51 protein-coding genes and 1 riboswitch (1 of these 52 running past the window's edge) are annotated in these 57,671 nt (G+C 34.9%); of the genes, 48 read left to right on the top strand and 3 right to left on the bottom strand.

The genetic code is table 11. The annotated features are described in order from the left end of the window. The 12 genes from NEH74_RS11335 to murD all read left to right on the top strand — a co-directional run. Window positions 1-955, top strand: partial view of a hypothetical protein gene (locus NEH74_RS11335; protein WP_055304637.1) — the 3' portion only. It extends 17 nt beyond the left edge of the window; 955 of the gene's 972 nt are visible here — the last part of the coding sequence; its start codon lies beyond the left edge, outside the window; it ends in the stop codon at window positions 953-955. A gap of 81 nt (window positions 956-1,036) precedes the next feature. Continuing rightward, the gene (tig, locus tag NEH74_RS11330) at window positions 1,037-2,320 is read left to right on the top strand and encodes a trigger factor (protein WP_055243200.1); all 1,284 of its coding nucleotides are present in this window, start codon (window positions 1,037-1,039) and stop codon (window positions 2,318-2,320) included. Window positions 2,321-2,499: 179 nt separating this feature from the next. Next, the gene (gene clpX / locus NEH74_RS11325; RefSeq protein ID WP_055304639.1) at window positions 2,500-3,726 is read left to right on the top strand and encodes an ATP-dependent Clp protease ATP-binding subunit ClpX; all 1,227 of its coding nucleotides are present in this window, start codon (window positions 2,500-2,502) and stop codon (window positions 3,724-3,726) included. A gap of 217 nt (window positions 3,727-3,943) precedes the next feature. After that, entirely contained in the window at window positions 3,944-6,268 is a 2,325-nt protein-coding gene (lon, locus tag NEH74_RS11320) for an endopeptidase La (RefSeq protein WP_055304641.1), read from the top strand. 12 nt (window positions 6,269-6,280) lie between these two features. Continuing rightward, window positions 6,281-6,907 carry a ribosome biogenesis GTP-binding protein YihA/YsxC gene (yihA, locus tag NEH74_RS11315; protein ID WP_055274997.1) on the top strand — a complete coding sequence of 209 codons (627 nt, stop codon included), beginning with the start codon at window positions 6,281-6,283 and terminating at the stop codon, window positions 6,905-6,907. A 352-nt stretch (window positions 6,908-7,259) separates the two neighbouring features. Continuing rightward, window positions 7,260-8,192, top strand: coding sequence for a 16S rRNA (cytosine(1402)-N(4))-methyltransferase RsmH (gene rsmH / locus NEH74_RS11310; protein WP_055304642.1), 933 nt, complete (start codon window positions 7,260-7,262; stop codon window positions 8,190-8,192). A 17-nt stretch (window positions 8,193-8,209) separates the two neighbouring features. Continuing rightward, a complete protein-coding gene (locus NEH74_RS11305; protein ID WP_055243195.1) occupies window positions 8,210-8,563 on the top strand; it encodes a hypothetical protein in 354 nt (117 codons plus the stop codon). A 61-nt stretch (window positions 8,564-8,624) separates the two neighbouring features. Further along, on the top strand, window positions 8,625-10,832 hold the full coding sequence (locus NEH74_RS11300; RefSeq protein ID WP_055304645.1) for a penicillin-binding protein: 2,208 nt from the start codon (window positions 8,625-8,627) through the stop codon (window positions 10,830-10,832). A gap of 256 nt (window positions 10,833-11,088) precedes the next feature. Continuing rightward, window positions 11,089-12,996 (top strand): stage V sporulation protein D, encoded by a 1,908-nt coding sequence (locus NEH74_RS11295; protein ID WP_055275001.1) that lies wholly within the window; start codon window positions 11,089-11,091, stop codon window positions 12,994-12,996. A 21-nt stretch (window positions 12,997-13,017) separates the two neighbouring features. Further along, window positions 13,018-14,469, top strand: a complete 1,452-nt coding sequence (locus tag NEH74_RS11290) for a UDP-N-acetylmuramoyl-L-alanyl-D-glutamate--2,6-diaminopimelate ligase (RefSeq protein ID WP_055243192.1) — start codon at window positions 13,018-13,020, stop codon at window positions 14,467-14,469. Window positions 14,470-14,471: 2 nt separating this feature from the next. After that, the gene (gene mraY / locus NEH74_RS11285; protein WP_055243191.1) at window positions 14,472-15,440 is read left to right on the top strand and encodes a phospho-N-acetylmuramoyl-pentapeptide-transferase; all 969 of its coding nucleotides are present in this window, start codon (window positions 14,472-14,474) and stop codon (window positions 15,438-15,440) included. A 37-nt stretch (window positions 15,441-15,477) separates the two neighbouring features. After that, window positions 15,478-16,833, top strand: coding sequence for a UDP-N-acetylmuramoyl-L-alanine--D-glutamate ligase (gene murD, locus NEH74_RS11280; RefSeq protein WP_055243190.1), 1,356 nt, complete (start codon window positions 15,478-15,480; stop codon window positions 16,831-16,833). Between the two features lie 517 nt (window positions 16,834-17,350). Here murD and spoVE read toward each other — a convergent pair. Next, the gene (spoVE, locus tag NEH74_RS11275) at window positions 17,351-18,448 is read right to left on the bottom strand and encodes a stage V sporulation protein E (RefSeq protein WP_055243189.1); all 1,098 of its coding nucleotides are present in this window, start codon (window positions 18,446-18,448) and stop codon (window positions 17,351-17,353) included. A gap of 257 nt (window positions 18,449-18,705) precedes the next feature. Between spoVE and murG the strand changes: the two genes are divergently transcribed. The 21 genes from murG (at window position 18,706) to NEH74_RS11170 (ending at window position 38,758) form a co-directional block, all read left to right on the top strand. After that, the gene (murG, locus tag NEH74_RS11270; protein WP_055243188.1) at window positions 18,706-19,800 is read left to right on the top strand and encodes an undecaprenyldiphospho-muramoylpentapeptide beta-N-acetylglucosaminyltransferase; all 1,095 of its coding nucleotides are present in this window, start codon (window positions 18,706-18,708) and stop codon (window positions 19,798-19,800) included. Window positions 19,801-19,809: 9 nt separating this feature from the next. After that, window positions 19,810-20,718, top strand: a complete 909-nt coding sequence (murB, locus tag NEH74_RS11265; RefSeq protein ID WP_055243187.1) for a UDP-N-acetylmuramate dehydrogenase — start codon at window positions 19,810-19,812, stop codon at window positions 20,716-20,718. 11 nt (window positions 20,719-20,729) lie between these two features. Further along, window positions 20,730-21,557 carry a cell division protein FtsQ/DivIB gene (locus NEH74_RS11260; protein WP_055304647.1) on the top strand — a complete coding sequence of 276 codons (828 nt, stop codon included), beginning with the start codon at window positions 20,730-20,732 and terminating at the stop codon, window positions 21,555-21,557. A gap of 138 nt (window positions 21,558-21,695) precedes the next feature. Continuing rightward, window positions 21,696-23,018 (top strand): cell division protein FtsA, encoded by a 1,323-nt coding sequence (locus NEH74_RS11255; RefSeq protein WP_238581157.1) that lies wholly within the window; start codon window positions 21,696-21,698, stop codon window positions 23,016-23,018. Window positions 23,019-23,045: 27 nt separating this feature from the next. Next, window positions 23,046-24,194, top strand: coding sequence for a cell division protein FtsZ (gene ftsZ, locus NEH74_RS11250; protein ID WP_055275014.1), 1,149 nt, complete (start codon window positions 23,046-23,048; stop codon window positions 24,192-24,194). Between the two features lie 292 nt (window positions 24,195-24,486). Further along, window positions 24,487-25,260: a sigma-E processing peptidase SpoIIGA gene (locus NEH74_RS11245; RefSeq protein ID WP_055275015.1), complete on the top strand. Its 774-nt coding sequence runs from the start codon at window positions 24,487-24,489 to the stop codon at window positions 25,258-25,260. A gap of 28 nt (window positions 25,261-25,288) precedes the next feature. Continuing rightward, a complete protein-coding gene (gene sigE / locus NEH74_RS11240) occupies window positions 25,289-25,999 on the top strand; it encodes an RNA polymerase sporulation sigma factor SigE (RefSeq protein ID WP_055243182.1) in 711 nt (236 codons plus the stop codon). Between the two features lie 106 nt (window positions 26,000-26,105). After that, entirely contained in the window at window positions 26,106-26,885 is a 780-nt protein-coding gene (sigG, locus tag NEH74_RS11235; RefSeq protein ID WP_055304650.1) for an RNA polymerase sporulation sigma factor SigG, read from the top strand. 129 nt (window positions 26,886-27,014) lie between these two features. Beyond that, on the top strand, window positions 27,015-27,281 hold the full coding sequence (locus NEH74_RS11230; protein ID WP_055304652.1) for a YlmC/YmxH family sporulation protein: 267 nt from the start codon (window positions 27,015-27,017) through the stop codon (window positions 27,279-27,281). A 107-nt stretch (window positions 27,282-27,388) separates the two neighbouring features. Continuing rightward, window positions 27,389-28,048, top strand: a complete 660-nt coding sequence (locus NEH74_RS11225) for a YggS family pyridoxal phosphate-dependent enzyme (RefSeq protein ID WP_055243179.1) — start codon at window positions 27,389-27,391, stop codon at window positions 28,046-28,048. 44 nt (window positions 28,049-28,092) lie between these two features. Continuing rightward, window positions 28,093-28,593, top strand: coding sequence for a cell division protein SepF (locus NEH74_RS11220; protein WP_055243178.1), 501 nt, complete (start codon window positions 28,093-28,095; stop codon window positions 28,591-28,593). A 5-nt stretch (window positions 28,594-28,598) separates the two neighbouring features. Further along, complete coding sequence (locus NEH74_RS11215; RefSeq protein WP_055243177.1) at window positions 28,599-28,853, top strand: YggT family protein; 255 nt, start codon at window positions 28,599-28,601, stop codon at window positions 28,851-28,853. After that, window positions 28,850-29,620, top strand: a complete 771-nt coding sequence (locus tag NEH74_RS11210; protein ID WP_055304654.1) for an RNA-binding protein — start codon at window positions 28,850-28,852, stop codon at window positions 29,618-29,620. The genes NEH74_RS11215 and NEH74_RS11210 overlap by 4 nt, the downstream gene beginning before the upstream one ends. A 14-nt stretch (window positions 29,621-29,634) precedes the next feature. Continuing rightward, entirely contained in the window at window positions 29,635-30,051 is a 417-nt protein-coding gene (locus NEH74_RS11205) for a DivIVA domain-containing protein (RefSeq protein ID WP_055243175.1), read from the top strand. Window positions 30,052-30,384: 333 nt separating this feature from the next. Continuing rightward, window positions 30,385-33,120 carry an isoleucine--tRNA ligase gene (ileS, locus tag NEH74_RS11200; protein WP_055243174.1) on the top strand — a complete coding sequence of 912 codons (2,736 nt, stop codon included), beginning with the start codon at window positions 30,385-30,387 and terminating at the stop codon, window positions 33,118-33,120. Between the two features lie 248 nt (window positions 33,121-33,368). Then, window positions 33,369-33,518 (top strand): hypothetical protein, encoded by a 150-nt coding sequence (locus tag NEH74_RS11195; RefSeq protein ID WP_156344103.1) that lies wholly within the window; start codon window positions 33,369-33,371, stop codon window positions 33,516-33,518. 300 nt (window positions 33,519-33,818) lie between these two features. After that, window positions 33,819-34,778 (top strand): DUF4097 family beta strand repeat-containing protein, encoded by a 960-nt coding sequence (locus NEH74_RS11190; RefSeq protein WP_055243173.1) that lies wholly within the window; start codon window positions 33,819-33,821, stop codon window positions 34,776-34,778. Window positions 34,779-34,814: 36 nt separating this feature from the next. Next, window positions 34,815-35,291 carry a deoxycytidylate deaminase gene (locus NEH74_RS11185; protein ID WP_055243172.1) on the top strand — a complete coding sequence of 159 codons (477 nt, stop codon included), beginning with the start codon at window positions 34,815-34,817 and terminating at the stop codon, window positions 35,289-35,291. A 671-nt stretch (window positions 35,292-35,962) separates the two neighbouring features. Then, the gene (lspA, locus tag NEH74_RS11180) at window positions 35,963-36,430 is read left to right on the top strand and encodes a signal peptidase II (RefSeq protein WP_055243171.1); all 468 of its coding nucleotides are present in this window, start codon (window positions 35,963-35,965) and stop codon (window positions 36,428-36,430) included. Window positions 36,431-36,545: 115 nt separating this feature from the next. Continuing rightward, a complete protein-coding gene (locus NEH74_RS11175) occupies window positions 36,546-37,460 on the top strand; it encodes an RluA family pseudouridine synthase (RefSeq protein ID WP_055243170.1) in 915 nt (304 codons plus the stop codon). A gap of 17 nt (window positions 37,461-37,477) precedes the next feature. Beyond that, the gene (locus NEH74_RS11170) at window positions 37,478-38,758 is read left to right on the top strand and encodes a rhomboid family intramembrane serine protease (RefSeq protein ID WP_055275026.1); all 1,281 of its coding nucleotides are present in this window, start codon (window positions 37,478-37,480) and stop codon (window positions 38,756-38,758) included. 268 nt (window positions 38,759-39,026) lie between these two features. On the opposite strand, the gene rnhC is transcribed toward NEH74_RS11170, so the two are convergent. Further along, entirely contained in the window at window positions 39,027-39,944 is a 918-nt protein-coding gene (gene rnhC, locus NEH74_RS11165; protein ID WP_055304657.1) for a ribonuclease HIII, read from the bottom strand. Window positions 39,945-40,260: 316 nt separating this feature from the next. On the opposite strand from rnhC, the gene NEH74_RS11160 reads away from it, so the two are divergent. The 13 genes from NEH74_RS11160 to NEH74_RS11100 all read left to right on the top strand — a co-directional run bounded on the left by NEH74_RS11160 (window position 40,261) and on the right by NEH74_RS11100 (window position 55,447). Further along, window positions 40,261-42,606 (top strand): endonuclease MutS2, encoded by a 2,346-nt coding sequence (locus NEH74_RS11160; protein WP_055277451.1) that lies wholly within the window; start codon window positions 40,261-40,263, stop codon window positions 42,604-42,606. 133 nt (window positions 42,607-42,739) lie between these two features. Next, window positions 42,740-42,906, top strand: a riboswitch (Lysine riboswitch). Window positions 42,907-42,984: 78 nt separating this feature from the next. Then, a complete protein-coding gene (locus NEH74_RS11155) occupies window positions 42,985-43,794 on the top strand; it encodes a transporter substrate-binding domain-containing protein (RefSeq protein ID WP_055304675.1) in 810 nt (269 codons plus the stop codon). A 13-nt stretch (window positions 43,795-43,807) separates the two neighbouring features. Then, window positions 43,808-44,557, top strand: a complete 750-nt coding sequence (locus tag NEH74_RS11150) for an amino acid ABC transporter permease (protein WP_055277456.1) — start codon at window positions 43,808-43,810, stop codon at window positions 44,555-44,557. Window positions 44,558-44,568: 11 nt separating this feature from the next. Beyond that, entirely contained in the window at window positions 44,569-45,318 is a 750-nt protein-coding gene (locus NEH74_RS11145; protein WP_055304659.1) for an amino acid ABC transporter ATP-binding protein, read from the top strand. Between the two features lie 204 nt (window positions 45,319-45,522). Continuing rightward, window positions 45,523-45,837 (top strand): thioredoxin, encoded by a 315-nt coding sequence (trxA, locus tag NEH74_RS11140; protein ID WP_055244841.1) that lies wholly within the window; start codon window positions 45,523-45,525, stop codon window positions 45,835-45,837. 207 nt (window positions 45,838-46,044) lie between these two features. Continuing rightward, a complete protein-coding gene (gene hrcA, locus NEH74_RS11135) occupies window positions 46,045-47,067 on the top strand; it encodes a heat-inducible transcriptional repressor HrcA (RefSeq protein WP_055244839.1) in 1,023 nt (340 codons plus the stop codon). Between the two features lie 12 nt (window positions 47,068-47,079). Continuing rightward, window positions 47,080-47,637 (top strand): nucleotide exchange factor GrpE, encoded by a 558-nt coding sequence (gene grpE / locus NEH74_RS11130; RefSeq protein ID WP_055244837.1) that lies wholly within the window; start codon window positions 47,080-47,082, stop codon window positions 47,635-47,637. 25 nt (window positions 47,638-47,662) lie between these two features. Next, window positions 47,663-49,471, top strand: coding sequence for a molecular chaperone DnaK (dnaK, locus tag NEH74_RS11125; protein WP_055244835.1), 1,809 nt, complete (start codon window positions 47,663-47,665; stop codon window positions 49,469-49,471). 87 nt (window positions 49,472-49,558) lie between these two features. After that, complete coding sequence (gene dnaJ / locus NEH74_RS11120) at window positions 49,559-50,701, top strand: molecular chaperone DnaJ (RefSeq protein ID WP_055244834.1); 1,143 nt, start codon at window positions 49,559-49,561, stop codon at window positions 50,699-50,701. Window positions 50,702-50,912: 211 nt separating this feature from the next. Next, window positions 50,913-51,857, top strand: coding sequence for a 50S ribosomal protein L11 methyltransferase (gene prmA, locus NEH74_RS11115; protein ID WP_055277445.1), 945 nt, complete (start codon window positions 50,913-50,915; stop codon window positions 51,855-51,857). Between the two features lie 41 nt (window positions 51,858-51,898). Beyond that, window positions 51,899-52,645 carry a 16S rRNA (uracil(1498)-N(3))-methyltransferase gene (locus NEH74_RS11110; RefSeq protein WP_055277443.1) on the top strand — a complete coding sequence of 249 codons (747 nt, stop codon included), beginning with the start codon at window positions 51,899-51,901 and terminating at the stop codon, window positions 52,643-52,645. Window positions 52,646-52,678: 33 nt separating this feature from the next. Beyond that, entirely contained in the window at window positions 52,679-53,983 is a 1,305-nt protein-coding gene (mtaB, locus tag NEH74_RS11105; RefSeq protein ID WP_055244828.1) for a tRNA (N(6)-L-threonylcarbamoyladenosine(37)-C(2))-methylthiotransferase MtaB, read from the top strand. A gap of 21 nt (window positions 53,984-54,004) precedes the next feature. Next, the gene (locus tag NEH74_RS11100) at window positions 54,005-55,447 is read left to right on the top strand and encodes a UDP-N-acetylmuramoyl-L-alanyl-D-glutamate--2,6-diaminopimelate ligase (RefSeq protein WP_055304661.1); all 1,443 of its coding nucleotides are present in this window, start codon (window positions 54,005-54,007) and stop codon (window positions 55,445-55,447) included. A gap of 30 nt (window positions 55,448-55,477) precedes the next feature. Here the strand turns inward: NEH74_RS11100 and NEH74_RS11095 are convergent, their stop codons facing one another. Further along, entirely contained in the window at window positions 55,478-56,791 is a 1,314-nt protein-coding gene (locus NEH74_RS11095) for a lipid II:glycine glycyltransferase FemX (protein WP_055304663.1), read from the bottom strand. Window positions 56,792-56,951: 160 nt separating this feature from the next. Here NEH74_RS11095 and rpsU point away from each other — a divergent pair, with 160 nt between their 5' ends. Both rpsU and NEH74_RS11085 read left to right on the top strand, forming a co-directional pair. Further along, on the top strand, window positions 56,952-57,140 hold the full coding sequence (gene rpsU, locus NEH74_RS11090) for a 30S ribosomal protein S21 (protein ID WP_055244821.1): 189 nt from the start codon (window positions 56,952-56,954) through the stop codon (window positions 57,138-57,140). Window positions 57,141-57,160: 20 nt separating this feature from the next. Then, on the top strand, window positions 57,161-57,613 hold the full coding sequence (locus tag NEH74_RS11085) for a GatB/YqeY domain-containing protein (protein WP_055304665.1): 453 nt from the start codon (window positions 57,161-57,163) through the stop codon (window positions 57,611-57,613). The last annotated feature ends 58 nt before the right edge of the window (window positions 57,614-57,671 follow it).

Genomic DNA, 57,671 nt, shown 5'->3' with positions numbered 1-57,671 from the left:
CTTCCCGACAAATTATGAAGAAAAGATCGATCAAGCAACTAAATTAATGGAAAAGGGTTATATTGACCAAGCAATTTGTTTATTAGAAGATTTTTTAGAAGTTGTTAAAGATCAAAAGATTGAGTTCGAAGTGAAAAAGCAATTGATTACGGCCTATATGTTAAAAGGCGAATTTGAAATGTGTGAGGCACTTATTTTAGAAATAAAAGCGGCAAATTGTTTAGACTTAATTGTAGCGGCCCATGATATATTAGTCACGATGTTTCAACTTCCAGGTGATGTAGTAGATACCAAGCAGTTAGAATATGGTCGAGAGTTAGGGTTAAACGTTTTAACGAATAAGAACCTCATTGAATTGGTTTATCAATTAAAAACATACTATGAAAGTTATTGGTATGAAACGATTGATAAAAAAATTCAAGTGTTAAAAAATGAATCTAGCTTTGAGACCCGATTGATGGTGTTATCTGATTTGCAGGCAATTGACCCGATTCAATTAACGTTATTTCAAGAGGAATTTGAGTTTATTTTAAATAATTGTTCTCAGCCTATTATCAAAACCATGTTATTTGAATTATTAGTACAAAAGGGAATTGAATGTGAAGTGAATTTTGATAGTGAAATGATGAGTAGACAACTTAAAACAACTGCAGATAGTTTAGATGAATTTTATGAGCAACTCAATCAGGCCATTCACCTTCTCTTTGAAATTGAGGTGGATGAGGACACAAGGCAATTACTCAAACAACATCTAATCTTCTTTTACCAGTGTCTCTTTCCGTTTGTAGATGAAGTTAATCCAGGGGAAGTCGTCCAAGAATTAGCTCGTATGCTCTTAGGGATTGAACTGGAGTTAGTTAGGCAGCAAAAGGGGCTTGATGATAAATTAAATACAATGACTGACATCACATACAAAATGAGTCAGTATATCCTAAGTTTATCATCATTAATGTAGAAATTAGGAAAAGCCTATGTTATAATTTAAAAGTTGTTACAAAGATGTAAACGCAACGTTAATAGATGGAGGTTATTAGACATGTCAGTTAAAGTTGAAACAGTAGAAACTAATAAAGTAAAATTAACAATCACTCTTTCAGCAGAATCATTCGATAAAGCATTAGATGCTGCATTTAAAAAAGTATCAAAAAATTTACAAGCACCAGGATTCCGTAAAGGAAAAATGCCTCGTCCAATGTTTGAACAAAAATTTGGTGTTGAAGCATTATACGAAGATGCATTAGATGCATTATTACCAAAAGCATACATGGATGCAGTTGCTGAAACAAACATTGCTCCAGTTGCAGCACCATCTTGGGATATCAAACAAATTGGAAAAGGACAAGAATTAGTTGCTGAAGCAACAGTTGTTGTTAAACCAGAGGTAGAATTAGGACAATATACTGGAATCGAAGTTGAAGAATTATCAACTGAAGTAACAGAAGCAGATGTAGAAGCTGAATTAGAAAAATTATTACAAAACCATGCTGAAATCGTAGTAAAAGAAGGTGCAGTTGAAAATGGTGATACTGCAGTTATCGATTACGAAGGATTTAAAGATGGTGTAGCATTCGAAGGTGGAAAAGGTGAAAACCATCCATTAGTAATCGGATCTAACTCATTCATTCCAGGATTCGAAGAGCAATTAGTAGGAATGAATGCTGGAGAAACTAAAGAAATCACAGTAACTTTCCCAGAACAATATCATTCAGCTGATTTAGCAGGAGCTGAAGCAGTATTCAAAGTAACATTACACGAAGTAAAAACTCGCGAATTACCACAATTAGACGATGAATTTGTTAAAGATTTAGATCGTGAAGGAATCGAAACAGTTGCTGACTTAAAAGCAGATTTAGAAAAATCAATCAAAGCTCAAAAAGAAACTGCTGCTCGTAACCATGTCATCGATACAGTAGTTGAAAAAGCAACTGAAAATGCTAAATTCGAAATCCCAGCTGAAATGATCGAGGGAGAAGTTGCTCAAATGGTTCGTGAAGCTGACCAACGTTTCCAAATGCAAGGATTTAACTTAGATTTATACTTCCAATTCACAGGAATGGATATGGATAAATTCAAAGCTCAATTACGCCCTGAAGCAGAAAAACGTTTAAGCTACAACTTAACATTAGAAGCAATCGTTAAAGCTGAAAACATCGACGTAACTGAAGAAGAAGTGAACGCAAAATTATCTGAAATTGCTCAAGCATACGGACGTGAATTAGAAGAGTTAAAAGCTCAATTACCAAGCTTAGCAATGTTAAAAGAAGACTTAAAAGTTCAAAAAGCTGTTGACTTCATCGTTGAAAAAGCAGTTCGTAAATAATTAATTGATTTATTTGATCATTATTTTTAATGAGGCGCGTAGCATTCGTGCCTCATTTTGTGCAATATAAGAGGTTGCAAAAAATGTCTAAAATGGACATTAATAATTTGGAGGGTAGCTGAATATATTGATAGTAGTTACTCAATAATGAGATTTGTCACTGTATGGAGGTGTAAAGGATGAATAATATTGATATTACCTGCTCATTTTGTGGGAAAAGTCATGATGAAGTCAATAAAATAATTGCTGGACCTGGGGTGTATATTTGTGATGAATGTATCCAAATGTGTTCGGAAATTATTGAAAATGAACAGTCTGATGAGTTAAGTGAAGAATTTAAAACTTTACCAAAACCAAAAGAAATTTATGAACTATTAAATGAGTATGTCATTGGTCAAGAGGATGTTAAAAAAGTATTAGCTGTAGCGGTATATAATCACTATAAGCGCCTAACTTCAAATAATGAAGCTAACGACGATGTTGAAATTTCAAAAAGTAATATCTTATTACTAGGATCAACAGGTAGTGGAAAAACGTTATTAGCACAAACTTTAGCCAAAGTGTTAGATGTCCCATTTGCGATTGCCGATGCAACATCATTAACAGAAGCGGGATATGTTGGAGAAGATGTTGAAAACATTTTACTTCGCTTGTTACAAGCTGCTGATTTTAATGTTGAAAAAGCTCAACGTGGAATTATCTACATTGATGAAATTGATAAGATTGCTCGTCGCTCAGATAATCCGTCAATTACTCGTGATGTTTCGGGTGAAGGGGTTCAACAAGCCTTATTAAAAATTTTAGAGGGTGTTGTTGCCAATGTTCCACCACAAGGTGGACGTAAGCATCCAAATCAAGAGTTCATTCAAATTGATACAACAAACATCTTATTCATGGCTGGTGGAGCTTTTGCTGGAATTGAAGAAGTGGTTAAACGTCGTATCGGTAAGAAAGTCATTGGATTTGGAGCGGATTCAAAAGCTAATAACATGAGTAAAAAAGAAATCTACAGTCATATCCAACCGGATGATCTTTTAAAGTTTGGATTAATTCCAGAGTTTATTGGACGTTTCCCGATTATTGGAGCATTAAACCCATTAGAGGTAGAGGATTTAGTACGTATTTTAACAGAACCAAAAAATGCATTGACGAAACAATATAAAAAAATCTTCCAAATGGATAATGTTGTATTAGAGTTTGATGAAGGAGCGATTTCAGCTATTGCTGAAAAAGCAGTTGAACGTAAAACCGGAGCTCGTGGATTACGTTCTATCATTGAGTCAATCATGACAGATGTTATGTTTGAAATCCCATCAACAGATAATATTGAAAAATGTATTATCACACGTGATGTGATTGTGCATAATGAAAAACCGACATTAGTTTTTAAAAATGATGTAGCATAATTAGTATTTACTAATATTTTTAAAGTTTTTTGTGCTATAATAGAAGATAGAGTAAGGAAGCGAATAGCTTCCTTTTCTATATCATCTGAAGTGTCCGCTTATGATATAACTTGAAGTTGTTGATCGAAAATTAACCGTACAACAGTGAATGTCAACATGAAATTCCTGTTATCGACCAAAATATGTGGTGTTAAAAGTACTAGTGAGGTGAGTGGAAATGAGAATAGATGTAAACAGTGTCGAGATGCATACGTTGCCTGTTTTACCAGTTCGCGGCGTCATCTCATTACCAAATACAGAAGTTCGCTTAGAAATCGGTCGTCCACAATCGATTGAGGCATTAGAAGCATGTGAAGCTAATGGAAATTATGTGGTATTAGTTTCTCAAGTGGATCCAAATGTAGAAACGCCTCAAAGTGATGATTTATTCCAATACGGGACGATTGCTAAAATTACAATGAAAATTAAACTTCCAAATGGGCATTATAAAGTTAAGTTTAATTCGATTGCTCGTATTGAAGTTGAAGAGTATACGCAGCTTGAACCGTACTTTGAAGCAGTGGTTAAAACCATGCCATCCGTTTTAATGGATTCTGATCAAGAAGAGGCGATGCTTCGTTTATTAATGGAGGAAGTATCTGAACATGGAAGTTTATTATTTGCACATCCAGCTGATGTCACAGCGTTAATTGATGGGGCAGAAACAGCAGAAAAGATTTCAGATATTATCGCTTTTTATTTAAGAATTTCTGAAGAAGATAAAATGAAGTATTTACAAATGACTTCAGTTGAGGAACGTTTAACGGCTCTTTTAAAAGAAATTGAAAAAGAAAAGCATATTGCACAATTAGAAATGAAGATTAATCAAGAGGTTAAGCGTTCGCTTGATGAACATCAAAAAGAGTTTTATTTACGTGAAAAAATGAAAGCTATTCAAAAGGAACTAGGTGATGACTATTCGAAAGAATCGGTGAGCCAAGAGTTCCGAGAGAAAGTGCAGTCGTTACAAATGCCGGAAGCAGTGAAACAGAAGGCACTCGAAGAAATTAAGCGTTTTGAGATGTTACCGGCTAATTCAAGTGAGGCAGGGGTTGTACGTACTTATTTAGAATGGTTAGTAGCAATACCATGGAACGTACAAACAGAAGATAATAAAGATATTTTATTTGCTGAACAAACATTAAATGATCAACATTTCGGTTTAGAAAAAGTAAAAGAACGTATTTTAGAGTATTTAGCGGTTAAAACAATGACAGGGAAAAATCCATCAACAATTTTATGTTTAGTTGGTCCTCCAGGTGTAGGAAAGACATCATTAGCGCGTTCAATTGCTGATGCTTTAGGACGTAAGTTTGTGAAAGTTTCCCTAGGTGGTGTCAAAGATGAATCTGAGATTCGAGGCCATCGTCGTACTTATCTAGGCGCATTACCAGGGCGTATGATTCAAGCGATGAAAAAAGCTGGAACAACAAATCCGGTTTTCTTATTAGATGAAATCGATAAAATGGCAAGTGATCATAAAGGCGATCCAGCTTCTGCGATGTTAGAAGTTTTAGACCCTGAACAAAACAGTCATTTCAGTGATCATTACTTAGAAGAAGAGTATGATTTATCACAAGTTTTATTTGTTGCAACAGCTAACTATTTAGAAAATATTCCAGCACCACTTCGCGATCGTATGGATATCATTCATGTAGATAGTTATACAGAGCAAGAGAAAGCTGAAATTGCAACGCGTTATTTAATTCCACGTCAATTAGAGGCACATGGATTAACAACTGAGCAATTAACAGTAGCTGATGGTGTTGTTATGGAAATGATTCAATATTACACACGTGAAGCGGGAGTTCGACAACTTGAACGATTAGTTGGATCAATTTGTCGTAAAGTAGCTAGAAAATTATTGACTGAAAAGTTAGAAACTGTTCATGTCAACTCAGAAGTGCTTGTTTCATTACTTGGTAAACATAAGTTTACTCATGGATTAGTGGAACAAGAAGACCAAATTGGAGTGGTAACTGGATTAGCTTATACACAATTTGGTGGTGATATTTTACCAGTCGAAGTGACGTATTATAAAGGAACTGGGAAAATGGTTTTAACAGGTAAATTGGGAGATGTGATGAAAGAATCTGCACAAACAGCGATTAGTTATGTTCGTGCGAATGCAGAACGTTTCGGAATTGATCCATTAATGTTTAAAGATCATGATATTCATATCCATGTTCCAGAAGGAGCAACTCCAAAAGATGGCCCATCTGCTGGGGTAACGATGACAACAGCTCTTGTCTCAGCATTAGCGAAAAAATCTGTTAAGCGTGAAGTTGGGATGACAGGTGAAGTAACATTACGTGGCCGCGTGTTACCAATTGGTGGATTAAAAGAAAAATCAATTTCGGCTCATCGTGCGGGATTAAAAGTTGTTATTATGCCAAAAGATAACGAAAAAGATCTAGATGATATCCCACAAAGTGTGAAAGAAGATATCACATTTATCCCAGTTTCAACAATTGATGAAGTATTACAGCAGGCATTACGATAAGGTGTTGATTATATGCAAATTAATAAAGCAGAATATGTAAAAAGTTGTGTTCGTGCGGAACACTATCCAACGGACGGATTACCAGAGATGATTTTCGCAGGGCGTTCGAATGTAGGAAAGTCGTCTTTCATTAACTCATTAACAAATCGCAAACAATTAGCGCGTGTATCAAGTCGTCCAGGGAAAACTCAGACATTAAATTTCTATAACATTAATGATATGATGTATTTAGTTGATGTTCCTGGTTATGGATATGCAAAAGTTAATCGTTCATTAAAAGAGTCATTTGGACGTATGATTGAAGAGTATCTAGTCGAACGTGATGAGCTAATCTTAGGTGTTTTGCTAGTAGATTACCGTCATAAACCGACTCAAGAAGATATTGCGATGTATAGTTTATATAAATACTATGAGATTCCAACTTTAGTGATTGGAACAAAAAAAGATAAAGTTAATCGCAGCCAACATAAAAAACAAGAAAAATTAATTAAGGAAACCCTTGATTTTGATGAAAATGATGTGTTTGTTGCTTATTCTTCTGAAACACATGAAGGACGTGAAGAAGTATTAGAGATTTTTGAAGATTTAATCAAACAATATCATGAAGTACTAGCTGAAATGGCGCTTGAAGAGGAATAGAAAAAAGCTTCCCAATTTTTGGGGAGCTTTTTTTAAAGTTAAATGATCATTATATGAAAGAAGATGGAACATTAGAATTTTTTTGTATAAATCATTTCAAATTTATTTCAAATGCAATGGAGATAATGTATAATTAGTGGTGAAAAGTGGATATATAAGCCATCATTTATAGTTTTATTATTAGATTAATAGATATTTGTTGAGGATGCATGATAAACACACTTTTTGCTGATGATACGAAAGAATGTTACCTATTCATCGTAGATAGGTCATTTAGTTATAATCGATAAATTAAAGAAACAGAACTTGATATATCACTGATATAAGAGTTGATTTATAGGAGGTTTCAACCATGTTTAATCACTACTCAGTATTACTTCATGAATCAATTGAAAATTTAAACATCAAAGAAGATGGAATTTACGTTGATTGCACATTAGGTGGAGGAGGCCACAGTAGCGAGATTTTAAAACGACTAACGACTGGGCATTTGTATTCATTTGATCAAGATACATTTGCTATTGAAAATGCAACGAAACGTCTACAAGCGATTGGAAATAATTTCACGATTATTAAAAGTAATTTTGTTCATTTGAAGGACGAGTTAAATGCACGAGGAGTTGAAAAAATTGATGGAATTATTTTTGATTTAGGTGTTTCATCTCCACAATTTGATACACCAGAGCGTGGATTTAGTTATAACCATGATGCAAAATTAGATATGCGTATGGATCAAGAAGCCGAATTATCAGCTTATGAAATTGTTAATGAGTGGGAATATAAAGATTTAGAATTTATTTTCCGTGTTTATAGTGATGAGAAGTTTTCAAAACAGATTGCACGTGCTATTGAGCGCTATCGTGAAAAGCAGCCAATTGAAACGACATTTGAATTGGTTGAAATCATTAAATCGGCGATTCCTGCACCTGCGCGTCGAAAAGGTGGACATCCTGCTAAACGTACCTTCCAAGCATTACGTATTGCAGTCAATGATGAACTAAAAGTATTCGAATATGCTCTAAAGGATGCCATGGATATGCTTGCGATTAATGGGCGTGTTGCGGTTATCACTTTCCATTCATTAGAAGATCGAATTTGTAAACATATGTTCAAAAAGAGAAGTGAAGCGAAAGATATTCCACGTGGATTACCAATTATTCCTGAGGAATTCCAGCCAGAATTTAAGGTCATTACACGTAAGCCGATCGTTGCTGACGAAGGGGAATTAGCAGAGAATAATCGCTCGCATTCTGCTAAATTAAGGGTAGCAATGAAGTTAAAATAGGATAAGGGGGAAAATAGATGAGTCCATTAAAAAGACAGGTTGAACAGCAACAGCCGCTTCAAAGAAGAACGGTTAAACCAACTCAAAAACGAAAAGCGAAGAAAAAAGGATTATACTCACTACAAGGATTAGTAGGGATGACAGTCGTAGGAGTATTTCTTCTTTTGATTGGACAACTGTATTTAGATGCTCAAATTAATGAGCTTCATTATCAGGTAGAGAGAAAGAAACTTGAAATTGACCAACAAGTGGTCGTAAATGAAGAGTTATATTCAAAAATTTCAGAATTATCGACCTATTCACGTGCGATGGAAATTGCGAAAGAAAATGGTCTTTCAACTTATGAGAATACGATTACGATTGGAGAGTAACTTCGGTTACTCTCCGTATTTTTAACATCAAGAAAGAGAATGAGTTGTGAGGTTGATGTAGGTGAAACGAAAGAAACAACAATTAAATAACTTGGGGAGATGGACACTGGTCATAACGACAGCTTTTTTTGGAGTGCTATTTTTATATGTAGCTGGTTGTTTTGTTAAAATTGCGGTAACGGGACAAACAAGAGGGACGGATTTATATGAATTTGCTCTTGAAAAATATTTAGTCGAGGAAGTTGTAACAGGAAGACGTGGCACTTTATATGATCGTGATGGAAATGCTTTAGCAGAACAATTAACTTCATATACCTTATACGCCAATTTATACGAAGAGTATGGTGACGTGGTTGAGGATATTGATGAGACAGCAGAGAAATTAAGTACAGTTATTGATTTGTCAAAAGAAGAAATTGTTGAAATTTTATCGAAAGATGCTTATCAAGTAGAGTTTGGGACAGCAGGGCGACAGTTAACCTATTTAGAAAAAGAAAAAATTGATCAATTAGGATTAAGTGGAATTGGATTCCGACAAAATACTAAGCGATTTTATCCAAATGGTATTTTCGCTTCGCATACGCTAGGTTATACGAAGCTAAATGAAGAAACAAATGTCTTAAAGGGTGAAATGGGATTAGAACTTTATTTAGATGAATATTTAGCTGGAAAAGATGGAGTTATCCAATATATTAAAGATAAAAAAGGTTATTTACAGCCCAATAAAAAAGAATATGTGATTCAACCAGTAAAACATGGTTATGATTTTTATTTGACACTTGATTCAACGATTCAGACTTTTTTAGAGGAAGCGATGAATCAAGTTTGGGAACAAGCTAATCCTGAAAGTTTAGTAGCTGTTGTGGCTAATCCAAAAACGGGTGAAATTTTGGCGATGGGAAGTCGTTCGAGTTTTGATCCTAACATTAGAGATATTGAGAATTATAATAATCCAGTTGTCTCTGAACCATTTGAACCGGGATCGACGATGAAAATTTATACTTATGCAGCAGCGATTAATGAAGGAAAGTATTCAGGGAGTCAGTTTTATGAGTCAGGATCTCGCTTAGTTAATGGATCAACGATTCGAGACTATAATACAACTTGGGGAACAATCACTTATGATGAAGGATTTTATCGTTCCTCAAATACTGCGATTATTGATATGTTAACGAATTGGATTAGTCCGGATAAATATATTGAATATTTAGAAGCGTTTGGATTTGGAAGTCAGGTAGGATTACCACTTCCATCAGAAAGTGCTGGAACATTGCCAACAGATTGGGATTTAACACAAAAAATGACGGCTGGATTTGGACAAGGGATTTTAACGACTCCCATTCAGCATATTCAAGCTATTTCAGCTATTTTAAATGGTGGGCAAATTATTAAACCTCAATTGATTTCACAAGTCTATGATTCAAATACTGAGGAAATGATTTATGAATTTAAAGCAGAACTGGGAGAAACACCAATTACCGCTCAAACGGCTGAACAGGTAAAGCAGTTAATGGTTGGTGTTACTTCAAATAAAACCGGTTCTGGGCGACTTGCGTATAGTTTAAATGGTTTTACAAGTGGTGGGAAGACTGGAACAGCTCAGATTGCAGATGGAGCCAATGGTTACTTAGCCAATGAGTATCTGTATAGTTATATCGGATTTGCTCCAGCTGAAGATCCGGAATTGGTGATGTATGTTGCAATGAAACGACCTGAAACAGGTGGACATGATCAATTAGGACAAATTTATCGCTTTGTTATGCAAAATTCGTTAGTCTATTTAGGAGCTGAAAAAACACCAGTCGTGGATATTGCTGATGTTTATCAAAATACAGAAGTTCCACAGATTATTAATGAATCAATCGAGGAAGCCGTTCTAAAAATTGAAGAGGCAGGATTAACACCAATTATTATTGGGGATGGAACGCAAATATTTGCTCAATCTCCAAAAGCAATGTCTTCTGTTAGTGTTGGAAGCAAGGTGTTTATTCAAACCTCAAAAACATATGCCTTACCTAATTTTACTGGGTGGACGAAAGATGAAGTGGTTCAGTTTGCGATGTTAACAGGATTACAGGTCGAGTACATGGGAGAAGGATATGTGTTGGAACAATCTATTCAACAAGGACAGTTGTTGACAAATCCAATTGGAATAACGCTGACGTTAACGAAAGATTTAACTCAAATTAATGAAAAACTTAACTTGCAAGAAGTTCAGATACAACCTGAAGATTTAACAACTGAATCCAAAGATGAAGGTTCTCAATAAATAAAAAAAGACCTAATTGCTATATCGGAGCAATTAGGTCTTTTTTTTGTTTACATAGAGAGCAGTAGATGAGTCTAGATTCATCACATGAAGTAAAAATAGTTTTCATAAAGAGTAAATAAGTGTAATAAATTTGAATAAAAGGGATTTGAAGTGAAGGATTATGTATTTACTCAAGCGTGCACTCATATATTTACTATGGATGTAGAAGAGGTAATAAACGAATCTTAATTCAATTCAATAAGGGGGATAAGAGATGAAACAGTCAGGAGTTATACAACGACGATTAGTCGTATTGCTCTCAATCATTTTAATTTATTTTATAGCACTGTTTATTCGACTTGCGTATTTGCAAATTTTTAATTCAGGGACATTGGTTGACCGAGCCGAATCGTTATGGTCACGAAATTTACCGATTGAAGGACAACGTGGTATTATTTATGATCGAAATCATGATGCAATTGTTGAAAATGAGGTGGCACCATCTGTGATTGTCATCCCAAAGCAAGTCACAGATGTTGATAGAACGTCTGAAGTCTTAGCTGAAGTGTTAGAAGTAAGCGTAGAAGAAGCGAAAAGGCATGTCACACATGGTGTTTCCATTGAAAGAATACAGCCTGAAGGACGTAAACTTTCACTTGAGCAAGTTCAAGCTATTCAAGAGGCTAATTTGGATGGGGTATATCTGGTGAATGATGTGAAACGAAGCTATCCATATGGAAATTTATTAGCTCAAACAATTGGATTTACAGGAATCGATAACCAAGGAATTACTGGTCTTGAGTATGTGTATAATGATTACTTAATGGGAGAAAACGGGGTATGGAAATATTTTTCTGATGCCAAGGGGAACTCTTTACCACAATTTTCAGATGATTATGCTCCCGCTTCGCGAGGATTGGATATTGAGCTGACGATTGACTTACATTTACAAGAAATCTTGGAGCGAGAGTTTGATAATGCAGTTGCTAAATATGATCCTGATCAAATGATAGGTATAATTATGGACCCAAATACAGGTGAAATTTTAGCAATGGCCTCGCGGCCAACCTATGACCCTGAAAACTATCAAGATTATGATCAAGAAATTTTTAACCGAAATTTACCAATTTGGTCAACGTATGAGCCAGGTTCAACCTTCAAAATTGTAACTTTTTCTGCTGCGTTAGAAGAAGGAGTCATGAAGCTTGAAGATCGCTTTTTCGATCCTGGTTATGCCATTGTTGATGGAGTACGTATTCGTGACTGGAAAGCTGGTGGACACGGTGATCAATCGATGTTAGAAGTCATTATGAACTCATGTAACCCGGGATTTATTGAACTTGGGCAACGTTTAGGGAAAGAGAAATTATTTGAGTACATTCGAGCTTATGGATTTAATGAAAAAACGGGTGTCGATATGTTAGGAGAATCTCAAGGAATTATCTTTAATCCAGACAACATTGGAAATGTTGAGCTAGCGACTTCATCATTCGGACAAGGAAACTCAGTTACACCGATTCAATTAGTAACAGCAGTGAGTGCCGCTGTAAATGGTGGAAATTTAATGCAACCTTATATTGTGAAGCGAATGTTGCATCCCTATACGAATGAAGTATTATACGAACGCGAGCCAAGCATCAAACGTCGTGTCATCTCTGAGGAAACATCGGAAACGATGCGTTATGCCTTAGAAATGGTTGGTGCACAAGGAAGTGGGAAGGGTGCGTATATTGATGGGTACCGTGTAGGAGGTAAAACAGGGACAGCCCAAAAAGCAAAAGATGGAGCATATATTAGCGGAGAGTATATTCTTTCGTTCGTTGGAATTGCACCCATGGATGATCCTCAGTTAGTTGTTTATGTAGCAATTGATAACCCGAAAAACACGGTTCAGTATGGTGGAGTTGTTGCCGCCCCAATTGCCCGTTCAATCTTAGCAGAGGCACTACCGTATATCGGAGTTGAACCTCGTGAAGAACAAATTGAGAAAAAATATCTATGGACAGATACAAAATATGTAACGGTTCCAGATTTTGTTGGGAAGGAGCCGAAAGAGATTGAATCTTCTTATCTGTATAATATTGAATATCACGGTGAAGGGACAAAAGTTATTTCTCAACAGCCAGCAGCCTTTTCACGTACCATTGAAGGTGGAACAGTTAGATTATATTTAGGCAATTAATATAAAGATTGGAGAGATAGTATGAATTTAGTAGAAATGAGTGATTTGTTAGGAATTAGATTTATAGGGGAAAACCAAGTTATTTCTAACTTAGCTTACGATTCTCGTGAAATCGAACCTGGGGGCGTCTTTTTTGCGATTAAAGGTCAGGATCAAGATGGACATGAATATATTGAAAAAGCTATTCAAAACGGCGCAATTGCCATTGTTGGAGAAGAAGATTTAACATTTGATATTCCCTACTTTCAAGTGTTCAATACTAAAAAAGCTTTGGCTGTCGTATCAAATGAGTATTATCAAACCCCATCAAAAGATATTAATTTAGTTGGTGTGATTGGAACGAACGGAAAGACGACAATTACCTACCTGATTCAACATGTGTTTGAATGTTTAGGGGTGGATAGTGGTTTAATTGGAACGAATGGTTCTTGGGTTGGACAAAAGAAAAAAGCGACACATACGACACCGATGAGTTTAGATTTGAATGATTTATTAAAAGAAGGGGTGAAACATAATTTACCCTATCTTGTTATGGAAGTTTCATCCCATGGGATTAAAGAAAATAGAGTGGATCAAATTCAATTCGATCGTTTAATTTTCACAAATATCACCCCAGAGCATTTAGATTATCATAAGACATTTGAAGATTATCTTTTTACCAAAATGAGACCATTTATTCAATTGAGTGATTATCAAGAAGATAAAGTAGCCATTATAAACTGTGATGATGAACATGCCGATTATTTTATTGGGGCAACAAATGGACGTATTCTAACCTATGGCTGCAAGCCTCACGCAGATTTGTTTGCCAAAGATATTGTTTATACGTTAGAGCGTACCGAGTTTTCGCTTTATGTGAAAGGGGAATTTGTGAAGCGAATGTCTATTCCTTTATTCGGTAAATATAATGTTTACAATGCTTTATCCGTGCTTGCCTATTTTTATTCTTTAGGATATGATCCATTAAAAATCGTTTCATTTATTGAAAATGTCTCTTCAATAGAAGGACGATTTGAATATTTAAAAACCCAAGATGGCGTGACAGTCGTAATTGATTATGCACATAATCCGGATGCTATTTTCCAAGTTTTGACCTGCTTAAATGTTATTGCGACAGGACAGATTATTACGGTTTTAGGGGCAGGTGGGAATCGTGATAAAGCGAAACGAAAGATTATGGGAAAACATGCAACACGTTTATCTGATCATGTGTTCTTTACGAGTGATAATCCACGAAATGAAGATCCACTGAGTATTATTTATGACTTATTATCTGGAACAAGTAGTGTCAATTATACAGTGATTGTGGATCGAGCAAAGGCTATTGAAGCTGCGATAAAAAAAGCAAAGCCGAATGATTTAGTTGTTGTTTTAGGGAAGGGACATGAAAAAACCCAAAATATTAATGGTAAAATTGTTCCTTTTAATGATAAAATAGTCGTTGAAGAAGTGATTAGAAAAAGGGGTATATAAAAATGTTAAAATCAACTTTATTTGTATTAATTTTCTCATTTTTTATCGCAACGATTATCGGACCATTCTTCATACCTTTTTTACATCGTTTAAAATTTGGTCAAGCGATTCGTGAAGAAGGTCCGCAATCTCATCGAAAAAAATCGGGAACACCAACTATGGGAGGTATTATTTTCATCACCTCGATTGTTGTTATTTTATTAGTAACAGTTTTCTTTACGAAGTATGCGACAATGAGTAATGAGTTAATGATGCTACTTTTAACTCTTGTCGGATTTGGTGCGATTGGTTTTGTTGATGATTTTATTATCGTTGTTCGAAAAAATAACGAAGGACTTAAACCAAAGCAAAAATTATTAGCTCAACTTGTATTAGCAGCAGTCTTTTTCTATCTATTTTTAAAGAGCGGTTATTCAACAGAGTTATCTTTCTTTAATTTATTTAATATTAATTTATATTGGGTTTATGGATTATTCATTTTATTTTGGATGGTTGGATTCTCAAATGCAGTTAATTTAACAGATGGATTAGATGGATTATGTGGTGGAGTGAGTGTCATTACTTTTGGTACATTTGGAATGATTGCCATCGCTCAACAACAAGTTGGAATTGCTTTATTCTGTTTTGCAGTTGTAGGCGCATTATTTGGATTCTTAGTTTTCAACTTAAATCCTGCTAAGGTATTTATGGGTGATACGGGATCACTTGCGTTAGGGGCAGCCATTGCAGCTGTTTCAATTCTCTTAAAACAAGAGTTACTATTAGTCATCGTTGGATTAGTTTACGTGATTGAAACTTTATCTGTCATCATCCAAGTTGCTTATTATAAACGTACACAAAAACGTATTTTTAAAATGGCCCCAATCCATCACCACTTTGAATTATGTGGATGGAGTGAGTGGAAAGTCGTGACCTTCTTATGGGCTATCGCATTAATTTGTGGAGTAATTGGCTTACTCATTGCCATTTAAGAAGATAGAATAAACTTTTATTAAAGGGAAGATTCTTATGAAAAAGACGATTAAATACGAAAATAAAAAAGTATTAGTCATTGGATTGGCTAAGAGTGGAAAAGCAGCTGCGCGACTTTTACGTGAATTAAAAGCGAATGTAGTAATTAATGATCGTAATTCATTAGAAGACAATCCAGATGCGGTTGAAATGATGGCAGAAGGATTCGAAGTCGTGACAGGCGGGCATCCATTAGAACTGTTAGATCAAGGATTTGATTTAATTGTGAAAAATCCAGGAATTCCATATCGTAAAGTTCCGTTATTAATGGAAGCCATCAAGCGTAAGATTCCAATTTTAACTGAAGTGCAGTTGGCTTATGATGTTAGTGAGGCACCATTTATCGGAATTACAGCGACAAATGGGAAGACAACGACAACGACGTTAATTTATGAAATGTTAGAAGAAGATCAATTAAAACCATTAATTGCTGGTAATATCGGAGAAGTAGCGTCTTTAGTTGCACAGCAAGCGTCTAAAGAACAAGTATTAGTAACTGAATTATCATCTTTTCAATTAATGGGGATTGATTCATTTACGCCGCAAATTTCACTGCTATTGAATATTACAGAAGCGCATTTAGATTATCATACAGATATTGATGAGTATCGCCAAGCAAAGTTGAATTTAATTGCAAATCAAACGGCTGATCAGTTTTGTGTTTATAATGCAGAAGATGAGGTTATTGTCAATGGATTATCACGTACAAAAGCCACTTGTGTTCCATTTTCTTTAACAAGTGTGGTCGATGGTGCTTATTTATCTGAAGGAGATGTCTACTTTAAGGATGAAAAGATTATTGATATTGAATCTATTTTGTTAAAAGGTGACCATAATCTTCAAGATGTCTTAGGTGCTGTTGCTGTCAGTAAATTATATGGTTGTGACACAGAAGCCATTAAGCGTGTGTTAAAGCGATTCGTAGGAGTGAAACATCGACTTCAATATGTTGATGAAGTGAATGGTGTTAAATACTATAATAACTCTAAAGCAACCAATGTAATCGCAACTCAAACAGCGTTGAAGGCGTTTGAAGATTCTATCATTCTATTAGCGGGTGGATTAGATCGTCAGCATGACTTAAGTGGATTGCTCCCTTATTTCTCTAAGATCAAAGCTATTGTGACATTTGGAGAGACGAAACATCGATTCAAAGCATTAGCTGATGAGCACCAGATGCCATGTATCGTAGTAGAGACATTAGACGAAGCAGTAAAGGAATCAGCTAAACTTGCCACGGCAGGTGATCATGTTTTACTTTCACCCGCTTGTGCAAGTTGGGATCAATATCCTAATTTTGAAACACGTGGGGATCACTTTATTGAGTTAGTTGAACAATTAAAGAATAAATAAAGTGTCTGGCTAAAAAAGAAGAGCTTAAACTAAGCTCTTCTTTTTTATGATTATGTTTATTAAAATGTATACTAATGAGGATTTAAAATGTTGATTTATATCTATAGCGAAATATCATTTGTAGTTTTTACTCATGCGATCTGTAACAAAAAAATGCGCATAACTTATATCAAAATGGTCTCTATGTTAAAATTCATGTTCAAATTAGGCTAAAATCTTGTCGCCTTATATATAACCCTAGATAAGTTTTTTGATATCCTAAAAACCTGTATTTGGACAATAGGATGTTTTGAATGGTAGAAATATTAACTATTTAGATTGCTAGAGTAAATGTAGAAAATATTTCTGTATATAGGGAGGGATTGGACGTTATTTGATAATAAAATTAAACTCCTATCAATTGGGATTGATAGGAGTTTTTTAGAAAGCTTTTTACTAAGTAAGGACATTTTACAGAGTGTTGAATACACTATTAGTGGCTAGAACTATACGTATTTAAAGGAGTAGAGCCAATGAATTACTTCATGTAGCGACTAATATTCAAGATGATTCCAATTGATAATAAAGTAATTGTTAGAGATGAACCTCCATAACTCATTAGCGGTAACGTGATTCCGGTAACAGGAAGAAGTCCAATGACAACTCCAATATTTATCATGACTTGAATCATTAGCATGGACATAATTCCAACGACGATATATTTTGCAAAAAGGTCATCTGTTTTAAGGATAATATAGGCACATCTTGCAAAAAATAAAATAAATAGAATAAGAATACCAACTGACCCTATAAATCCTAATTCTTCTGAAACAACTGCAAAGATGAAATCGGTTTGTGGTTCAGGTAAAAAGAAGTGTTTTTGAACACTATTTCCAAGTCCTATTCCGAATAGTCCCCCTGGAGCGATAGCATAAAGTGATTGAATAATTTGAAATCCTGATCCTCTTGGATCACTCCATGGATCAAGATAAGCTGTAATTCGTTCAAGACGATAAGGTGCAGAGATAATAAGAGCGACAATTCCAGCAACACCAGTTAAAATAAAATACATGAAGTAACGGATTGGCACACCACAGATAAATAGCATAACAAATCCTGTAGCAACAATGACCATCCCACTTCCAAAATCGGGTTGTAACATAATAATTCCAAACACAAGTAGAATAAAGAAAAGAAGCGGGACAACGCCTTTTTTAAATGTCTTTGCTTCTTCAACATAGTTACTCATATATTTTGCTAAGAAGATAATTAATCCAAGTTTCATGAACTCTGATGGTTGTAAAGAAAAGGCTCCAATTCCAATCCAACTTCGTGCACCTCCACGGACAAGTCCTATTCCTGGAACGAGAACAAGTATTAATAGAACTAAACTAGTAAAGAAAAAGGGTGTGGCATACTTTTTGTAAATTTGATAATCAATTCGTGAAATGGCAATCATACCTACAACTCCAATGGCGGCAAATAATAATTGCCGTTTGAAAAAGTAGAAGGCATCGTCAAATTTATACTCTGCCCAAATATATGAAGAGGAGAGAACAAAAATTAAACCGATGGTACTAATACTTAAAGCGAGTAGTAGGGTTAGTAAATCAATTGAAGGTAATTTATTTTTCATTGGAATTCCCCTTTGGTTTAAAATATATAGTAATGTATATGATAGAAGATGGATTGATTTGAAATAAAATCAAAAAAACATAAAAATAAATGTATCTATTTCCATAAATAACAATATATTGTATAAAAAAATAAGAAAAAAATATAAAATCAGACATTATTTAGATGAATTTTAAATTAAGCTAACGGATTTTGTTTAAAGTGTGTTAAAATATAAAATGATAAAAAAGACGATTCAGTCTAATAAGGAGTGAGAATATGCGCGTCCTTGTCACTGGTGGTGGGACAGGTGGTCATATTTACCCAGCACTTGCAGTCGTTCGAACATTGCAACAAGTAGATGACCAGTTAGAAGTTTTATACATAGGAACTGAAAAAGGATTAGAAAATGAAATTGTAACTCATGAAGGGTTACCATTTAAACATATTGAAATAGCAGGATTTAAACGCTCATTATCATTAGAGAATTTTAAGACGATTATGAAGTTTTTTAAATCAGTTTCGGTTTCAAAAAAATATATTAAAGAGTTTAAACCAGATGTTGTCGTCGGTACCGGTGGCTATGTCTGTGGGCCTGTTGTGTACAGTGCCGCTAAATTAAAAATTCCAACGATTATTCATGAACAAAATAGTTTGCCTGGTGTGACGAATAAATTCTTAGCACGCTATGTTGATAAGGTAGCCATTTGTTTTGAGGAAGCACGTTCGTATTTCCCTCAGAATAAAGTCGTTTTAACAGGAAATCCAAGAGCTACTGAAGTTGTATCGACATTAAAGGTTGGCAAAAGTGCTTTAGGATTAAATCCTCATAAAAAGACAGTCATGATTAGTGGGGGTAGTCGTGGTGCAGAGCCAATTAACGATGCTTTTATTTCAATGATTAAAGAGTATGAAAAAGCAGATTATGAAGTTGTTTTTGTAACGGGGAACAAACATTATGAAGCCATTAAAAATCGTATTGAGAATGTAGAAGAATTACAAAATGTACATATTTTACCATTCATTAATAACATGCCTCAATACTTAGTTAATATGGATTTATTTGTCGGACGTTCAGGTGCAACTTTCTTAGCGGAAGTCACAGCTTTAGGCGTTCCATGTATTTTAATTCCATCTCCATATGTTACTGCGAATCATCAAGAGTATAATGCACGAAGCTTAACAGATCATGGTGGAGGCGTCTTGTTACTTGAGAAAGAGTTAACCGGGGATCGCTTATATAACGAAATAGATAGGATTATGAGAGACGATCAATTACGTCTAAATATGCAAAACACCTCAAAGCAACTTGGAATTCCAGATGCAGCACAACGTCTGATAACATTGATGAATGAAATTATTGAGAAAAAGTAGGTGTTTTTAATGTTTAAAAGTTTTATAGAAGAGTATACAAAAAACAATTTAGGACTTTTATTAGAAAATGAGCCACTTGCAAAGCATACGACGTTTCGTGTGGGAGGGCCTGCTCGTATTTTTGTAACGCCAAATTCAAAAGAATCTCTTGTTCAAACATTAACATTAATTCGTGAACTCGATCTAAAATATAAAGTAATTGGAAGAGGTTCGAATTTACTTCCATCGGATCAGTTATTCGAAGGAATCATTGTGAAGTGTGATAAAGGATTAGATCACATTGAAATCAATGAGAATACAGTGACTGTTGGAGCAGGTGTATCAACCATCTTACTTGCTAATCGTGTAGCAAAAAATAATTTATCAGGATTAGAATTTATTTCAGGTGTTCCGGGTTCAGTGGGTGGCGCTATTTACATGAATGCAGGTGCTTATAATAAAGAGATTAAAGATATTTTAATAAAAGCGCTAGTAATTGATGGAGAAGGACAGTTAATTTGGTTATCTAATGAAGAATTAGAATTTGCTTATCGTACCTCTATTCTCCAAGATAAAAAGAATTGGACAGTTGTTGAGGCTGTGTTAGAACTTGAACCGGGAAATTATGAAGAGATTGCTGAGTTAATGAAAGTTCGAAAAGTTCGTCGTATTGAATCGCAACCTACGAATATGCCTTCAGCTGGTAGTACATTCCGTAATCCGCTACCTCATTATTCATGGAAATTAATTGAAGACTCAGGCTTACGTGGTGTTCGTATTGGGGGGGCTGAAGTTTCAAAGAAGCATTGTAATTTTATTGTTAATGTTGGGGATGCAACAGCACAAGATATTTATGAACTAATTCAACATGTTCAATCGGTTGTTTTAGAAAAGCATGGAATTGAATTACACCCAGAGGTTGAAATGTTTAACTGGTAGGTGAGGGGAGAATGGCAGTAAAAAAAGTTGTTTCAATAGAGCAATATCGTCAAAAATCAAAGAATAAACCTAAAAAAAGACTAAAGAAGAAGGTTAAAAGCTTCTTTTTTAGTCTCTTTATTATACTTATTGTTGGGAGTATCTTTTATTTTACATCATCATTGAGTAAACTATCGGTGATTTACTTTGAAGGATTACACTATGTTTCACGTTCAGAGTTAATTCATCTGACGGGTCTAACGTATCAAGATTATTTTCTTGAGTTAGACACGGAAAAAATTGCGACTGATATTTTAAAACATCCACTGATTACGAATGTAACCGTGAAGAAAACAGGGCTAAATCAGTTGAACATTGAAGTGAAAGAAAAAGATATTATCGGATGTGTTGAGCTTGATGGTGGTTTTCGCTATGTTTTAAGTGATGGAAGGTTAATTGCTAATGATCAAGCGATAAATGTAACTTGTCAAGGTACAGTTATTTACGGTTTGACTAAAGAAACGTTGAAGGAGTCAATTTTAAGTTTATTTATTCAATCAATGACAAAACTTGATCCTATTCTAATTAATTTAATTAAGGAAATTCACTATGAACCAATGTATGGAGATATTAATCGTTTTTCTCTCTTTCTAAAGGATGGGAATACCATTAATGTAAATAGTTATAGTATGGTCAATAAGCTTAAGTATTATCAGACAATGGTCGACAAAGTCTCAAGTTTGTATGAAGGCGTAAAAGGAACCTATCACTTAGATGTAGGAGACTATTTTGAGCCGTATTCAAGCTCTGGAAAGGTTCTATTAAGGGATGAAAATAATGGCTTATTAACTGAAGAGTAGACTGTGGATAAATAATGTGTATAATGTGTGATTATCCCGATGATATTTTGTAAATAGTCTTTTCTTTGTTATAAAAATATAGTAAAATAAATTATGATATTGTGGTAATAGACCCATATGTTAGTGGAGTGGTTTGAGGTGAAAAATAATATTTATGCTTGCTTAGAAATAGGTTGTGCAGAAGCTAGAATGATGGTGTGTAATATTAGGCAAGAGCGCCTCTATGTATTATCGCAGCAATCCGTTGTAGCAACTGGAATTGAAAATGGAAATGTCGTCAATGTGAATCAAATCGTTGAAAAATTAAAGCTATTAAAAGCTAATGTTGAAGCAGATTTAAAGCAAGACATTCAAAATGTTTTATTAGCTGTTCCTAGCGTAGAATGTCGCATTGATAATGTGGCTAATTCGTTGGAGCTTGACCCTAATCAACCAATTAGTCATGCTAATATCAAACAGTTGTTCCGTGATATTATTAATCAGCCAACATATCATGATCAAGTAGCCATTAATATTGTGCCGCGAGCTTTTGTTGTAGATGATAAAAATGCGATTCAAAACCCTCTTGGTATTATTGGAAAACAATTGATCTTACATGCACAAAAAGTCACTGCCTCTGCCTCGTTAGTTTACAACTTAATTAACATCGCTGAATTAGCAGGATTTAGAATTGCAGATATTGTTTTGGGAAGTGTTGCAGAAACGATGTACGCTCTTACGTCAGAACAGTTGAAAAAAGGAGCTTGCCATGTCAATATCGGGAAGGATATGACAACAATTACAGTGGTTCACTCAGGTAAAGTTGTCTCTTCTGTCTCTTTATCAACGGGTGGAAAAGATGTGACACAACACATAAGTGATGCATTTAAAGTAGATGAACAGACAGCAGAAATGTTAAAGTTAAACTTTGGTCGAATTTATCATGAATCAACTGCTCCCGAGATTATTTATGCTGATGATTTAGATGGTCAGTTTGTCTGTGTTACACGTCAGATGTTAACAGATATTATTACATCTCGTTATGAAGCAATTTTGAAGGTAGTTAAACAATATTTAATTGAAAATTGTTATAAACATGACCAGATGCAATATATATTTACAGGTGGTGCAAGTGAGATTGAAGGGTTTAATTTGTTAGCAAAAGCAATCTTTGCTCAAGAGGTAACTGTCTTTACTCCTTCAATGCTTGGAGCTAGAAGTGCTAAATATGTAAAATTAATTGGGATGGCAACATTTATTCATGAAATGTCGTTGTTGACTGGACAAAAAAGTAATATAATTGACTTTGACCAATATGCGAATGTCATACCAGATTCACCTTTGAGTATGGTTGAATCTATATCAACAGAGGTGACACCTAAAACAAAAGGGCATGACAGAACATTTATGGATCATAAGTTAGAAAACAGTGGTGTATTAGTCCGTATTTTCGATATGATATTTGATGAAAAAGTAGAATAGAAGTAAAAGTAAGAGGAGGTTTCAGGGATGGAAGGTTTCGGATTTGGAAATGAGTTTACGTATGCCCCAAGAATTATTGTAATTGGTGTTGGTGGTGGAGGTAGTAATGCTGTCAACCGAATGATTGAAAATGATGTACAAGGTGTAGAATTTGTGGTTGTTAATACAGATGCACAGGCATTAAATCTTGCTATTGCTGATCGCAAATTCCAAATTGGACGTGATTTAACTCGTGGTTTAGGTGCAGGTGGAAATCCTGAAGTAGGTCAACATGCTGCCGAAGAAAATTTAAGCGAGCTTAAAGAATTAGTAAAAGGAGCTGACATGGTCTTCATCACTTGTGGTATGGGTGGTGGAACTGGTACAGGTGCTGCCCCTGTTATTGCTAAAGCTGCAAAAGAAAGTGGAGCGTTAACGGTTGGGATTATCACGCGTCCATTCACATTTGAAGGAAAACGTCGTACTGATTTCGCATTACGTGGAATCGCGGAACTAAAGGCTAATGTTGATACATTAATTTCAGTTCCTAATGATCGATTATTACAAATCGTTGATCGTACAACACCAATGTTAGAAGCATTCCGTGAAGCGGATAACGTATTGCGTCAAGGGGTTCAAGGAATTTCAGAAATTATCGCAGTACCAGGTTTAATCAATCTTGACTTTGCTGACGTTAAAACGGTTATGCATAACAAAGGTTCAGCAATCATGGGAATTGGTCTTGGAACGGGAGAAAACCGTGCAACTGAAGCTGCTAAAAAAGCTATTGCAAGTCCATTACTTGAAAATGATATTGATGGAGCAACGGATGCAATTATCAATATTTCTGGTGGGATGGATATTGCCCTATTTGAAGTTGATGAAGCGTTACGTACAATTCGTGATGCATCAACAACTGAGATTAATATTATTTATGGGGCAACAATTAACCCTGATTTAGGTGAAGATTTAATCGTTACAGTCATCGCAACTGGATTTGACGAAACAAATGCAACAGCAAAGCCAGTTGAAATGTTAATTGGTGATAATCGTAACAAGAAAACATCAACACCTCAATCAGAGCAGGAAACACAACCATCGGCTGAACAACCAAAACCATCTCAACCAAAACGTCAACCATTTGGTGGAGATAGTGTAGAAATGATTCCGAACTGGTTAATGAACCGTTATAAATAAGAGAGAGCTTAGCTCTCTTTTTTTATTTGTTAATAAAGATGAGTTAATTGTAATAAGAGAAAGTGTGGCTCAGTAAGTGGAATAGTTTACTCAAGGCGAGATTAAAAGATATCAATATATATGTATTTTATATATTAGATATACTTTTTATACCTTGAACAATAAAAGTTTTTACGAAAAAAGATAATATCCGTCTTAAATAAAATGAATAAGCAACAAAGAATTGACAGATTTTACACTCTCAGTCGGATAAAATGTAGAGGTAATCATCGTTAGAAGAAGGAGGGGGTTTATGTACATCGATTTATTCATCATTCAAAATTTGATATATGATTACCTTATTTTAAATGGTGTTGCTATCCTAACTGATGAAAAAATGAGACTCTCTCGCTTAAGCTTAGGATTAATCAGTAGTCTAGTTCTCAGTACATTGTTATTTATGATGGATTTTACGACTTTAGTAGGGTTAGTTCCATTTGTGATGCTAGCCATTGTATTTTCAAAACAAAACATCAAGTGTTTTATGACCAAAGTATTGTATTTCTATTGTTTAAGTCTTATTTTAAGTGGAGCGATTTATACTATTAGTCATTTCATTAAATTTGATTTAACAATCATTCCATACATTTTAATTTTACTTGTTCTAGCATTTATCGTTACTTTAATCTATGTATTAAAGGTTCGCTGGTTGAACGATCAACAATTAATCAATCAATTTATTTATGATGTGCGTATTTTTTGCGGACCGATTGAAATTAAGGGGAGTGGTTTTGTGGATACTGGAAATCACCTAATAGATGAAAAAACAGCGCTGCCTATCATGATGGTTCCAAAAGAAATGTTTTGTAAAGAATCGATGGAAGATTTTTTAATGAAGCATCGTATATCATCTTGGTCTACCAGTTATTCTGTGATTAATGATGACCAACAACACTTACTAGTTTTTAAACCAACATTATTATTAATTAATGACCAAGTTGTTCGAAACGTGCTGATAGGGGTAGTAGAAAATCAGTTTTATGAGTATGATTTTTTATTACAGCCAAGTATGGTTAGAAGTATATAAAAGGATAGGGAGTTAAGGGGGAAGTGGAATGCAGTCTTTAATGATGTTTTTTATCAATTGGTTTGAAAGGGTTTTTAAACGTAAGAAGAAATATGTTAATTATATTCGTGGAAATGAAACGTTACCAGAACCATTATCAAAAGATGAGGAATTCAGAATTTTAACAAATTTTCAGGCTGGAGATGAACGAGCAAGACAAACACTCATTGAGCACAACTTAAGGTTAGTGGTTTATATTGCAAAGAAATTTGAAAGTTCTGGTGTTAATTTGGAAGATTTAATTAGTATTGGAACGCTTGGACTCATTAAAGGTGTGCAAACGTTTAAGATGGATAAAAATATTAAATTAGCCACGTATGCTTCACGATGTATCGAAAATGAAATTTTAATGCACCTTAGAAAGACTAACAGAATTCGACACGAAGTTTCATTAGATGAACCATTAAATGTAGACTGGGATGGAAATGAATTATTACTTTCAGATATCTTAGGAACAGAGGAGAATGAGGTTTATAAAGATATTGAAGAGGATGTTGAACGACAACTTGTGTTTGATGCGATTAACCGTTTGAAACGTCGTGAGCGAGAGATTATGTATATGCGTTTTGGACTTTGTGGTGAGGATCCGTTAACGCAGAAAGAGGTTGCACAAAAACTTGATATTTCCCAATCGTATATTTCACGACTAGAGAAAAAAATCATCGATAAAATTCGTAAAGAAGTTCTAAAAACAAAGTAAAATGTCGAAAAAAAGATAATAATAAACTGGTAAATCATGAATGATATGACATGATGTTGCTCATACTTCTTTGTAGAAACAATGTAATGCAACAGGAGGGGCCATCATGTCTAAACATAAAGTTGATATTGTCGGTGTAGACACGTCAAAATTAGAAGTATTAACAAATATAGAAATGGTTGAATTATTCAAAAAATTTCAAAGTGGTGATATGAGTGCCCGAGAGACATTAATTAAAGGTAATTTAAGATTAGTTCTAAGTATAATAAAAAAATTTAATCACCGAGGAGAAAATCTAGATGATCTTTTCCAAGTTGGGTGTTTAGGTTTAATGAAAGCTATTGATCATTTTGATTTATCACATGAGGTGAAGTTTTCGACGTATGCTGTTCCGATGATCATTGGTGAAATTCGACGCTACTTACGAGATAATAACTCATTACGTGTTTCTCGCTCCTTAAGAGACACCGCTTATAAAGTGCTTCAGATGAAGGACCAGCTATCCATTGAATTACAGCGTGATCCGACCAATGAAGAGATTGCTGCGGCAATAGGTGTTGAGCCGATAGATGTTGTCTTATCTGTTGAGGCCATTTCTGATCCTGTTTCAATTTTCTCTCCTATTTACAATGATGGTGGAGATACTATTCATTTGATTGATCAAATCAGAGACGACAGTATTACGGATGAAAAATGGAGTGTCAAATTGATGCTTGAAGAAGGGTTTAAACGTCTTGGTAAACGTGAAAAACGTATTATCCATGATCGCTATTTCATGGGAAAAACGCAGGTGGAGATTGCAGCTGAAATTGGAATCTCGCAAGCGCAAGTGTCACGTTTAGAAAAGAATGCTCTACAAATTATGGAAGAAATGATGAAAAGTTAATTATGAAAGAATCAGCGTTTGTTGGCGCTGATTCTTTTTCTATAAAAATTGAATGTAAATTTGAATATTACATATTTATTGAGAGAAGTACATAAAATAAATTACAAAGATAAGAAGGCGGGGGAGAAGATGAAAGATTCAATTATGACATTGAGTGATATTGAAGAAAAAGATGTAATTAATGTGGTGACTGGTGAGCGTATTGGATTTGTTTCTAGTTTAAAAATTGATACAAACTCAGGACAAATTATTGCAATTACAGTACAACCTTCTATGAGATTTGTTAGTTTTTTTTCGAAAGATGAATCAGCGGTTGTCGTCCCATGGAATCAAATTTTGAAAATTGGGGAAGATGTAATTATTGTGAATGTGGCTCAGCGATTAAATGAATATTAAGCTGTCATATTTACGAGATACATCGTAAAAAAATTTTCCATTCAATATGAAATATGGTATAATTTATAGTATCATGCAGTAATATTATTAGTTGATAGGTGTGTAATATGAATATTCAAAAAAACGTCGATGCAGTTCGACAAAATATCCAATCATTTACTACTGATCCACAAGCTGTAAACATTGTTGCTGCAACAAAATATGCTGATCCAGAGCAAATGATTGCACTTTTTGAAAGTGGAATTACGATGATGGGTGAGAATCGTGTGGATTCTTTGTTAGAGAAGAAATGCCAATTATCTTTACCTATTGAGTGGCACTTTATAGGGACCTTACAGTCACGTAAAGTGAAGGACGTGATTAATGAGATTGCTTGCCTTCATTCACTCGATCGTTTATCACTTGCAAAAGAAATACAGAAATACCGACAACAGCCATTACCTTGCTTTATTCAAGTTAATGTAAGTGGAGAAAAGAGCAAACATGGTCTTCGTTCTGAGGAAGTGATTCCGTTCTTACAAGCTTTAAAAGAGTATCCAATCATTAAAGTGATTGGGCTTATGACAATGGCTCCAAATACGGAAGATGAGACCATCGTTCGCGACTGCTTCAAATCGCTAAAGCAATTACAGGTCAGTATTTCACAGTTAAATCTAGAAGGAGTAGAGTGTTCAAATTTATCAATGGGAATGAGTAATGACTATACGATTGCCATTGAAGAGGGAGCAACCCATATACGATTAGGGTCCATTCTATTTCAAGACTAGTATATCCAGCACATAAAGAGAATTAGTTATAGGAGGAGAAGAAGATGAGTTTTAAAGATAAGCTTAAAACAATGATGGGAATAGATGAAGAGGAATATGAGATGGATGACTTCGAAGAAGAGTTCGAAGAGCCTGAAGTGGTAAAACCAACGCCAGCCCCTAAACCAGATTTAACAGTTGTATCAAATCCAGCAAATCAAACGATAAATAAAGGAAAGAGTACTGTGATGCCAATGAATACAGAAACAAATAAACTAAAATTTGATAGCAATTTAAATAAAGTTATTATTCGTGAACCAAATGAATACTCAGATGCACAAGATATTGCAGATTGTTTAAAAGAAAACTATCCGGTTTTCATTAATTTACAACGCTTAGAAAAATCACAAGCGAAACGCGTGGTCGACTTCTTAAGTGGAACAATCTATGCTATTGATGGAGATATTAAACGCGTTGGAACAAACTTATTCTTATGTACACCAAAAAATGTTGAAACAGAAGGACAAGTGACAATGAACGAAACACAACCAGAAATAGAGGAGTAATACATATGGCACAAATCATATTATTATTTACAGCTATTTTGAGAATTTATGAATTCTTAATGATTATTTACATTTTAATGAGCTGGATTCCAGAAAGTCGTTCTACACAATTAGGGCGTGTCATTGGTGGATTTGTTGAGCCGTACTTGTCAATTTTCAGAAAAATTATTCCTCCACTTGGAATGATTGACTTTTCACCAATTATCGCATTTATCGTGTTAGATCTTGCTATGCAAGGATTAATTAATATCTTATTATGAGACTCGAGCATTTTAATAAACACGAATATGAATTTGTCACGAAGGTTAATGACTGGATTCATCAAGTTTATTATAGTCATAAGATAAAAAAGACAAAATTTTTAACACCACGTGAACAACAAGTTGTTCAAGTATTGGTGAATGAGTTTGAGGATGTAGTGGTTCGATTTGAGGGAGGCTTTAAAAATGCTGAACGAAAACGAGCCATTATTATCCCAGCTTATTTATCAGGTGAGTTGTTTGATCAGACAGTGGTTGGTTATGAGGTGCAGTATCATCATCGTCTAGTGACAATTGAACATCGACAAGTTCTTGGCTCGCTAACGGCACTTAATATTGACCGAGCGTTGGTCGGTGATATTTTAGTGTTAGAGACAGGGAAGATTTATGTTGCTTTTTGTGAAGAGTTTGCATCGTTTATTATGCAGTATTTCACTAAGGTGGGACGACATCCTATCTCACTCCTGAAGGTCGATATCAAAGGGTTAGAAAAGCTAGAACAATATGAAGAAAATGAATATATTATCAGTTCGATGAGACTTGATGTTGTGGTGGCTAGCTTGATGAAGGCTTCACGTTCCGAAGTGTTTGAATACATGAAGCAAGGAAATATCCAACTTAATTTTAAATTAGAACAAAATCACTCGTATCAGTGTAAAATTGGTGATGTTATCTCGATTAAACGATATGGACGATATAAACTATTGGCACAAAAATCAATCACTAAGAGTGGAAGAATTGTAGTTATTATTGGGAAAACAGTGTAGTTAGGGGGGAAGACATGACGCCAGCAGAGATATTAAAGACTCAGATGAAAAAATCGTGGGGAAAGTTTTCAGATGATGAACTTTATCGTGTCTTTTGTTTATTGATTGAACAAATAGAAGCATTAGAAAAGCAAAATAAATCATTAAAAAAAGAAGTGCAAACTATGCAAGAAAACTCTGAATCCCATTTGAAATCCGAACTGGAACAGATTGAATTATTGAAATCACATGCCAAACGCGATGCGATTAAAATCATTCAAGAAACAGAAAAAATTTCTAAGGTCATGATTGAGCAAGCCATTTGTGATGTAGAGAAGATCATGGAGGAAACAGCACTGTTTGAGCAACAACAACTACAAATTAAAGATGAATTAATCGATTTCCTAAATACAAAAGTTGATGATATTCGAAATTGTTTTGGAAAAAGTTAAAAAATCTATTGATTTTTTTAACTGAATTCTTTAAAATGATAAACAAATATAGTAAATATTAGCGAAGAGTGGACCATGCTATATTATCAACTTTTTTCTAGCGAGTCGGTGACGGTGAAAGGCCGATAAAAAGAGTAGTATAGAATCAACCAGGAGCTTTCATGTGATAAAAAGCATGACGTATACTATGCGATAAATAGTTTGAGGCAGTAGCTTTTTGATTTCTACTGCGAATTAAGGTGGTACCACGGAACTTTTCGTCCTTATGTGATGAAAAGTTCTTTTTTATTTTCGCAAACTATATGAGGAATATAAAAAAGGAGCGATCGTACGATGGAATTAAAAGAAACCTTATTAATGCCTAAAACAGATTTCCCAATGCGTGGAAACCTTCCAAATCGTGAACCACAAATTGAGCAAAAGTGGTATGACGAAAATGTCTATCAACGAGTATTAGATAAAAATAAAGATAAAACGCCTTTCGTTTTACATGATGGACCTCCATATGCTAATGGAAATATTCATATGGGACATGCATTAAACAAAATTTTAAAAGACTTTGTTGTTCGTTATAAAAATATGAATGGATTCTATTCTCCATATATTCCAGGTTGGGATACACACGGACTTCCAATCGAGCAAGCTTTAACAAATAATAAAAAAGTTAATCGTAAAGAAAAAACAATTGCTGAATTCCGTGAATTATGTAAGCAATATGCTTTAGAACAAGTTGAAGGACAAAAAGCGCAATTCAAACGTTTAGGGGTATTAGGTGATTGGGAAAATCCATATATCACATTACAAAAAGAATTTGAAGCTGAGCAAATCAAAGTCTTCGGTAAAATGGTTAAAGACGGTTTAATCTACAAAGGGTTAAAACCAATCTATTGGTCACCATCTTCTGAAACAGCATTAGCTGAAGCAGAAATCGAATATCATGATAAAAAATCTCCATCAATTTATGTGGCATTTAAAGTACAAGATGGAAAAGGTATTTTATCAGGAGATGAAGAGTTCGTTATCTGGACAACGACACCTTGGACAATTCCAGGAAACTTAGGAATCTGTGTGAACGCAGATTTAGAGTATGCGACAGTTGCTGTTAACGATCGTAAATTCATTGTTGCTAAAGAGTTAGTGAAACAATTAGCGGAAGAGTTCGGATGGGAAAACTATGAAGTGGTTGCAACTCATAAAGGTTCTGATTTTGAATATATGACAGCTAAACACCCTATCTTTGACCGTGAATCATTATTAATTTTAGGAGATCACGTCACACTTGAAGCTGGAACAGGTTTAGTTCATACAGCCCCAGGACACGGGGAAGACGACTTCAATGTTGGACGTAAATATAACTTAGAAGTCTTATGCCCAGTTGATCATCGTGGATATATGACAAAAGAAGCGTTAGAGTTCGAAGGATTATACTACGAAGATGCTAACAAAGCTGTTGGTCAAAAATTAGAAGAGAATGGTGCATTACTTGGATTAAAATTCATCACTCACTCATATCCACATGACTGGCGTACGAAAAAACCAATCATCTTCCGTGCGACTGAGCAATGGTTTGCTTCAATTGAAGCATTAAAAGATCAAATGATGGAACAAATCAAAGAAGTGAACTGGCTACCAGCTTGGGGAGAAGTTCGTTTAGGAAACATGATTAAAGATCGTGCGGACTGGTGTATTTCTCGTCAACGTGTTTGGGGAGTTCCAATTCCAGTCTTCTATGCTGAAGATGGAGAAGCTATCTTAGATGAAGCAGTAATCAATCATGTGGCTGACTTATTCCGTGAAAAAGGATCAAATATTTGGTTTGAATTAGAAGCTGAAGAATTATTACCAGCGGGATTCACTCACCCAGGTAGTCCAAATGGTAAATTCCGTAAGGAAATGGATATCATGGATGTATGGTTCGATTCAGGGTCATCTCACCACGGAGTATTAGTTGAACGTGGATTACCATACCCAGCAGATTTATACTTAGAAGGATCTGATCAATATCGTGGATGGTTCAACTCTTCATTATCAACAGGAGTTGCGATGACAGGGCGTGCACCATATAAAACAGTCGTAAGTCACGGATTCGTTTTAGATGGACAAGGACGTAAAATGTCTAAATCAATCGGGAATGTTATCGATCCATTAAAATTAATCAACATTTACGGAGCAGATATCGTTCGTTTATGGGTGGCTTCAGTTGATTACCAAGCAGACGTTCGTATTTCAGAAGACTTAATTAAACAAGTATCTGAAAGCTACCGTAAAATGCGTAATACATTCCGTTTCTTATTAGGAAACTTACATGGATTTAATCCAGAAACAGATTTAATGGCTTATGAAGACTTAAATGAAGTTGATCAATTCATGATGGTTCGTTTAAATGAATTAACAGCAGAATTAAAAGCTGCCTATGAAGAATACCGTTTCGATGATGTCTTCAAAACAGTGAATAACTATATCTCAAATGATTTAAGTTCATTCTACTTAGATTTCACGAAAGATATTTTATATATCGATGCAGAAGATAGTAAAGCTCGCCGTTCTATTCAAACAGTATTATATCACCATGTATCAGATATGGTTCGCTTATTAGCACCAGTTATTCCTCATACAGCGGATGAAGTTTATTCATATATCCCAGGAAGCACAGAAGTGTCAGCTTACTTAACTGATATGCCGACTGTAAAAGAGTATGCAAATGCGGCTGAAGTGACTGTAAAATGGAATCAATTATTATCACTTCGTCATGACGTATTAAAAGCATTAGAAGAGGCTCGTAATGAGAAAGTTATCGGTAAATCATTAACTGCTTCATTACACTTATATCCAGATGCGCAAACGAAAGAATTACTTGAGTCGTTACAAGCTGACTTAAAACAAATCTTCATCGTTTCTGAGTTAGTGATTGAAGAAGGAGCAGCTCCTGAAAATGCCTTAAAATTCGATGGATTAGCTGTTGTCGTTAAAGCAGCCGAAGGACACACATGTGACCGTTGCTGGTTAGTTGTAACTGATGTGAACGAACAAGGAATTTGTCCTCGTTGTTCAGAAGTTGTGAATGGATAGTAATTTTTAGACAATAACCTTTAGGTTATTGTCTTTTTTTATATCAAATCTCTTTATATAAAACTTAGTTCTATAAAGGAAAGTGAAAAACGTTATTAGGATTAAAATGAATAAATTGTAAAATGATTGAAAAACAAAACTGGCTAGAAGCACTCAAGAAAGACTTAAAGTAGCTATTAGAAGATGATTGAGAAGATATTTTAGATAATTATCGAGAGCAAATTTCTTAGATGTTAGCTGAAGGAACTATGGAAGATCAAATTTTACAACGTTTAAGTTCACCTAAAGACGTGACTAAAGAAGCTAAACAAGCACTTGGATATGATTCAAAGTTCAATTTTAATCAAGAACAAGTGATTAATCATGTCAAAAAAGGAGTTAATGCAGCTATTAATTAATTGAATGAGGCTAAGAGAAGTAATGGGAAGCCGACCTTAGAACAAGTTCTTTTTATCACCTTGAGTGCAATATTTTTAATAGTAGCTTTTTCAGTAGATTGAGCTGGTTTAGGATTCATTGTTTGGGGGAATGAAGCTTTTACCGTATCATTTTTATTGATTCACTTTACGTGGTCATTATTTTTTTGCTGTTGAGTATTAGTATATTATTGGTTAATACCCAAATTACACTTTTCTATGGACTATATGTCCTTGGACGCTACTTCATCCGTCATTTTAAATACATAGGGGGGAGATTTCATGAAAAAGTATTTAATCTATTCAATTGTGTTAGCGGTGATTCTTTTTGTTGGAAGTTTAATCACTTTGATGATTTATGAGGTCACGAAATTGCCAGATAGTTTGAATCGTATAATCACAGAAGTAGAGGAGTTTACAAATCATGAATTCCAATTAGATTTCAATAAGAAGTTCACTTCAAATTTAACGTATGAGACCGGCTTAGATGGTCAATCTATTTATGAAAGTCAATATTTTTGGCAAGGTATTCAGTTAGATATTGAGGCAGATTTAGTGAATGCAGATGTTACGGTGCAAAAAACAGATGGCGATCACATAGAAGTAGCGATTGAGACGAAGGTTCCTGAGCGTTATCGAATTGATTTTGATGGAAGAGAACTACAAATCAAAGAGAAAAAACAAGTTAGATTTTGGTTGTTTGGGTGGAATAATTATCAGAAAGCACAAGTAGTCATTAAAGTACCGACAGAATCAGTAGATGTGAACCTAGAAACAATCAACGGTGATGTAATGATTGAGTTATCAGGGATAGATTTAGCAGCCTCAACAGTAAACGGTGATGTAACCATTTCTCACTCAGCATTTACTCAAGCAAACCTTTCGGTAGTAAATGGAGAGATTTTTGTAACCGATAGTAATGTTAGTAATGTTTTATGTTTACAGACTGTCAATGGAAGCTTAGACGTTGAACGTGTCAAGGCTGACCGATTTATTGCTGAAACGGTGAAGGGTGATTTCTTATTATCAGATATCTCAGGTCGTGGGTTATCTACTTCAACGGTCAATGGCGACTTTAGTGGGTATAATATCTACCTGAGTGAGATTGCGGTTGACAAATTAAATGGAAGCTTTAAGTTAGTAAATGAAGATTCAACCTATCAAATTCAATCGCTAAAACTTTCAGGGCTACAGAAAAATCATGAAATTCAAGCAAATATTTTAAATATCAGTTATAATTAAAGATGAATCATTAAGAGCAATATAGGAGTGGATTATATGCGTGAAAATTATTTAAGTTGGGATGAATACTTTATGGGAATAGCATTACTTTCAGCCATGAGAAGTAAAGATCCTCAAACACAAGTAGGTGCATGTATTGTTAATGAAGATAATCGCATTGTTGGGATTGGTTACAATGGATTTCCACACGGATGTTCAGATGTTGAATTCCCATGGGAACGTGAAGGTGAGTTTCTAGAAACTAAATATCCCTATGTGGTTCACGCAGAACAAAATGCAATTTTAAATAGTACAACTCGTTTAAAAAAATGCCGATTATATGTCTCATTATTCCCGTGTCATGAATGCGCAAAATATATTATTCAATCTGGAATTGAGGAAATTATTTATATGAGTGATAAGTATGCGCATACTGATAGCACCCTTGCTTCAAAGCGAATGCTAGATGCAGCGGGAGTGAAGTACCGTCAAATGAAAGAAGTTAAAATTACTGTTGAAACAGAAATGAAATAATTTTTTAAAAGCATGAATTTGATGCCACTAGAAAACTAGTGGCTATTTTTTTATTAGTCATTGAATAAGGTACGATTAATAAAGGTTATGGAAATTAATCTAAAAAAGAATGGCATAATAAAGGGGATATTGACTAATGAAATTAGAGCTTTACTCATCTTTTTATGACCGATTAAAAGGTAAACTTAATTTTTCACCGTATGATAGCAGTTTCAATGATTAAAGTGCAATGATAGAATCATGAATCTTCACTGCATTATTTAAGAAGGATATTGATAAAACATACAGTTGAAAAAAAGTTAATAATTAAGATATAGAAAAGAGCAAATGAATGGTATCAGCTTAGCTGTGAATTCATATTTATCATGATTATCCTTATAAAATAAGATGGGGGGAAGGTGTAGATAGATACTTTGTTTGTATAAGAGTTGAAATCTAAATAGAATGTGTACCCAACCCATTTTAAGAATCAGAAAGAGGTGATTATTTATTCCAAAAATAGTAAAATAGACTTATGTATTGATGTTCTTTTTATCAAAAGAATAAGGAGAGATGAAAAAGTATTAAGAAGTGCTTTCCACAATAGGGAAATATTATATACAAAAATAGAATTGTTTGTTATAATGTTAAAATGTCAAAATAAAACGAATACTAAAGGAGTAGTGAGATAAATGTGGCTTGTTTTAGCGATTGTCGCTGTGACGATTATCGTCGATCAATTAACTAAATTTTTAGTTGTGAAATACATGACCCTAGGTCAATCTATTTCAGTGATTGATAACTTTTTATATATCACCTCTCACCGAAATGAAGGTGCAGCATGGGGAATCTTACAAGGGAAAATGATTTTCTTTTATGTTGTGACATTAGTGGTCATTGGTTTGGTTATCTTATGGATTAGAAAATTAGATATAAAAAAAGAAAAGTTGCTAGTGATTGCCTTATCATTAATTTTAGGTGGTGCATTAGGAAACTTCATTGACCGCGTGATGTATCAACATGTCGTTGACTTCATTAATACGTATATTTTTGGTTACGATTTCCCGATTTTTAATATTGCAGATAGTGCCCTATGTATTGGGGTATTCTTAATGGCTGTGGATGCCATTTTAGATATTAAACGTCACTCACAATCATAGATTTAAAAGCTTCATTTATTCCTACACCAGTGTATCGACATAAAGAAATAAAATTGCAACAAGATAAGTAGTAAATGCTTAAATAGTTTTCTGCTTTGTGAAAGGATGGGCGTTTATGGAACAAGAAACAGTCTTAGTACCAGAAGAATTAGTAGGTGTGCGTTTAGATAAAGTGTTAAGTGAATTATTTAGCGATTTATCACGTTCATATATTCAACAATTAATTAAAGATCAACAAGTTTTAATTAATGGAAAAAATGAAAAAGCAAATTATAAATGTCGTTTAAACGATCAAATCGATATTACTATTCCAGAACCAGAAGCATTAGATGTTGTTCCTGAAGAAATGGATTTAGACATTGTTCATGAAGATGATTATGTGATTGTTGTCAATAAACCATCTGGAATGGTCGTACATCCAGCACCAGGTAGCATGAGTGGAACATTAGTTAACGGTTTAATGGCTCAAGCTAAAAATTTATCTGGAATTAATGGCGTATTACGTCCTGGAATTGTCCATCGTATTGATAAAGATACATCAGGATTATTAATGGTAGCTAAAAATGATTTAGCTCATGAATCGTTAGTGAATCAATTAGTGGAAAAAACAGTGACTCGTCGTTATATTGCCCTTGTACATGGTGTTATTCCTCATGATAATGGAACGATTGATGCACCAATTGGTCGTGATCCAAAAGATCGTAAGAAAATGACAGTTATTGAAGGTGGAAAACATGCAGTCACTCACTTTAAAGTGTTAAGACGTTTTAAAGATTTTACCTTAATTGAATGTCGTCTTGAAACAGGGCGTACACATCAAATTCGTGTCCATATGAAATACATTGGATATCCATTAGCGGGTGATCCACAATATGGTCCACGCAAAACAATTGGTGGGGAGCATGGTCAATTTTTACATGCAGCAATTTTAGGATTTGATCATCCAAAGACCGGGGAGTATTTAGAATTCTCAACGCCACTTCCTTCATATTTTGAGGAGGCACTTGAGAGTCTTGAAAATTTAGGATAGGTATAGGTGATTTAAACATGAGCAATCAAGGTGTGATGAAAGAAATACGAATTGATATTCAAAGTGAGCTTGCCATGAATATTATTAATTATCTCATAGTTGAGGAAAATTACGTTTATGTAGGTAATGAACGAGATATTTGGTTAGAAAACTTATCTCATCCAACTGTTCAATTGATTTATATCAATCAACGTAATCTCTTTAATGAACATCAAGCCACTCAATTCTTTAATCAGGTAGATGCTGTTCGTTCACGTGTTCGTCGTCGATACTTAATGGGAAGATTAAATGTCATTATCCTTAATTTAGACCAATATAGTTCACGTTTTCTAGAGTCTCATCGTAAGTATCTTAAGATTGTTCATGTTAATCAGCCGAGTGATTTAAAACAAGATGTGGAATTACAACAGTTATTCCCACATTTAAAAGAAGCACAGTTAGAACGTTCAATGATTGAGTTGATCCCTCTCATGCAACAAGCCACGAAAGAAAAAGCAATGAAGGTAAAAAAAATGCTAATGTTTCAAAATAAATCATTTATTACATACGGATTTATTGTGTGTTTAATTGCTATTTTTGCTTTTTTACAGTTTAAACCGATTAATGAATGGTTTGCTGCTGTTGCGATTGATTATGGTGCTAAGTATAATCCACTCATTTTAGCAGGACAGTATTATCGTTTAATAACACCGGCTTTTTTACATTTAGATTTAATGCATTTATTGTTTAATCTTGTCTTTATTTATCAATTTGGAAGAATGGTTGAGCATGTATTTGGATGGTGGCGAATGTTAGTTATCATCATTGGATCTGCGATTTTTGGAAATTTATGCAGCTATGCCTTTATTGATGGATTATCCATTGGAGCTTCAACCGTTGCCTATGGCTTGCTTGGAGCGTTATTGTTTCTTGGAATCGAAAGTCGTAAAATGTTTATGCATTTTGTTCGAACTCTTGTGCTACCGATTTTATTATTCTCAGTCATATGGATATTTTTAGAACCTAATATTGATTTTTATGGACATTTGGGAGGCTTTTTAGGAGGATTCTTAATTGCAAGTATTACCGGATTACCCAAACATAAATATTACTTATCGCGTACGATATTAGCAGGTGCCACTATTCTTGTCTTGTTAGTAGGATTATTTAATCGTGGTGCTGCAATTACTAAACAAACAGACTATACGCTGTATAATAGAGCTATGATTGCTTATTATTATCAAACGGATCAACTTGAAAAAGCTGAACAATTTATAGAAACTCTTCAGTTAGATTTTAATGAACTATTTAAAAAATAATTTTAAAAGAGCTCAACTTGATGTGAGCTCTTTTTATATGTGCCCGTATTTACCGCCCTTTGTCAACAATATAAAAAGACTGTACTAATTAAAAAGTAGTATAACAAAAAGTACCTTATCGTATAGGCTTTTTTCTTGGTCTATATCATAAGGTACTTTTTAATTAGATTAGTCTATATAGGAATAGAAATATATTTTATACCAAGATATCCTATAGTCTTGTTAAAAGTTTTTATGTTTTGGAAAACTGATTGGGATTTATATATTTTTATTTTAAGATTTTATTCGTATTTGCAAAGTGCCATTTAGTTAATTCTTTGAGTTTTTCTGGTCCAAATTGTTGAACAAAACGACGTCCAGCTACATCAACTGGATTTCCAGCTCCTTTTGGTAAATCAAAGTTTAACTTTTTACTCATGATATTCATATATTTAACAAATGATGCACGAGCCAAAATTGAAGCAGCGGCGACTGCAACATGAACTGACTCTCCTTTTTGGATAAAATGGAGATTTTCTTTAATAATCGTTGGTTGTTTGGGTAATCCTTTTAAATAGTCAAAATATTTTCTTTCATTCACAAATTCATCCATAATCAAATATGAGGGATAGTGAGGAAGTGAATTTGTTAACTTAATCAACGCTTGGTTATGTAAGAACGCTTTAATCGAGTTAGCATTCATTCCTCTATCGACCATCGTATTATATTTTTCATTTGGAAGAATCAGCACCTGATGGGCAATAAGAGGCTCAATTTGTTTAGCTAGATCACAGATTTCTGGATCTTTTAATGCTTTAGAATCTTTAATTCCCATTGTTTGCAATTTAGAAATGAATTCTTCTGGGACATAAGCACAACAAACAACAAGTGGACCAAAGTAATCACCCGTTCCGACTTCATCACAACCAATTGCACTTAAACTTGCGATATTCGCTGGAAGTTTTGAGCTGGATGTTTTAGCTTTAGCAGTCGCTGCTTGAGTTGTCGTTTGCCACTTTTGAGCTTCTACCTCAGGTGCTTTTCCTTGAAAGACAACCTTTTTACTTAAATAAGCTGTGATGGTACAGTTTGAGGTTTTCGCTTGGAATAATGTATGATTTGGTACTTTAATAATTTGATTTGTATAGTGTTGATACATTTTTTCTAACATTTGTTGAGAGACTGTAAGTGTAATTGTTGAAGCCATCTCATCACCAACCCTTCTTTATGATATTATGATTTTAACAGAAAACGAAAAAATTTCCTATTATAAATGAGAGAAGAAAGGTTGGATTTTTATAGGTTTATGCTTTTATGGTGGGAATGAAAACTTGAGGTGGATTGGCCTTAAAATAGTGTTGAAGTGCGAAAAATATAAGAAATTGTCTCTATTTTTTTTAGAGTCATTTGTTTTACGATAGAACGTCTTGTGTCTTGAGAACAATACTAGGTTTTTAGAATGTTTTGTGTTAAAATAATAAAGATAAAATTTTTGCATTTTTTAGGCAGTTGGAGTGAGATTAATGAAACAGGCCATTCAAATATTAGAATTTAATAAAATTAAACAAACGGTAGATTCATTATGTGCTTGTTCACTCGGACAAAAGCGAGTGGAGTATTTAAGCCCATCCATTGATGAGAAACAAGTGGAGTATTCGTTAAATCAGTCGGATGAAGCGTTAAAAATTATTTTAGCCTTGGGTGAAGCCCCATTAGGTGGGGTCACAGACATTACAGAAGCCATCAAACGAGCTAAAATTTCTGCGATGTTGAGTGCTCAAGAATTATTAGGGATTAGCCGTTTATTATACGCGGTTTCACAATTGAAAACTTTTTCAGAACGTTTAAATGAAATTAAAGTAGACGCCCCAATTTTCTCGTCTCAAGTGAATAGTTTAGTCTCATTAAATAGTTTACAGACAGCAATTAATGATTGTATTGATGAAACAGGGTACATCTTAGATAGTGCTTCATCTGAATTAAGAAATATTCGTCGTTCGATTCAAAGTACGGAAGCCCGTATTAAAGAAAAGTTAAATCACGTCGTCTCAGAACGTCGTAATAAATTAACAGATGGGATTGTTACCATCCGAAATGAACGTTATGTTGTACCTGTTCGTGCCGAAGCTAAAAATACATTTGGTGGAACCGTTCATGATCAATCCTCATCAGGAAATACTTATTTTATTGAACCAAAAGAAGTTGTTGATTTAAATAATAAATTACAAGAGTATCATGTGGAAGAGCGCCGTGAAATTGAACGTATTTTACGCGCTTTAACGGAAGAAGTGAAAAAATTCGTTGACGCGTTGGCTGTTAACGTAGAGGTGTTAGGTGAAATCGACTTCATGTTTGCCAAAGGAAAATATGCACGTTTGATTAATGGAACACGTCCAAAAATGAATACAAAAGGAATCATCCGTTTAGTTGCGGCACGCCATCCACTCATTGATCAAAAAGTCGTTGTTCCTAATGATATTGAATTAGGAGATGAATATACAACGATTGTGATTACAGGTCCAAATACAGGAGGAAAAACTGTTACCTTAAAAACGGTTGGTTTATTAACTTTAATGGCACAAGCTGGACTTTTAATTCCAGCTCATGAAACATCACAATTAGCAATCTTTGATCATGTATTTGCTGATATTGGTGATGAGCAAAGCATTGAACAAAGTTTATCAACTTTCTCATCACATATGACAAATATTGTTCGAATCATGGAACGTTTAACGGTGAATAGCTTAATTTTATTTGATGAGTTAGGGGCAGGAACCGATCCAAAAGAAGGAGCTTCTTTAGCTATTTCTATTTTAGATTATGTGAAGGTTCGTGGTGCAAGAACCATTGCGACTTCCCATTATCCGGAGTTGAAAGCATATGCCTATGAAAATGATGATGTCATTAATGCGTCAGTGGAGTTTAATATTGAAACATTATCGCCAACCTATCGTTTATTAGTTGGGGTACCAGGTCGTTCAAACGCGTTTGAAATTTCAAAACGTTTAGGGTTAAAAGAAGCGATTTTAACAACAGCTCGTGCGTATGTTGAAACAGAACGTACGGAAATGACTGATTTAATTACGAAATTAGAAGATCGTGGTTTAGAATTAGATCATGAAATTCAATTATTACAAAAACAAAATCAAGAAGTAGAAGAGATGCGTCTTGATTATGAACGTAAGATTGCAAAGTTTGAAGCTGAACGAGAACGTGTCTTAGAAGAGATTAAAAAGGAAGCTTTTGAAAATATCCGTCAGGCAAAAGAAGAGGCAGAACAAATTGTAGCGGATTTACGTCAAGCAAAGAAAATGGCTGACTTAAGTATTAAAGATCATGAACTAACAGAAAAACTAACGTCGCTTAAAAAATCAGAAGCCAAACAAGCAGAGCAGTTTAAACGTAAAGCACGTAATAAGGCTCCACTAAAAGCAGGAGATGAAGTCATGGTACTTTCATTAAATCGTCAAGGAGAACTGATTGAGAAAACAAAAAATGGTGACTGGATGGTTCAACTTGGAATGATGAAAGTAAACATTAAAGAAGAAGATTTAGAATATTTACGTCAATCAGTGAAGAAAAAAGATTCAGGCAAAGGTAAAATGATTCATAAACGTAACACAAACGTTGGGATTCAACTAGACTTACGTGGGGAACGTTATGAGGATGCGATGTTACGTTTAGATAAATATATGGATGAAGTCCTGTTAGCAGGATATCAAACCGTGACAATCATTCATGGGCATGGAACGGGAGCTCTTCGCCAAGGGGTTCATAAATATTTAAAGAAAAACAAACATGTTGCTTCATTTAGATTTGGTGGTGCTGGTGAAGGTGGTACAGGAGCAACTGTGGTTGAGTTAAAATAATAATTAAAGACATAGGATTGCCTATGTCTTTTTTTATACCAAATTATTAAGTTACTGCGTAAATTTATCCAAAAATTCCCTGAAGACGCTTGAGGTTTATGTTAAAAAATGGTATATTACATTTAGACAAGAAAAATCGTATAGAGGTAGCGGTGCATCAGAGTATTATCCGGAGTCGGCAGACAGTGAAAGATAGGAAAGGTAATCATCGCCGAAAGCTAGCATTGGCAGATGCTTAGCTTGGGGTTGCAGGGAATACCTGTAACACTCCTTCAGAAATGAAGTGGAGCTATTAATCAAACGAACTTTAAAAAGTAAGTCGTGTTTAATAGCACGACTTTTTTTGTTGAAGAAAATCAAAAGGGGAGAATGATTGATATGAAAAAGTTTATTGGAGTTTTAGCATTAGGTTCGTTGTTAGTTGGCTGTGGAGCAAACGGAGCAAATTCAGAAGATCAATTTATTGTAGGAATGGAGTGTAATTATGCTCCATTTAACTGGCAAACAGATAAGGAAACGGAAACAGCTGTTTCAATTGGTGGAGCGGGATTATGTGATGGTTATGATGTAAGAGTGGCCTCACAAATTGCAGATACACTGGGGAAAGAATTAGTTGTTAAAAAATTAGATTGGGATGGATTACAGCCAGCACTTCAATCAGGAGAAATTCATGCCATTATTGCAGGGATGACAGCGAATGAAGAACGTGAACAAGGAATTGACTTTACAACACCATACTTTGAATCAGAAATGGTTATGATAGTTAAAAAAGATGGAAACTATGTGGATGCCACTTCCATTAATGATTTTAGTCAAGCTAATGTCATCGGACAAATGAATACAAATTATGATGAAATCATTGATCAAATCAAAGAAGTGAATCACTTAACGCCACGCTCAAGCTATCCTGAATTAGTTCAAACCCTATTATCAGGAGAGTCTGATGGAATCACAGCTGAATTACCAGTTGCCGAAGGGGTTGTCCAAGCAAATCCAAGTTTAACGATTGTTCATTTTGCTGATGGGGAAGGATTTGATGTAGATACATCTGTATCAATTGGGTTAAAAGAAGGAAGCCGCGGATCAGATTTCTTTAATAACGTACAAGCTGCTTTAGATCAAATTTCTGAAGCGACACGTCAGGAATGGATGAATGCTGCACGCGAAACAGCGCCAACAGGAGAGTAAGAGGGTGTTTATGATGTTTCAAGTTGATTTTTTTGAGAAAGCTTTTGATTTATTTACAAATAATTTTAATTTATTTTGGTATGGGATTAAAATTACATTATTATTAGCCTTATTGGGAACAATATTTGGATTAGTTATTGGTCTTGTTTTAGGAGGGATTCGTGCCATTGCCATCGAACCTCGTGATTCGATGGGAGTTAAGGCTATAAAAAAAGTATTACATTGGATTGTGGGGTTGTATGTGTGGTTCTTTAGAGGAACGCCGATGATGGTGCAAGCAATGTTTTTATATTATGCCTTAAGACCTGTCCTTGGGTGGGATGCGATGACAGCAGGGATTGTAATTATTTCTGTGAATACGGGTGCTTATATGGCGGAGATTATTCGTTCTGGGATTCAATCCATTGATAAGGGGCAAATTGAAGCTGCACGTAGTATTGGAATGACGAGCTCGCAAACCATGAGGTACATTATTTTACCACAGGCCATCAAAAATTCATTCCCATCTATCGGAAATGAATTTATCGTTAATATCAAAGATAGTTCGATGCTAAATGTCATTGGGGTGATTGAAGTTTTCTTTCAATCACGATCAGTAGCTGGTAGTGCGATGTTATATTCAGAAACATTTTTTATTACTTGTTTGATTTATTTAGTGTTGACAACGATTACGGCGCAAATTTTGCGATTTATTGAGAAAAGAATGAATCTGCCTAAAACATCTTTTCCAGCGTCACAAACTGTACCTAATACGCTTGACTAAGGAGGATCATAGTGGAAGCGAATCATATTATTGAAATCCATCGTTTGAAAAAACATTTTGGGAATTTAGAAGTTTTAAATAACATTGAGTTTCATGTAAAAAAAGGAGAAGTTATTACAATTATTGGATCAAGTGGAAGCGGGAAATCAACTCTTTTACGTTGTATTAATTTATTAGAGAATCCAGATAGTGGAGAAATTTTATATTACGGAAAAGATATTTTAAAGGGAAATATTAATATTAATCATCATCGAACAAAAGTGGGAATGGTATTTCAAAGCTTTAATTTATTTCAAAACAAGACGGTTTTGGAAAATTGTATGATTGGTCAAACTAAAATTTTAAAACGAAGTAAAGAAGAAGCGAAAGAAAAAGCGATGTTTTATTTAAAAAAAGTGGGAATGGAGCAATTTGCAAACTGTAGTAGTACACAACTATCAGGAGGGCAAAAGCAACGTGTTGCCATTGCGCGGGCCCTTTGTATGGATCCAGAAGTGTTATTGTTTGATGAACCAACTAGTGCACTCGATCCAGAGATGGTTGGTGGTATCTTAGATGTCATGAAACAGTTAGCGGATGAAGGATTAACGATGATTGTGGTAACACATGAAATGGGGTTTGCAAAAGAGGTTAGTGATCGTGTGGTCTTTATGGATAAAGGGGTTATTGCTGAAGAAGGCACACCTGAGCAAATCTTCATAAATCCAACGCAAGAGCGTACAAAAGAATTCTTACATCGTTATTTATCTAAGAGCCTTTAGGAGAGTTATTCAGTTCATATTTTTTAATGACAGGTATGATGAAACGATCTATAAAATTCATGTTTTTGAAAATTTTAGTTCATGCTCTTGTGGATACATTCTGATAAATGTGAGATAATATGGGGGAAAGTGCAAATTATTTGTAATTTCATGGAAATGTGCTATACTAAAGTATAGAAAAAGGGTATAAAAGGAGGAATGAACATGTCAGTCATTCATGCAACAGAAGAATCATTTGCTCAAGAAATCGCAAGTGGATTAGTATTAGTTGACTTCTATGCTGATTGGTGTGGACCATGTAAAATGATTGCACCAGTTTTAGATGAATTAGCAACAGAGTTAGAAGGAACAGCAAAAATTGTTAAAGTAAACGTAGATAACTGTCCAGCAGTTGCAGCTGAATATAAAGTAATGTCAATTCCAACATTAATTTTATTCAAAGATGGACAAGCAGTTCAACAAACAGTAGGTTTCCAACCTAAAGCCTCATTATTATCATTAATTGAAGCAAATAAATAATGAAATTTTAAAAAGAGGGTACACTATGCATTGTACCTTCTTTTGTTTTATTATCAGCCATTGTCTATCTCGAAAACATCTGATTTGAGTTTGTATAATAAAGATAAAAAACAAAAAAATTAGCACTATAGTGTTGACAGTGCTAATAGAGTTTTATATAATGGTATTAGCACTTAGGGTTAATGAGTGCTAAAAGAGGTGTTTACATTGCTAACAGAACGTCAAATATTAGTTTTAAAGGCAATTGTAGAAGAGTTCATACAAACTGCACAACCAGTTGGTTCGCGAATCCTTTCTAAAAAAGAGGAATTAAACTTCTCTGCTGCAACCATTCGTAATGATATGGCAGATTTAGAGGATTTGGGATTTATTGAAAAAACTCATACATCGAGTGGTCGCGTGCCAAGTCAAAAAGGCTATCGCTATTATGTAGATTTCATCGTAAATCAAGAACCGATGGAGACAACACCAGAAGTAGGAATATTTAGACAATTGTTAGATCAAAAACAATTTGAACGTGAAACAACGATTAAAGAAGCTGTGAAGCTCTTATCGAGTTTGACTAACTACACATCGATTTTACTTGGACCTTCTAGAGATTATAGTCGAGTGAAAAAAATTCAACTTGTTCCAATCTCAGAACGTCAAGCGGTGTTTGTTTTGATTACAGATCAAGGCCATGTAGAAAGTCGAACAATTACTCTTCCAACTAATATTGATATGACTAGAATGGAAAGCATTATCAAAGCACTCGATGAGTTATTAGTAGGAGAATACATTGGACATGTTCATGAAAAATTGACAGAAAGTTTTGAACATCAATTACATGATTTTATTTCTTATAAAGAAGAAATTATGTATGCGATGCTACAACTTTTAACCCAGTCATTAAATCAACAAAATTATATTTTGAGTGGGAAGTCAAATATTTTAAAACAACCTGAATTTAACGATTTAGATAAAGCGTATCATTTATTTAATATGATTGAAGCTGATGAAATTGTTAAAGTAATAGAAGCCGACGAAGACGGCCATCAATTAACGGTTAAAATTGGACAAGAGAATGAGATTAAAGCGATGGAGAATTGTACGCTAATTACAGTTCCTTATCAGATTAGTGATCATGAATTTGGTAAAATTGCGGTACTAGGTCCGACCCGAATGGAGTATCGTAAAATTATTCCACTTCTTGAACAAGTTGCTCGAATCATGTCTGATTTATATAAATAGGAGGTGGGACGATTGAATAAGGATGCCCAATCAGTTGAGGAATTAAATGAAGAAAATGTGGAAGCTGTAGAATCAACGTGCTGCCAAGAAGAGTGTGAAGCAACAGAAACAGTTGAAACAATCTCTGAAACTGAAAGTTTAAAGCAGCAAATTGAAGAGTTAAAAGATCAATTGCTACGTAATGCGGCAGAGCTTGAAAACTTCAAGCGTCGTATGAATGAAGAACGTGCACGTGAAGTAAAGTATCGTTCGCAATCAATTGTAACAAATATTATTCCAGCAATTGATAACTTCGAACGTGCATTATCAAGTACGGTTGAAGATGAAAATACCAAAACATTTTTAACAGGATTTAAAATGATCCATGCTCAATTAGTAGATGCTCTTAAACAAGAAGGAGTAGAAGTAATCGAAGCAGAGGGTGTCGCTTTTGATCCAACAGTACACCAAGCAGTGATGCAAGAAGCTGTAGAAGGTGTAGAATCAGGAATGGTATTACAAGAGTTACAAAAAGGATATAAGCTAAAGGATCGTGTGATCCGACCATCAATGGTAAAAGTTAGCGAATAATATATATTAAGGAGGATGAATCTCTATGGGTAAAATTATCGGTATCGACTTAGGAACAACAAACTCATGTGTTTCTGTAATGGAAGGTGGAGAGGCAAAGGTTATTGCTAATCCAGAAGGAGCTCGTACAACACCATCTGTTGTTTCATTTAAAGGTGAAGAACGTCAAGTTGGTGATGTGGCTAAACGTCAGGCAATTACGAACCCAAATACAATTATGTCAATCAAACGTCATATGGGAACAAACCACAAAGTGACAGTTGAAGGGAAAGAATATACACCACAAGAAATTTCAGCAATTATTTTACAAAACTTAAAAGCGACTGCTGAAGCTTACTTAGGTGAACCAGTAACAGAAGCTGTTATTACAGTACCTGCTTACTTTAATGATGCTGAGCGTCAAGCGACAAAAGATGCTGGACGTATCGCTGGTTTAGATGTAAAACGTATTATTAATGAGCCAACTGCGGCTGCATTAGCATACGGATTAGATAAAACGGATAAAGAACAAATTATCTTAGTATATGATTTAGGTGGAGGAACATTCGACGTATCTATCTTAGATTTAGCAGATGGAACATTCGAAGTATTAGCTACAGCAGGAGATAACCGCTTAGGTGGAGATGACTTCGACCAAGTGATTATTGATTGGTTAGTTAAAGAGTTCAAATCAGAAACTGGTGTTGATTTATCAGCAGATAAAATGGCAATGCAACGTTTAAAAGATGCAGCTGAAAAAGCGAAAAAAGACTTATCAGGGGTAACTTCAGTCCAAATTTCATTACCATTTATCTCAATGAATGCCACAGGTCCTTTACACTTAGAAAAAACATTATCTCGTGCACAATTTGATGCGATGACTGCACCATTAGTAGAACGTACAATGGGACCAGTTCGTCAAGCATTAAAAGATGCAAAAATGACAGCTAATGACTTAGATCAAGTATTATTAGTTGGTGGATCAACTCGTATCCCAGCAGTTCAAGCAGCGATTAAAAATGAATTAGGAAAAGAACCTAATAAAGGAGTAAACCCAGATGAAGTAGTAGCAATGGGTGCTGCAATTCAAGGTGGAGTGTTACAAGGTGACGTTAAAGACATCTTATTATTAGACGTAACTCCATTATCATTAGGTATCGAAACAATGGGACAAGTTATGACAGTATTAATCCCTCGTAACACAACAATCCCAACTTCAAAATCACAAGTATTCTCAACTGCAGCAGATAACCAACCAGCAGTAGATATTCATGTTTTACAAGGTGAACGTCCAATGGCAAGCGATAATAAAACATTAGGACGCTTCCAATTAGGAGATATCCCACCAGCACCACGCGGAATCCCTCAAATCGAAGTAACATTCGATATCGATGCAAATGGTATTGTAAATGTTAAGGCAAAAGATTTAGGAACACAAAAAGAGCAACGTATCACAATCACTTCAGGATCAGGATTAACTGACGAAGAAATCGATCGCATGGTACGTGAAGCTGAAGAAAATGCAGATGCAGATGCTAAACGCAAAGAGCAAGCAGAACTTCGCAATGAAGCAGAACAATTAATCTTCGCAGCTAAAAAATCAGTGACTGAATTAGGGGATGAAGTAACTGCAGAAGAAAAAGCAAATGTTGAATCTGGTGTTGAAGCATTAGAAAAAGCATTAAGCGAAGGAAATGTAGATGAAATTAAAGCGAAAAAAGAAGAACTTGAAAAAGTGGCTCAAGAATTAGCAGTTAAAGTTTATTCAAAAGCAGCTGAAGCTGGGCAAGCCGCTCAAGGTGGAGCAGAATCAGGTGACGATTCAGTAGTAGACGCTGAATATAAAGAAGTATAATAAAAAAGTAAAAAGTCAAAGTCTACTATGACTTTGACTTTTTTTTATGGTATAGTTAGGAAAGTAAAAGAAGGAGGGTAAAAAGGCATGGCAAAACGTGATTATTATGAAGTCCTTGGGGTTTCAAAATCAGCAAGTGATATCGAAATCAAACGTGCTTATCGTAAATTAGCGAAACAATACCATCCCGATGTTTCAACAGAGGAAAATGCAGAAGAGAAATTTAAAGAAGTTCAAGAAGCTTATGATGTGTTAAGTGATGAACAAAAACGTGCTGCATATGATCAGTTTGGACATGCAGGAGCAGAAGGCTTTGGTGGACAAGGTGGATTTGGTGGCTTTGGAGGCTTCGGCGGTGCCGGAGGATTTGAAGACATTGGTGATATTTTTGAAAGTATGTTCGGCGGAGGATTTGGTGGCTTTGGCGGAGGTGCCAGTCGTCGTAATCCAAATGCTCCACAACGCGGAAATGATTTACAACAAGCCATTACTATTTCATTTGAAGAGGCAGCCTTTGGAACAACGAAAGAAATTTCAGTTAATCGTGAAGAAGAGTGTACGAAATGTGGTGGAAGTGGTGCGCGTTCGAAAGATGATGTGGAAACATGTTCACGTTGTAGTGGAAGCGGTCGCGTAACTGAAGTTCAAAATACGATTTTAGGTCGCGTGCAAACACAAACTGTTTGTCCAGATTGTCATGGAGCTGGTAAGAAAATTAAACATAAGTGTGATGCTTGTCATGGTCGTGGAACAGTTAATAAAACAAAAACAATTGAAGTCAAAGTTCCTGCAGGAATTGATGATGGACAACAAATCCGCTTAAGTGGACAAGGTGAAGCGGGACGTAATGGTGGTCCAAGTGGTGATTTATATGTCGCATTCCGTGTTTTACCACATGATTTCTTCATCCGTGATGGATACGATTTACGTTGTGAAATTCCAATTTCATTCTCTCAAGCGGCATTAGGAGCAGAAGTTGAAGTTCCAACGTTAAATGGTAAAGTAGCGTTGAAGATTCCGGAAGGAACTCAATCAGGGACTGAGTTTAGAGTTCGTAATAAAGGAATTAAGTACATTAACCGCGAAATGACGGGAGACTTATACGTTAAAGTTAAATTAGTCGTACCTAAAAAACTTAACCATCGTCAACGTGAATTATTACATGAATTTGATCAATTAGAAGATAAATCAGGATCAATTTGGGATAAGTTAAAAAAAGCTTTTAAATAATAATAAGGGTTGTGAGTTTTGTTCTCACAACCTTTTTTATACTAAAGATTTATAAATTTACAGAATTAAACAAAGAGACATAATTTTATGTTTGATTGATTTTGTGTTATAATTAGAAAATGAGAAAAAATAGCTATCGAGTCGAGAATTGTTATTTGATTGTTATAACAACTTGAATGGATAGTACGATAATTTAAAATGAGGTGACCATATGAACTGGTTAGAACTAAGTTTTCATACAACTCATGAGGCATTTGATTTAGTTAGCAATATTTTTATTGAAGCTGGTTCAAAGGGAGTACTAGTAGAAGACTCAAATACATTAACAGAAGCTCATGAAGATCATTTTGGTGAGATTTATCGCTTAAATCCTGATGACTATCCAACAACAGGTGTGGTTATTAAAGGTTACTTAGCGGTCACATCAGATATTGAAAATCAATTAGAGTTTGTAAGAACGCAATTATTAAATTTAAAACTGGATCATTATGACCATAATAAATTGGAGATTAAAATGTTAGATGAAGAAGATTGGGCGAATAGTTGGAAAAAGCATTATAACCCAATCGAAATCACTAAGACATTAGTCATTAAGCCATGTTGGTTAGAGCCAACAACGGATCCATCGGTCGTTGAAATTATGTTAGATCCAGGAATGGCCTTTGGTTCGGGAACACACGAAACCACACAACTTTGTCTAGAATTAATCGAAAAATATGTGAATTCTCAACAAGTTGTGGTCGATGTTGGGACAGGGTCAGGAATTTTGGCAATTGCAGCGTCAAAACTTGGGGCGAAGTCAGTTTATGCCGTCGACTTAGATGCGATGGCTGTGATTCGTGCGAAAGAAAATATTGAAATGAATCATTGTCAAAATATTTTAGTTGAAAAAAATAATTTAATTGATGGAGTAGGTGCTTTAGGGCAACAACCAACCTTAATGGTAGCTAATATTTTAGCCCCTATTATCATTAATATGTTAAGCGATGTTGAAAAAGTATTACCGGTTGGTAAAACATTTATCTGTTCAGGAATTGTCGATCATGAAAAAGACGCAGTGGTACAAGCATTAAATGCTCATCATTTTACAGTAACTGAAGTAAAAGAGAAGAATGGATGGGTTGCTATTGTGGCAATCTATAATGGTTGCAAGTAGTAATTGTAAATAGAGAATAATCAGTCATTGGAGGCAATGGAATGCAACGCTATTTTTTAAACAATACTCAATTTCAAGGGGATGGTGCCATTATTACGGGTGATGATGCGCATCATATGTCACGTGTCATGCGTATGGAGCCAGGTGATCAAATTATTGTATGTAATGAAGATAAAGCGTGTCACTTTGCAACCATTAAGCAAATGAATGGACAAGAGATTGAAGTTACATTAGACTCTGTAATTGAAGCACAAACAGAGCTTCCAATTGAAGTGACAATTGCACATGGGTTACCAAAAGGTGATAAATTTGAATGGGTCATTCAAAAGGCAACGGAATGTGGGGCTAGTGAGTTTATTCCACTTAATATGGAACGTTCAGTTGTAAAGTTAGATGCGAAAAAAGCGAGTAAGAAAGTAGAACGTTGGAATAAGATTGCCAAAGAAGCAGCAGAGCAATCGCATCGACAAATGGTTCCGACAGTTACTGATGTTTATACATTTAAGCAATTATTAGATCGAGCTTCACAATATGATGTTTGTTTATTTGCCTATGAAGAAACAGCAAAACAAGGGCAGTTAGCGCAGTTAAAGCAATCACTAAGGGAGATTCAAACGAATGGTAAGATGCTAGTAGTGGTTGGGCCTGAAGGTGGAATTAGTGAAAAAGAAGAGACATTATTACTACAATCAGGATTTAAACCTTGTGCGTTAGGGCCACGTATTTTAAGGACGGAAACGGCACCGATTTATATTTTAAGTGCCATTTCGTACGCATTAGAATTATAAAAGACAACAAGAGTATGGAAAGGATTGATTTTGATGCCAACTGTAGCATTTCATACCCTGGGATGTAAGGTAAATCATTACGAAACAGAAGCGGTATGGGAATTATTTAAAAACGAAGGTTATGAGAAAGTAGACTTTAAAGAAGTAGCAGATGTATATATCATTAATACATGTACAGTGACAAATACGGGAGATAAAAAGAGTCGTCAAGTGATTCGACGTGCGATTCGTCGTAATCCAGAAGCCGTGATGTGTGTGATGGGATGTTATGCGCAAACGAAACCAAAAGAGATTATGGATATTGATGGGGTGGATATTGTCATCGGGACACATGGTCGTGATCAAATTCCAGCCTTAGTACAAAAATATCGTGAAGAGCGTCAACCTATTTCACAAATTCAAAATGTCTTTAAAGTGGATGGATTTGAGACTTTAAATGTCACACAATTCTCAGACCGTACACGTGCCACATTAAAAATCCAAGATGGATGTAATAATTTCTGTACATACTGTATCATTCCATGGGCACGTGGAACTGTTCGTTCACAAAAACCAGAAGTCGTGATAGAACAAGTTAAACAATTAGTTGAACATGGACATTGTGAAGTAGTTTTAACAGGGATTCACACAGCTGCCTATGGAGAAGATTTAGAAGATTATAGCTTCGGTAAGTTATTACAAGACTTAATTGAGATTGAAGGATTAAAACGTATCCGTATTTCATCGATTGAGGCATCAGAAGTAACAGATGATGTCATTGCAGCGATGAAGAAATCGGATAAAATTGTAAATCATTTACATATGCCAATTCAAGCGGGTTCAGATACGATTTTAAAAGGGATGAAACGTCCATATACGTTAGCTGAGTTTGAACAAAAAGTGACTGAATTACGTGAGTTATTTGATAACTTAGCGATTACAACAGACGTGATCGTTGGATTCCCTGGTGAAACAGAAGAATTATTTAATGAAACATTAGAAACAATTAAACGTATTGGATTCTCTGAGTTACACGTCTTCCCTTATTCAGTTCGTAATGGAACACCAGCTGCACGTATGGAAAACCAAGTGCCTGAACTTATTAAGTCAATGCGTGTGAATCAATTATTAGCATTAAGTGAGCAATTAGCTAAAGAGTATGCAAGTTCATGTGAAGGGAAAGTGTTACAAGTCATTCCGGAAGAAGTCTCTCATACAAATGAAGGGTACTTAGTTGGGCATGCTAGTAACTATGTGAAAGTTGAGTTTAAAGGGACACCTGATCTCATTGGAGAGGTTGTACCAGTTAAAGTTGTGAAAGCAGATTATCCAATCTGTCAAGGGGAAATGGTTAAGTAACAGTGAATGAGAGGCGATGGCATGGATATTAAGTTATTATTTGATGTAGATTTTGATTTGAAAGTGACGGGAATCTCAACTGATAACCGTCTTGTTCAACCAGGTGATTTATTTGTCTGTATTAAGGGGTATACAGTTGATGGTCATCGCTTTGCAAAACAGGCAGAAGTTGCGGGAGCAGTTGCTATTGTTTGTGAGCAATCGATTGAAAATATAGGGATTCCACAAATCATTGTGGCAGATACAAAAGCTGAGTTACCTCGTTTAGCCCATTTAATCTTTAATAAACCGACTGAAAAGTTAAATTTATTTGGGTTAACAGGAACAAATGGTAAAACCACGACGGCCTATATTTTAGAACATTTACTAGGTGGATTTGAGGGAAATGTTGGTTACATTGGAACGAATGGAATTCGTTATGGTGAGGTATTTATAGAACCGAGAAATACCACTCCTGAACCATTAAGCTTACAACAAACGTTTAACAACATGGTTGAAGCCGGTGTTCAAAATGTAGCGATTGAAGTTTCATCACATGCATTAGAACTTCACCGCGTGGATTACTGTCGCTTTAAAGTTGCATTATTTACGAATTTAACACCCGAACACTTAGATTTCCACCCAACAATGGAAGAATATTTTGAAGCAAAATATAAATTATTTACAATGTTAACGCCGGATGGTTATGGAATTGTGAATCTTGATGACGAATATGGGATTCAACTAGTGAATCGACTTAAAGCGGCTCAGCAACGTTTCTATACGTATGCCATTGAAAAGGATGCTGACTTTAGAGCGTTAGATGTGAGGATGACAACATCTGGGACGACCTTTACTTTGAAATCACCAGTAGGTCAGTACGAAGTGAAAACACCATTACTTGGAACATTTAATGTGCATAATGCATTAGGTGCTATGGCTTCGGCTTATGCAGCGGGAATGCCAATGGAACAAATCGTCTCATTGATTGCAAAATTATCGCCTGTTGATGGTCGTATGGAGATTATTAATGAGGGACAGGATTTTACAGTTATTGTGGATTATGCTCATACACCTGATGGGGTAGAGAAGGTTTTAGAATTTGTGAATGATATTAAACAAAGTTCTGTTAAAGTCGTGATCGGTTGTCCAGGTGACCGTGATCGTACAAAACGTCCCGTGATTGCAAAATTATCTGTGGATTATGCGGATGATGTCATTTTTACAACGGATGACCCTCATTCAGAAGACCCAGTCGATATCTTAAATGAAATGACACAAGGAATGGAAGAGAGTCATTATGAAGTCATTGTTGATCGTATTAAAGCAATTGAAGCAGCGATTAATAAAGCTCAGAAAAATGATATCGTCTTAATTGCAGGTCGTGGTCATGAAAAGGTTCAATATTGGAAAAGTGGAAATATTGAATTAGATGATCGTGAAGTAGCAAAAGAAATTTTACGTAAAAAACTTCAAATTGGATAAAAAAGTGTTCCTCGATTGAGGAACACTTTTTTAATGCTTTTTCTGACGTAATTTTTTCTTGAATTTTTTAAATTGTGGGAGTAGTTTGGTCCAAGCGAAATAACCGATTGGATCGATGACGTAATCAAATTCCCCAATGAACTCAGTAAAGTCTCCGCCAAATCCCTTTTTAAAACGATATAGACCGTATAGTGGATCAGACTCGTCTGTTTTTCCGCTGATTCCAAAGAAGTCATAGATTTCATAGCCAGCTTTTTTAGCTTCGGTGAAAGCTTGCCACTGAATATAATAGTTAGGCATGAATTCACGATACACATTATCACTTGCTCCGTATAAGTACCATGACTTGTTACCAAAGTAAGTGGCAATAATTCCTGACATGGTAATGCCAGCAGGATGTTCTTCATATAATTTTTGAAGCTCTTCTTTTTGTTGCGTTAAGTTATTTAATTTATTTGCTTCAGGTTCTAATCTATTTTGAAGTTTTTGGCGTTTTTTCTCATTTAACTCTTTATTTTGAAGTTGAGTCTGTAAATTAGAAATTGATTGTTCCGTTTGCGCTAATTCTTCTTCAATATTTGCTAAAGCCTGTTCTGTATTTAATTTAGCTAAGTAAAGTTTACACATTCCATTTGGTGCTAAAGTGTCATACATGTCTTCGAAATAAGAGAGAGGACGTGTTAAGAACCCATCGCGTTCACCAGTGACACGCATAATGGCTTCAAACGTTTTTAAATCTTCACGATTTCCTTCAACAATTTCAATTCCTTTTTTCTGAGCGACCTTAATGTTATAGCGTGTTTTAGAATGGCATCCTTGTAATAAGTCTTTTTCTGAAGGGGTTAAATCTAAACGGAATGTATAACGAGGTTGAATGCTAGAATCAAAGTCTTGAGTGAATCCAAGGTGACGATAGCCTAAGTTCGTTAAAGTTTGAAGAAGTTCATTATTTGGGACAGAACCTTCAACTTTTTCCCCATCAACTGTACGATCAACATATTTAATATCTGGATCAATTTTAATAAAGATTGCTTTTTTAGATTTGGCATATTGACGCATCGCTTCTGTGAATGTTTGGAGTAGTTGAGCATCATTAAAGTCGATAATATATCCGCGTGGGACATATAAGAAAGGACGTTTGATAATCGGAAGGAAGCGAATCAGGACAAGCGCTCCGGCAACTAAGTTTCCATCTGTATCTTCTAATCCGACGGTATCGAATGACCAGTCAGGTGATTTTGATTTGAAGACTCCCCATTCGTAGCTTTGTAAAAAGTGATTTTTTTGATGGCTGGCAGCAAACGTATTAAAACGTTCTGCTGATAAATTGGTCACAAATTTCATAAAACTCCACCTTTAAGTTCTTGTTTATCAATAATATTATTATCGTTTATTATTATAACATAAAATCATTTTAATGAATTTATTTTGTTTTGTTTACAGAACCCGATATATGTTGTATAATATTACTGTTAATCGTAGCGAAGCGGAAGGAGGGTTAGTGGTGGCTAAAACTGTAGTTCGAAAAAACGAATCATTAGATGATGCATTACGTCGTTTTAAGAGAGAAGTATCTAAAGTAGGTACCCTTACTGAAGCTCGTAAACGTGAATATTACGTTAAACCGAGTATCAAACGTAAACAAAAATCTGAAGCAGCTCGTAAAACAGCTAGCAAACGTAACAAATACTAATTTTTAAATAGGTGATTTCAGTGGCATTACTCGATCAATTAAACGCTGATATGAAAGAGGCAATGAAAGCGAAACAAAAGGATCGCTTATCTGTCATTCGTATGTTAAAAGCATCTTTACAAAATGAATTAATTCATTTAGGTGTAGCAGAGTTAAATGAAGAACAGGAATTAACTGTTCTGTCACGTGAAGTTAAACAACGTCGAGATTCTTTAAAAGAATTTAGAGATGCTGATCGTGAAGATTTAGCAGAAAAAATCGAGCAAGAGTTAGTGTACTTAAATGCTTATTTACCAGCACAACTTACTGAGGAAGAGATTAAACAACTAATATCTGAAACAGCTAAAATGATTAACGCAATCAATCCATCTGACATGGGTAAGTTGATGGGTGCAATCGTTCCTAAAACAAAGGGACGTGCAGACGGTGCCCTAGTAAGTACATTAGTGAAAGCTTACTTAAACCAAAACTAAAACACACATTTATGTGTGTTTTTTTTAATGAGTGAGATATTAAGGTTCTATAATATTT

It is taken from the genome of Turicibacter sp. GALT-G1, assembly GCF_025594995.1.
Classification (GTDB): Bacteria; Bacillota_I; Bacilli_A; order MOL361; family Turicibacteraceae; genus Turicibacter; species Turicibacter bilis.
This window is presented reverse-complemented; position numbering and strand designations above follow the sequence as displayed.

Excerpts from the sequence above, each read along its gene's own strand:
- tig (WP_055243200.1), top strand. The coding sequence starts at position 1,037 with ATGTCAGTTAAAGTTGAAACAGTAGAAACTAATAAAGTAAAATTAACA.
- clpX (WP_055304639.1), top strand. The coding sequence starts at position 2,500 with ATGAATAATATTGATATTACCTGCTCATTTTGTGGGAAAAGTCATGAT.
- lon (WP_055304641.1), top strand. The coding sequence starts at position 3,944 with ATGAGAATAGATGTAAACAGTGTCGAGATGCATACGTTGCCTGTTTTA.
- yihA (WP_055274997.1), top strand. The coding sequence starts at position 6,281 with ATGCAAATTAATAAAGCAGAATATGTAAAAAGTTGTGTTCGTGCGGAA.
- rsmH (WP_055304642.1), top strand. The coding sequence starts at position 7,260 with ATGTTTAATCACTACTCAGTATTACTTCATGAATCAATTGAAAATTTA.
- NEH74_RS11305 (WP_055243195.1), top strand. The coding sequence starts at position 8,210 with ATGAGTCCATTAAAAAGACAGGTTGAACAGCAACAGCCGCTTCAAAGA.
- NEH74_RS11295 (WP_055275001.1), top strand. The coding sequence starts at position 11,089 with ATGAAACAGTCAGGAGTTATACAACGACGATTAGTCGTATTGCTCTCA.
- NEH74_RS11290 (WP_055243192.1), top strand. The coding sequence starts at position 13,018 with ATGAATTTAGTAGAAATGAGTGATTTGTTAGGAATTAGATTTATAGGG.
- mraY (WP_055243191.1), top strand. The coding sequence starts at position 14,472 with ATGTTAAAATCAACTTTATTTGTATTAATTTTCTCATTTTTTATCGCA.
- murD (WP_055243190.1), top strand. The coding sequence starts at position 15,478 with ATGAAAAAGACGATTAAATACGAAAATAAAAAAGTATTAGTCATTGGA.
- spoVE (WP_055243189.1), bottom strand. The coding sequence starts at position 18,448 with ATGAAAAATAAATTACCTTCAATTGATTTACTAACCCTACTACTCGCT.
- murG (WP_055243188.1), top strand. The coding sequence starts at position 18,706 with ATGCGCGTCCTTGTCACTGGTGGTGGGACAGGTGGTCATATTTACCCA.
- murB (WP_055243187.1), top strand. The coding sequence starts at position 19,810 with ATGTTTAAAAGTTTTATAGAAGAGTATACAAAAAACAATTTAGGACTT.
- NEH74_RS11260 (WP_055304647.1), top strand. The coding sequence starts at position 20,730 with ATGGCAGTAAAAAAAGTTGTTTCAATAGAGCAATATCGTCAAAAATCA.
- ftsZ (WP_055275014.1), top strand. The coding sequence starts at position 23,046 with ATGGAAGGTTTCGGATTTGGAAATGAGTTTACGTATGCCCCAAGAATT.
- NEH74_RS11245 (WP_055275015.1), top strand. The coding sequence starts at position 24,487 with ATGTACATCGATTTATTCATCATTCAAAATTTGATATATGATTACCTT.
- sigE (WP_055243182.1), top strand. The coding sequence starts at position 25,289 with ATGCAGTCTTTAATGATGTTTTTTATCAATTGGTTTGAAAGGGTTTTT.
- sigG (WP_055304650.1), top strand. The coding sequence starts at position 26,106 with ATGTCTAAACATAAAGTTGATATTGTCGGTGTAGACACGTCAAAATTA.
- NEH74_RS11230 (WP_055304652.1), top strand. The coding sequence starts at position 27,015 with ATGAAAGATTCAATTATGACATTGAGTGATATTGAAGAAAAAGATGTA.
- NEH74_RS11225 (WP_055243179.1), top strand. The coding sequence starts at position 27,389 with ATGAATATTCAAAAAAACGTCGATGCAGTTCGACAAAATATCCAATCA.
- NEH74_RS11220 (WP_055243178.1), top strand. The coding sequence starts at position 28,093 with ATGAGTTTTAAAGATAAGCTTAAAACAATGATGGGAATAGATGAAGAG.
- NEH74_RS11215 (WP_055243177.1), top strand. The coding sequence starts at position 28,599 with ATGGCACAAATCATATTATTATTTACAGCTATTTTGAGAATTTATGAA.
- NEH74_RS11210 (WP_055304654.1), top strand. The coding sequence starts at position 28,850 with ATGAGACTCGAGCATTTTAATAAACACGAATATGAATTTGTCACGAAG.
- NEH74_RS11205 (WP_055243175.1), top strand. The coding sequence starts at position 29,635 with ATGACGCCAGCAGAGATATTAAAGACTCAGATGAAAAAATCGTGGGGA.
- ileS (WP_055243174.1), top strand. The coding sequence starts at position 30,385 with ATGGAATTAAAAGAAACCTTATTAATGCCTAAAACAGATTTCCCAATG.
- NEH74_RS11195 (WP_156344103.1), top strand. The coding sequence starts at position 33,369 with ATGGAAGATCAAATTTTACAACGTTTAAGTTCACCTAAAGACGTGACT.
- NEH74_RS11190 (WP_055243173.1), top strand. The coding sequence starts at position 33,819 with ATGAAAAAGTATTTAATCTATTCAATTGTGTTAGCGGTGATTCTTTTT.
- NEH74_RS11185 (WP_055243172.1), top strand. The coding sequence starts at position 34,815 with ATGCGTGAAAATTATTTAAGTTGGGATGAATACTTTATGGGAATAGCA.
- lspA (WP_055243171.1), top strand. The coding sequence starts at position 35,963 with ATGTGGCTTGTTTTAGCGATTGTCGCTGTGACGATTATCGTCGATCAA.
- NEH74_RS11175 (WP_055243170.1), top strand. The coding sequence starts at position 36,546 with ATGGAACAAGAAACAGTCTTAGTACCAGAAGAATTAGTAGGTGTGCGT.
- NEH74_RS11170 (WP_055275026.1), top strand. The coding sequence starts at position 37,478 with ATGAGCAATCAAGGTGTGATGAAAGAAATACGAATTGATATTCAAAGT.
- rnhC (WP_055304657.1), bottom strand. The coding sequence starts at position 39,944 with ATGGCTTCAACAATTACACTTACAGTCTCTCAACAAATGTTAGAAAAA.
- NEH74_RS11160 (WP_055277451.1), top strand. The coding sequence starts at position 40,261 with ATGAAACAGGCCATTCAAATATTAGAATTTAATAAAATTAAACAAACG.
- NEH74_RS11155 (WP_055304675.1), top strand. The coding sequence starts at position 42,985 with ATGAAAAAGTTTATTGGAGTTTTAGCATTAGGTTCGTTGTTAGTTGGC.
- NEH74_RS11150 (WP_055277456.1), top strand. The coding sequence starts at position 43,808 with ATGTTTCAAGTTGATTTTTTTGAGAAAGCTTTTGATTTATTTACAAAT.
- trxA (WP_055244841.1), top strand. The coding sequence starts at position 45,523 with ATGTCAGTCATTCATGCAACAGAAGAATCATTTGCTCAAGAAATCGCA.
- dnaK (WP_055244835.1), top strand. The coding sequence starts at position 47,663 with ATGGGTAAAATTATCGGTATCGACTTAGGAACAACAAACTCATGTGTT.
- dnaJ (WP_055244834.1), top strand. The coding sequence starts at position 49,559 with ATGGCAAAACGTGATTATTATGAAGTCCTTGGGGTTTCAAAATCAGCA.
- prmA (WP_055277445.1), top strand. The coding sequence starts at position 50,913 with ATGAACTGGTTAGAACTAAGTTTTCATACAACTCATGAGGCATTTGAT.
- NEH74_RS11110 (WP_055277443.1), top strand. The coding sequence starts at position 51,899 with ATGCAACGCTATTTTTTAAACAATACTCAATTTCAAGGGGATGGTGCC.
- mtaB (WP_055244828.1), top strand. The coding sequence starts at position 52,679 with ATGCCAACTGTAGCATTTCATACCCTGGGATGTAAGGTAAATCATTAC.
- NEH74_RS11100 (WP_055304661.1), top strand. The coding sequence starts at position 54,005 with ATGGATATTAAGTTATTATTTGATGTAGATTTTGATTTGAAAGTGACG.
- NEH74_RS11095 (WP_055304663.1), bottom strand. The coding sequence starts at position 56,791 with ATGAAATTTGTGACCAATTTATCAGCAGAACGTTTTAATACGTTTGCT.